Annotated in this window: 38 protein-coding genes (1 of these 38 only partly in view); 15 read left to right on the forward strand and 23 right to left on the reverse strand. The window is 49.4% G+C overall.

The features are described 5' to 3' along the window. From WH37_RS04955 to WH37_RS04965, 4 genes are all read right to left on the reverse strand, one after another. Positions 1-5,774: DUF7601 domain-containing protein (locus WH37_RS04955; protein WP_197091341.1), on the reverse strand; the 5,774-nt coding region annotated here is incomplete at its 3' end. Between the two features lie 294 nt (positions 5,775-6,068). After that, positions 6,069-6,257 carry a hypothetical protein gene (locus WH37_RS35355; RefSeq protein ID WP_156182227.1) on the reverse strand — a complete coding sequence of 63 codons (189 nt, stop codon included), beginning with the start codon at positions 6,255-6,257 and terminating at the stop codon, positions 6,069-6,071. An 840-nt stretch (positions 6,258-7,097) separates the two neighbouring features. After that, complete coding sequence (locus WH37_RS04960; protein ID WP_046229472.1) at positions 7,098-7,868, reverse strand: class I SAM-dependent methyltransferase; 771 nt, start codon at positions 7,866-7,868, stop codon at positions 7,098-7,100. A 558-nt stretch (positions 7,869-8,426) separates the two neighbouring features. After that, positions 8,427-9,305, reverse strand: a complete 879-nt coding sequence (locus WH37_RS04965; protein WP_046229473.1) for a LysR family transcriptional regulator — start codon at positions 9,303-9,305, stop codon at positions 8,427-8,429. A gap of 140 nt (positions 9,306-9,445) precedes the next feature. Between WH37_RS04965 and WH37_RS04970 the strand changes: the two genes are divergently transcribed. Together WH37_RS04970 and WH37_RS37330 are read left to right on the forward strand one after the other, a co-directional pair. Then, the gene (locus WH37_RS04970) at positions 9,446-9,985 is read left to right on the forward strand and encodes a YbhB/YbcL family Raf kinase inhibitor-like protein (protein WP_046229474.1); all 540 of its coding nucleotides are present in this window, start codon (positions 9,446-9,448) and stop codon (positions 9,983-9,985) included. 89 nt (positions 9,986-10,074) lie between these two features. Continuing rightward, positions 10,075-10,206, forward strand: coding sequence for an NADPH-dependent FMN reductase family protein (locus WH37_RS37330; protein WP_414811813.1), 132 nt, complete (start codon positions 10,075-10,077; stop codon positions 10,204-10,206). Between the two features lie 356 nt (positions 10,207-10,562). Here WH37_RS37330 and WH37_RS04980 read toward each other — a convergent pair whose 3' ends face one another. Continuing rightward, a complete protein-coding gene (locus WH37_RS04980; RefSeq protein WP_231594128.1) occupies positions 10,563-11,357 on the reverse strand; it encodes a phosphotransferase in 795 nt (264 codons plus the stop codon). A gap of 368 nt (positions 11,358-11,725) precedes the next feature. Here WH37_RS04980 and WH37_RS37335 point away from each other — a divergent pair, with 368 nt between their 5' ends. After that, positions 11,726-11,869: a helix-turn-helix domain-containing protein gene (locus WH37_RS37335; RefSeq protein WP_218158250.1), complete on the forward strand. Its 144-nt coding sequence runs from the start codon at positions 11,726-11,728 to the stop codon at positions 11,867-11,869. A 208-nt stretch (positions 11,870-12,077) separates the two neighbouring features. Here WH37_RS37335 and WH37_RS04985 read toward each other — a convergent pair whose 3' ends face one another. Beyond that, positions 12,078-12,716, reverse strand: a complete 639-nt coding sequence (locus WH37_RS04985; protein WP_082110660.1) for a TetR/AcrR family transcriptional regulator — start codon at positions 12,714-12,716, stop codon at positions 12,078-12,080. A 126-nt stretch (positions 12,717-12,842) separates the two neighbouring features. Here WH37_RS04985 and WH37_RS04990 point away from each other — a divergent pair, with 126 nt between their 5' ends. From WH37_RS04990 to WH37_RS05000, 3 genes are all read left to right on the forward strand, one after another. Then, a complete protein-coding gene (locus WH37_RS04990; RefSeq protein WP_046229476.1) occupies positions 12,843-14,408 on the forward strand; it encodes an FAD-dependent monooxygenase in 1,566 nt (521 codons plus the stop codon). A gap of 95 nt (positions 14,409-14,503) precedes the next feature. Then, a complete protein-coding gene (locus WH37_RS04995; protein WP_046229477.1) occupies positions 14,504-15,430 on the forward strand; it encodes an ABC transporter ATP-binding protein in 927 nt (308 codons plus the stop codon). After that, a complete protein-coding gene (locus tag WH37_RS05000) occupies positions 15,427-16,137 on the forward strand; it encodes an ABC transporter permease (RefSeq protein WP_046229478.1) in 711 nt (236 codons plus the stop codon). Before WH37_RS04995 ends, WH37_RS05000 begins: the two co-directional genes overlap by 4 nt. A 953-nt stretch (positions 16,138-17,090) precedes the next feature. On the opposite strand, the gene WH37_RS05005 is transcribed toward WH37_RS05000, so the two are convergent. The 3 genes from WH37_RS05005 to WH37_RS05015 all read right to left on the reverse strand — a co-directional run bounded on the left by WH37_RS05005 (position 17,091) and on the right by WH37_RS05015 (position 24,556). Further along, positions 17,091-20,207 carry a hybrid sensor histidine kinase/response regulator gene (locus WH37_RS05005; protein ID WP_046229479.1) on the reverse strand — a complete coding sequence of 1,039 codons (3,117 nt, stop codon included), beginning with the start codon at positions 20,205-20,207 and terminating at the stop codon, positions 17,091-17,093. 423 nt (positions 20,208-20,630) lie between these two features. After that, positions 20,631-20,789, reverse strand: a complete 159-nt coding sequence (locus WH37_RS36305; protein WP_231594130.1) for a hypothetical protein — start codon at positions 20,787-20,789, stop codon at positions 20,631-20,633. 671 nt (positions 20,790-21,460) lie between these two features. Continuing rightward, a complete protein-coding gene (locus tag WH37_RS05015; RefSeq protein ID WP_046229480.1) occupies positions 21,461-24,556 on the reverse strand; it encodes an S-layer homology domain-containing protein in 3,096 nt (1,031 codons plus the stop codon). Between the two features lie 495 nt (positions 24,557-25,051). Here WH37_RS05015 and WH37_RS05020 point away from each other — a divergent pair, with 495 nt between their 5' ends. Then, positions 25,052-26,215, forward strand: coding sequence for a response regulator (locus WH37_RS05020; protein ID WP_052736815.1), 1,164 nt, complete (start codon positions 25,052-25,054; stop codon positions 26,213-26,215). A 952-nt stretch (positions 26,216-27,167) separates the two neighbouring features. Here WH37_RS05020 and WH37_RS05025 read toward each other — a convergent pair. The 3 genes from WH37_RS05025 to WH37_RS05035 all read right to left on the reverse strand — a co-directional run bounded on the left by WH37_RS05025 (position 27,168) and on the right by WH37_RS05035 (position 29,379). Continuing rightward, on the reverse strand, positions 27,168-27,599 hold the full coding sequence (locus WH37_RS05025) for a DUF1801 domain-containing protein (protein ID WP_046229481.1): 432 nt from the start codon (positions 27,597-27,599) through the stop codon (positions 27,168-27,170). 177 nt (positions 27,600-27,776) lie between these two features. Further along, the gene (locus tag WH37_RS05030; RefSeq protein WP_052736816.1) at positions 27,777-28,361 is read right to left on the reverse strand and encodes a GyrI-like domain-containing protein; all 585 of its coding nucleotides are present in this window, start codon (positions 28,359-28,361) and stop codon (positions 27,777-27,779) included. A 64-nt stretch (positions 28,362-28,425) separates the two neighbouring features. Further along, on the reverse strand, positions 28,426-29,379 hold the full coding sequence (locus WH37_RS05035) for a helix-turn-helix transcriptional regulator (RefSeq protein WP_046229482.1): 954 nt from the start codon (positions 29,377-29,379) through the stop codon (positions 28,426-28,428). 425 nt (positions 29,380-29,804) lie between these two features. Between WH37_RS05035 and WH37_RS05040 the strand changes: the two genes are divergently transcribed. From WH37_RS05040 to WH37_RS05060, 6 genes are all read left to right on the forward strand, one after another. Then, the gene (locus tag WH37_RS05040) at positions 29,805-30,740 is read left to right on the forward strand and encodes a LytTR family transcriptional regulator DNA-binding domain-containing protein (RefSeq protein ID WP_046229483.1); all 936 of its coding nucleotides are present in this window, start codon (positions 29,805-29,807) and stop codon (positions 30,738-30,740) included. 138 nt (positions 30,741-30,878) lie between these two features. Beyond that, on the forward strand, positions 30,879-31,724 hold the full coding sequence (locus WH37_RS05045; protein WP_046229484.1) for an ABC transporter ATP-binding protein: 846 nt from the start codon (positions 30,879-30,881) through the stop codon (positions 31,722-31,724). Further along, positions 31,721-32,437, forward strand: coding sequence for an ABC transporter permease (locus WH37_RS05050; RefSeq protein ID WP_046229485.1), 717 nt, complete (start codon positions 31,721-31,723; stop codon positions 32,435-32,437). The genes WH37_RS05045 and WH37_RS05050 overlap by 4 nt, the downstream gene beginning before the upstream one ends. A 75-nt stretch (positions 32,438-32,512) precedes the next feature. Then, complete coding sequence (locus WH37_RS05055) at positions 32,513-34,795, forward strand: preprotein translocase subunit SecA (protein WP_046229486.1); 2,283 nt, start codon at positions 32,513-32,515, stop codon at positions 34,793-34,795. Further along, a complete protein-coding gene (locus tag WH37_RS35365; protein WP_143088659.1) occupies positions 34,792-34,986 on the forward strand; it encodes a hypothetical protein in 195 nt (64 codons plus the stop codon). The genes WH37_RS05055 and WH37_RS35365 overlap by 4 nt, the downstream gene beginning before the upstream one ends. Positions 34,987-35,025: 39 nt before the next feature. Further along, positions 35,026-36,105 (forward strand): NAD(P)/FAD-dependent oxidoreductase, encoded by a 1,080-nt coding sequence (locus WH37_RS05060; RefSeq protein WP_046229487.1) that lies wholly within the window; start codon positions 35,026-35,028, stop codon positions 36,103-36,105. Between the two features lie 120 nt (positions 36,106-36,225). On the opposite strand, the gene WH37_RS05065 is transcribed toward WH37_RS05060, so the two are convergent. Both WH37_RS05065 and WH37_RS05070 read right to left on the reverse strand, forming a co-directional pair. Next, positions 36,226-37,083, reverse strand: coding sequence for a sulfurtransferase (locus WH37_RS05065; protein ID WP_046229488.1), 858 nt, complete (start codon positions 37,081-37,083; stop codon positions 36,226-36,228). A gap of 287 nt (positions 37,084-37,370) precedes the next feature. Continuing rightward, positions 37,371-38,609, reverse strand: a complete 1,239-nt coding sequence (locus WH37_RS05070; RefSeq protein WP_046229489.1) for a molybdopterin-dependent oxidoreductase — start codon at positions 38,607-38,609, stop codon at positions 37,371-37,373. A 318-nt stretch (positions 38,610-38,927) separates the two neighbouring features. Between WH37_RS05070 and WH37_RS05075 the strand changes: the two genes are divergently transcribed. Both WH37_RS05075 and WH37_RS05080 read left to right on the forward strand, forming a co-directional pair. Next, positions 38,928-39,557, forward strand: coding sequence for a TetR/AcrR family transcriptional regulator (locus WH37_RS05075; RefSeq protein ID WP_046229490.1), 630 nt, complete (start codon positions 38,928-38,930; stop codon positions 39,555-39,557). Beyond that, entirely contained in the window at positions 39,554-40,528 is a 975-nt protein-coding gene (locus tag WH37_RS05080; RefSeq protein WP_046229491.1) for an alpha/beta hydrolase, read from the forward strand. The genes WH37_RS05075 and WH37_RS05080 overlap by 4 nt, the downstream gene beginning before the upstream one ends. Before the next feature lie 199 nt (positions 40,529-40,727). Here the strand turns inward: WH37_RS05080 and WH37_RS05085 are convergent, their stop codons facing one another. From WH37_RS05085 to WH37_RS05135, 9 genes are all read right to left on the reverse strand, one after another. Continuing rightward, positions 40,728-41,372: a hypothetical protein gene (locus WH37_RS05085; protein WP_046229492.1), complete on the reverse strand. Its 645-nt coding sequence runs from the start codon at positions 41,370-41,372 to the stop codon at positions 40,728-40,730. A 776-nt stretch (positions 41,373-42,148) separates the two neighbouring features. Continuing rightward, positions 42,149-49,513, reverse strand: a complete 7,365-nt coding sequence (locus WH37_RS33370; RefSeq protein WP_052736817.1) for an immunoglobulin-like domain-containing protein — start codon at positions 49,511-49,513, stop codon at positions 42,149-42,151. Between the two features lie 488 nt (positions 49,514-50,001). Beyond that, complete coding sequence (locus WH37_RS05105; protein WP_052736818.1) at positions 50,002-50,730, reverse strand: M24 family metallopeptidase; 729 nt, start codon at positions 50,728-50,730, stop codon at positions 50,002-50,004. Positions 50,731-50,885: 155 nt separating this feature from the next. After that, entirely contained in the window at positions 50,886-51,074 is a 189-nt protein-coding gene (locus WH37_RS05110; protein ID WP_046229494.1) for a hypothetical protein, read from the reverse strand. A 213-nt stretch (positions 51,075-51,287) separates the two neighbouring features. After that, positions 51,288-51,497, reverse strand: a complete 210-nt coding sequence (locus WH37_RS05115; RefSeq protein ID WP_046229495.1) for a hypothetical protein — start codon at positions 51,495-51,497, stop codon at positions 51,288-51,290. A gap of 364 nt (positions 51,498-51,861) precedes the next feature. Next, on the reverse strand, positions 51,862-52,533 hold the full coding sequence (locus WH37_RS05120) for an SOS response-associated peptidase (protein WP_046229496.1): 672 nt from the start codon (positions 52,531-52,533) through the stop codon (positions 51,862-51,864). Between the two features lie 104 nt (positions 52,534-52,637). Further along, the gene (locus tag WH37_RS05125; RefSeq protein WP_046229497.1) at positions 52,638-53,492 is read right to left on the reverse strand and encodes a helix-turn-helix transcriptional regulator; all 855 of its coding nucleotides are present in this window, start codon (positions 53,490-53,492) and stop codon (positions 52,638-52,640) included. A gap of 187 nt (positions 53,493-53,679) precedes the next feature. Beyond that, positions 53,680-55,203 (reverse strand): sulfatase family protein, encoded by a 1,524-nt coding sequence (locus tag WH37_RS05130; protein WP_046229498.1) that lies wholly within the window; start codon positions 55,201-55,203, stop codon positions 53,680-53,682. 41 nt (positions 55,204-55,244) lie between these two features. Beyond that, positions 55,245-57,671: the 3' portion of an AraC family transcriptional regulator gene (locus WH37_RS05135; RefSeq protein ID WP_046229499.1), read on the reverse strand. It continues 93 nt past the right edge of the window; only the last 2,427 of its 2,520 coding nucleotides appear in the window; the start codon falls outside the window, past its right edge — the gene reads right to left on this strand; it ends in the stop codon at positions 55,245-55,247.

Below are 57,671 nucleotides of genomic sequence, written 5' to 3' on the forward strand. Positions count from 1 at the left end.
CCGGGGTTCACGGGTCCAGGCCCGGGGTTCGCGGGTCCAGGCCCAGTGTTCACGGGTCCAGGTCCGCCGCCGGAACTTACCGGCTTCAGCTGCACATCATAGCGCACGATGTCGCTTCCGACCGAGATAGTTAGGCTCGTATGCGTCTCATACCCGTCTTTCGTTACAACCAGATAGTAATCCGTGTCCGGGAACACCATGTACGCATATGCGCCGTTTGCGTAGCTCTTCTGACTTGGGCTGGCGTTATCGTTCGGCGCAAAGCCCGGAATTATAGGTAACGTCACTTTCGTGCCTGGTACAATGCCATTCGCCTTGTTCTTCGGCGTATCGGCATAGTACAGCGTCACTTCGGCGCTTTCGATCGTTGCGCCGGTTGTTTCGTCCGTAATGATACCGTACGGGTCAACGAGCTCCTGAGAAATATTCAATTCCCCGTTCGCCTTCACATCCAGATCCGCCTTGATGAGCGTCAGTTCTTTGCCTGGCGCAACTTCGTAACGTACTTCCATTTTGTAGTTCTCTGCGGATAAGCCATCCGCAGAGAATGCTCCGTTCGGTTGCAAGCCGAATGCTCTCGGAACACCGTTCTCATCTACAACGTATTGGCCGCTTGCATCCCGCAAATAAATGCGCATCTTACCGGCGAGTTCGCCGTTCAGCAGCGAAGACTGCCCTTCAGGCTGCTTCAGGAGCACGACGCCTACAGCCGTAATGTGCGCCGGAACCAGCTCGCCGCCCTTCACATCGCTGTCAACTTCCGCTTTTTGCGTGAAAGTGATCGACTCGTCAACACCATTCACTTTGATCTTTTTCGTGAAGCTGATCGTATAGTCGCCACCATACGGCACAGGGTGGAAGTACGCGCCGGCGGCGTCGGTCGTGATCTCGTGCTTCTCGCCATTCGCCTCGTTGGTGATGACCACAGTCGCATTCGGAATCACTTCGCCCGTTGTGTTGTCTCGCAGCACCCCGGTGATTGCCGCTGGTACGGTGGTTACCGTCGTGTCGGCGGTCAATTTTCCTTCTGTCAGGCTGTCCACCTTAGCCGTGATGTGGTGCTCCTCAGTCGTTGTTGTGTTCAGCTTCGGCGGTGTATAAGGGATGATTGCTTTTCCTTGCTCATCGGTCTTGGCCGTGACTTCCGATTGATCCGGCAGGATAAAGACGACATCCTGGTTCGCAACCGGCTTGCCTTCATAATCGGTCAACGTAGCCGTCAACTGCGAAGGCGTCTCACCGTTGCCGGGAACGACTGCGGGATCCGCCATCAGCGTCAGCTTGCCAGGGAGATACCTCGCATTAACGAAGCGAGCTTCGTCAATTTGCTTCTCCATGATCGTGCCGCTATACGTTCGATTCACCGGATCGGCGGTGTAATCCTCGCCCGAATAATCGGTCTGGGTGACGATATAGCTGTCACCGCTCGGAATGCCTTCAATGGCGACGGTTTCCCCATGCTTAAGGGTGATCGTCCCGCCGGATTGGATCGTTCCCTGCGTGCCGTTCGACTTTGTATAAGGGTACGCCTTACCATTATCGGCGTCCGGGAATTGGACAGTAAACTCAAATTCCTTATTCTTGTCCGCCCCGCTACCAACCACCGTCTCGCCGATCAGCAGACCGCCGTATACCATCCGCATATTAACGACCTCTGCTTTATGGTCGCCTTCCTCGATAATGGTGCCGGTCGTTTGCCAGTCCGGCCAAGTCGCCGTGTAGCCGTCTTCCGTATAATCAGTCTCTTTGACGGTGTAAGTTGTATCCTTAGGAATCCCATCAATGACGGCGGTTTCCCCATGTTTGAGAGAGATCTTGCCGCCGGACCCGATGGTTCCCGTCGCACCGCCCGATGTCGTATACGTATACGTCTTGCCTGCACCCGTGCCTTCGAAGGTGACGGTGAACTCGAACGCCTTGTTCTTGTCCGCGCCATTGCCCGCGACCGTCTTCCCGATCGTCAGCTTGCCGGGAAGATACTTGGCGTTGACGAACTTCGCTTCGACCGTTTCCTTCGCCACAATGCTGCCGGTACGCGTCAGATCCGCCGGATCGGTAGCATAGTCCTCGCCCGTGTAATCCTTCTGGACGACGGTGTAGGTGATACCGTCCGGGATATCCTTGATGGTGATAGACTGGCCACCTTTCAGCTTAACGGTGTCGCCGCTGGCCACAGTGCCACTTATGGAGCCGGAATAGGCATAAGACTTGCCGTCGCTAAAGGTAATCTTATATTCAAAGTCCTTGTCCGGGTCCGCCCCTTTCCCCTCTATCGCCGTATTCAGCGTCAAATGGCCGGGCACCCACACCGGGGTTGGCACAACCAGCGGTTTGTCGCTGGTTACCTGCACCCCGTCCACCCAGATGGGATTCCAGGGAGTGGACGCCACACGCACCTGATAAACTGTCGTGGTCGGCAGATAGGTGGTCTCGTCAATATAGGTTTGCTTGAGCACGTAAAGCCCCGCTTTGGTAAACAGGCTAAGCTTGCCGTTCTCATCTGTCTCTCCGCCGGTGACCTCTGTTACGCCGTCGGACTCATACAGTGTGAATTTTACGCCACTCAGCGGCTTGCCTGACGGGTCGACCTTGAGCAGATCTAGCTTGCCTTGGGTTTCCGCGCTGCCGCCCACGTCACTGTTGTCGACCGCGTGTTCGCTTTTAGCGCCGATGTTCTTCAGGGTGTCATCACCCATCAGTTTAATCTCGTTGCCTGCCTTTCCGCTGCTGGGCAGTCCGGTGACCTCAGTCTGATAGACCATCTGGTAGAGCTGATTCGGATTCGCCATACGGAAAATCAGCCGAGTCGCGCCGCCTTCTGTGACGGCTTCCACCTGGACCTCGGAGTTCGGGTCGTACAGGTTCAGCGCTTCGCCTTCCCTCTCCAGCCCGCCGCTGGAGGTCAGCTTGGCGCGGTACACCGCCATGTCAGGGCGTCGCAGCGAGAGGTTCCCGTTTTCGTCCTTGCGCAGCGCCAGTCCTTCGCCAAGGGTGTCCTGCAGATAGACGCCGTCCTTTACCTCAAAGGGCGGGGTGTAATTCACCGTCCACTCCAGCACGCCGGGGTTCGGCTTCGTCACCGATTTGCTCAACGTCTGCATCGGTACGATGATCTTGCGGGTGCTTGTGACTGTGGTAGGCTCATCCCCCCATGTGATTTTCATCTCGGCGGTATTCGTCAGCGCATGCTTTGCTTCGCCGGTTTCAAAGTATTGACGCAGTGCCGCCTTAGTGGGTCTTGCCTTGTACAGAATAACATAGGGACTTTCCAGCTTGGTAAAAGAAAAGGTGCCTATGTTCCCTGCGGCGGAGAAGCTCACGAGACCACTTGGGTCGGGAATAAGCGCCCCAGCGCTGACAGTCGCTCCATAGTCTGCCCGGGTTCCTCCGTAAATCGCAAAATCCTGCCCCTCCGAATAGGGCACAAACTCCCAGCTCTCGGGCAGAGTATCGACGAGTTTGATGTCGCTGGCCACGTGATTGCCGCCATTCTTCGCCATCTCCTCGGTCTTCAGGCCGTTCATATTGACCGACAGCCGGAAGGTCACCGTCTTGGTCACCTGATCATAGGCTGCCAGCATATTTGCTTCGTTAGCATCGCTGTTACGAATGTGGTGATTGACATTAGAAGGGTCAATATTTGTCCCCTCCGGCTTTGACGCATAGAGCATTTCTTTGGCCAGCATACCGCTGTTGACCCGTTGAGAAGGCCGAGTCGAATCAACTGCCCGATTTGCACCTTCAAACAGGAACGCCCGATTATACTGATCTGTGGCCTTGTTGCCCGCGAAGTGCTCCCACTGCGTCATCAGGGAATTAAATGTGAAGGAAGCCGGCTTATCGGTATTGTATCCGGTGACACGAAGCAAGTCGGCGACAGGCTTCCCATTCTGTGAAAGGGTGTATACCTGATACGTTAAGCCGTCACTCGACTGAAAGGAACCGGACTGAAACCGCTGGTAGTATCCCGGCCCAATGTTCCCCTTCAACTGATCCAGAATTCCAGCGTCAATCTCCGGGACGGCCGTAACCTTGGTAAAATCGATGGAGCTCGCATCCCCATATACCAGCAGATCGTATACCGCACCGTCCGGGAGAGCCTCCTGAGGCGTAAGGGTAACCTTCCACGGCAATGCGCCAGAAGCAAGGACATTAACACCGGTACCTACTTGCTTTGTCAGAGTATGGGCACCAATGACGACCGCGGCGGTGACCGCCACGGTACCCTGGTCATTGTCCTGCGCGGTATTGACATCCAGCTTCCACTGGGCGGTGGCCTTGTTGTTAAAGCTGGTTGTACTGCCTGTAACTTCGGACACAATGACCAGCCGAATTGGACCGTTCACCTCCCCGAAGGAATACACATCGCCTTCGGGTTCTATCGGCGTTGTTGTCGCTGACCAGTCCTTCTTAGCACTGTCCCACGACTGCCATGCGGCCGATTTCCAGGTAAGTCCGGCCGGCAGGGCATCGGTGATGGTGAAATCTTTCAGCCCTTGCTTGCTGTAGTTCTTGTTGACATCAATCGTCCATGTAATGGTACGTGGGTCTGCGGAACTCGACCGCTTGTCCAGTACGCCGCTCTTCTGAATCCAGTCGGGCCTGAAGGCGACGCGCCACGGGTTCGAGGAAACCAGCTTACTTTCCGGCGCATCCCTCAGCTCCGCGATATTGGTGACGGTCTGATACCCATTAGCGGTGTTATACTCAGTATAATACTTCGCCTTGGGAATCCACGTCTCAAAGGTGACGATCGCCTTGTCGCCAAAGCCCGCAGGGAAGGTGTAGGCCAGCGCATTCGTGGTGCCGCCGTCCGGTGTCACCGTACTGCCGTTGACCTTAAGGGACCCCTCCACATAGGTGCCCACCTGAACCGGATCGAGCGCGTCATAAAACTTCAGCCCGTCCAGCGGCTGCGGGATGGCAGGGTCAAACAGATCTGTCGCGGCAATTTCCACCTGCCACTCGATTGCCCCCTCTACAAAAGCCGCTTGATTGATCCAAGCGTTATCGGAAGCGTTGCTGTTGGACTTCTTTTTGATGCTGTACGCGGACGTGACCTCGGGGTTTTCGAGCATGTAGCCCGCCCCGAAAATGTCAATCGGCTTTTGGTGGCCATATTCTATGCCCGACACATCCGCCTTCGCGGTGGATTCAAAGCCGAAGGTGATGTTCTGGCCCTGTCCGTTGAAAAAGCGTTCCTCGCCGTCAAACACCACCTTGATGCCCGCTTCTGAGAAATAGGCGGTTCCGATTGTGTAGCCCGATTTTTCCTTCAGCGTCATGGTGGCATCCGGCAGAATCACTTCCGGAAAGTAGGTCGCTTTGTCCAGCATCACATAGTCGCCATACAAAATGACTGTGCTGCCATCCACCGTGTTCGGATCGGCGGCGTCACCCTTCACCGGAACCTTGATGCCGATCGATCTCAAGGAGAAGGGCTTTCTCCCGTGAATGGTGTCACCCGTCTGTAAGACCTTCCCTTCCTGTATGACTTCCAGCGGAAAGGGAGAATTGGCTCCCATGAGCACCGCCGTTTTGTCCGCAGACCCTGCCTCCATCGCTGCGGAATTGGCCGGCACAGCGTACACCGCCTCAGATACCGATGATGGTTCGTCTGCGCTCGGCGAGACGGCTTCACTCGCCGTCGTCCCGGAATCGTCTGGCGCACTCTCTGCATATGCAGCAGCAGAGAATGTTAACGTCTGTAAGAAAAGCATAACTGCTAGGCAAAAAGATAGCACAGGTTTACCTACACTGCGTTTTCGTTTCAATACAAAATCTCCTCCATTCCCGAAATCCCCGTAATTATTGGCGACAGCAAGACCCGATATAACTCAAGCCAATAGATATAAGCTATTTGCTTGATCCCCAGCGGCTCTTTACATCATCGAAATCGGAGTTCCAGATGAACGGGGAATGCCGTGGGCGTGCAGGCGTTAATCTTGCTTTGTACCTTTCTCCCCCCTCTCCTTCGATCATCTTCGCTGATTACATGCAGTAAATGACAGAATACTCCAGTTTACACAGCGTATTTAACCATTATATTTCCGGGGTCTATACAAAATCTAAACCACTAAACAACAAGAAGCGTCAAACTCGATTCCCACCATCACATGCGGGTCCGATCCGATCGTCGTCATACAACCGACCGCACGATGAAAGTAATGCCTCACCCCGTCGATTTCCCGCGTCAGACAATGCTCATAACATTTTTTGGTGCTCTCGAGCATTTCGATGCCGTCCAGTCCCACCACGACAAGGCCCCGATGGTCCTTGCAGAAACACATCATTCAGCTGCCTAGCCATTTCCGAGTCGTATCCATGAACGGCAGCAGCACACAGCGAATCAGCTTTCGAAACCGTCCGTTATGCATCATCCGTTTAGTTGGTTGCTTTTGGAAGTAGGAACGTTTAAACTTGTTATCTTAGTTTCGCTGTGATCTATCATCACAAAAATCTCCTCAGGTGTAGGACATCGATTATAGGATATCTACATATGACCAGCCTACAAGACCCGAAAAACATACTTCTAATATCTTGTTTGACAATGTTGACAGAAGAATATCTACTCTTCCAAAATACGAATTTATTTATCCTTAGAAAATTGGCTCATGATAACTACACTTTCACCCAAATTTCCACACTTTCTTTCCTTTTCATAGTTAAAAAGACCTAGTCTCTCCAAAATCTCTACAAAGCGAAGAACTTGCCCTCTCCCTGCAAATCTCAATAAAAAACAACCACTGACAGACCTCGAAGCGTCAGTAGTTGTTGGAATTAAAAATAATAGCCTTCCATCTTTCGAATCCAAATATAAAACCGGCTCCGGGTCGCTTTCAAGCCCCTTTTTGATCTTGGACAGTAGACCCCTTACTCAGATACAATAATATTGAGGTGAAGGGGTACGAAATGAAGAAGAAGGTGTATGATCTTAATTTCAAGAAAATGGTGGTTGCTAAAGGGGAAGAGATTGGCAATATGAGCTCGATCCAAAGTTACGCGTCCTTTTTTCATGATACTATTATTGCATCACTAGACGTTGCTTCAAGATCAAGCTTTGTTCGGCGAGACTGATGCTTCGGGGAAAAACCACTCTACTCCGGCTTAATCGCCATCACTCTTAATCGTTTATAATCCGCGTACCATGAACCGTCATGAAACAATTCGTTTCGGGCTTTAACAGCTATTTTCGAACAAACGGCATGCCGCTCCGCTTCGGAGAGTGCTGTGAAGAAATTGTCGGCGAAGCCCCTTAGCCAATGCTGCAAGCCCTGCTCATTGTCCTTGATCTTTGTCGGCCGATCGAAGTGAGCCGCATAGGTGACGCGGAAGCCCTGCTGTTCCAACAATGCGCTGTATTCGGCGATGCTTGGGAAATACCAGGGATTCAGCTTGCCCGCATCAATGCCGAAGTCCTCGCGTAGCACTTCGCCAATGGCCTGAACGATCGTTTCCACATTTCCTTTCCCGCCAAACTCTGCAACAAACCTGCCACCAGGGTTTAAACTATTCCATACACCAACCAGTACAGACCGCGGGTTCTTCATCCAATGCAGCGCTGCGTTGGAAAAGACGGCATCGAACATAGAATCTACTGTAAAATGTTCGCCATCACCGACAAAAAATTGGATTTGGGGATATTTGCGCTGCGCCTGCCCAATCATTGCCTCTGATAAATCCATCCCTGTAACATGTGCGCCAGCTTGACTTATTTCATTCGCCAAATCTCCAGTTCCGCAGCCCAAATCAAAGATTTGTTCATCCTTAATCGGATTCAAAAGCCGAACAACATCCTTGCCCAATTCAGATACAAATCCAAGCTTGCGGTCATAATGATCAGATTGCCAAACTTGATCAGAACTCATGGAATCATCTCCCAACTTTTATGCTAGGGATAGTATGGCATAGTCCTATTTATAAGTTAAATATATTAAATCTATTTACATTATAGTTAAAACCTATATATGCTCATGCGTAAGTCGTATAATCTTGTCATCGTCATCTAAGGTTCCGTTCGGGTAATTTCCTGACCACACACAGACTCTGGATGATTACTTTTTGTAAATATAAATCACATCGTTATAATAAAACAAATAAAAAGCAGTGCGATAACCCGATCCTTACTACAATCGACCGCTTTAAAGTCGCTCGGCTTCGGTAACTTAGTCAGAAATAGACCAATCACCTTGCAGCGGGGCGGTCTATTTTAGTTAACTTAACCTCATTAAAGTTCAGAATACATTGCCAAAGCGCATAACGTTTTCTATCAGTTCAATCTGATAGCAGGTGCTGACGTTGATATATTTGAGATTGAGCCATTGCTGGAATATGACATATTTCAAACTCTGCCTACGGTTAATACCTTCAATTATAGTATCTATTTGTGATCAAAAATTGTAATGAGAGCACCTAAACGTTTTGTTTTACGTGAATTGCTCTTTTACTTTACTAATAAACACTTTACCAGCTTGACCTAGGAATTTGTCAGACCGATACACGATACCAATATCTCGTTCGGGTGTAGGCTCAACCAAATTTATTATATGATACAACCGGTCATCCCAGGTTTTTAAAAGCGGTTTGGGCAAAACGGTTCCGCCAATATTGTTTTTCACTAATCGCATTAATGAAATCATTGCTGACGTTTCGATAATGGGGTTTAAAGTAAAGCCCTGGTCTTCACAATAGGAATTTACCAGCTTGCGGCATTGATGATGATCAGGAAACAACACGAGGCTCAAATCTTTGAGTTCCTTCAAGTATATTTGCGAGCGTACCGATAATTCACTACTTTTTGATACGGTCACTGAAAATTCTTCTGTATATAAAGGCAAACAGACAAGCTTGCTGTCTTCCATAACAGGAACTGTAGTAATGCCAATATCGATGTTTCCTTCCAATACTTCTTCAACAATGCGGTCAGAATCTTGAATCAGGAGCTGGATGTTAGGAAACTCTTGATGGAATTCAATCATGACGGGTGTCAAAAGCTCATCCAAATCACACGGTAGTACTCCCAAAACTAATTTTCCGCGCTGCATCGTGCGCAAGTCGTTAATCGCATCATAAGCATAGTCCAAGTTTCTGAAAATTTGGTTGCACTGTTTGTAAAGAATCTGTCCCGCTTCTGTTATTGCAATTCGCTTGCCCATACGATCAAACAGAGGCGTCCCGATCTCATCCTCTAACGCTTTGATTTGCTGACTTAAAGTCGGCTGTGCAATGTTTAGAAGTTCCGCCGCTTTCGTGAAATGCAACTGTTCGCAAACAACCTTAAACGCCTCCAGGTGCCTCAGTTCCATTTTTATCTCTCTCCAATCATTCAAAATCACAATGATTATAATTCAAACTATCTATTTTTACAATGATTTGATATTTGATATACTTCGAAGCAAGGAGAGGCCTTTCCAAATACCTAACCCATTAAACATGGAGGTTCAAAATGAAAAATGAGCAAAATAATCCGTTTGCAAGATTGCCTGAAGTAGCCAGCTTTAATGTGACAAGTTCGGATATCCGTGAAAATAATGTATTATCCGCTCCACAGCTTTCCGGAAAATTTGGGGTAGATGGCGGGCAAGATATTTCACCTGAATTGAAATGGTCCGGCGCCCCGGAAGGGACAAAAAGTTATGCCGTTACGGTGTATGACCCCGATGCTCCAACTGGATCAGGATTTTGGCATTGGTCTGTCTTTAATATTCCCGCTAACGTGACAGAATTGCCATCTGGAGCAGGAAGCGAGGATGGCTCTGATCTGCCAAACGGAGCTATTCAATTGAAAAACGATGGCCTGTTTGCAGGTTATATTGGTGCTGCGCCACCCGTTGGAGATGGACCGCACCGCTACTATTTTATTGTTCATGCTTTGGATGTTGAGGATTTAGGCGTTAAGGCTAATGCAACACCAGCTTTTCTAGGCTTTAATATGCTTACCCATACTCTAGGCAGAGCAGTAATCGTAGCAACGTTTGAAAGATAATAAATGTTTCGAAAGTTAAATGTGCGATAAGAAATTTTTGTTTCAATCATACTGTTCCATTGGAGGTAGCAGGAAAATGAGCTGCAATCGTGGGAAGCATCGCCAAAGATTCCCTTAATCGCAAACTGGCTGAGCATTTAAAGAATCGGTATAAAGACAAGTTCGAAATGGAAATTTTGACGATGAACGATCTTTTGATATACAACCAAGACGCTGAATAATGTGAAAGTTCACTAACCAGCGGTACGTTTTATATGTGCCTGGTCGGATACTCATTTTCTTTTGCGTCAGCAGGATGCCATATAGGTAGCCACGTCCTCCTTTGTAGGCTCAATATACGTATTCGTGCTAAGCTCGTGTAGCATTTTGGCCGCAAAAAAAAAAAGCGCCCTAATCGTCCAGTTAGGGGTGATCAGGCGCTTTTTTGCTAGTTCAATAATTTCAAAACAAGTAAAACATGTGCTGGTTGTTGAATGTTGTTTGCAATCCACCTCAATTGAACTATCGTTCTCCGGGAGTTCAATCATTTTCTTCACCCTTGGTTAGATTGAGATACTAAAACATCGCTCAATCTCTGCTAATCCATAATCATGTCAACAACTTGTTTCGCGAACGCAGCATAGGATTCGATCAGATCAGGGCTTCGATCAATAGCCCACCTGAGGTTATCGAAAGCCCTTAATAGCAGCAAATGCCTCATATCAGCAAGGTCTTTTGCACTTAACCCGTACCCGTCTAAAAACGCTTTGAATTCCTCAATATTTGGGCCTTCTTCTAGTCCTAGTATTTGGTACTGCATCAATTGAATAACAGATCCATGCGGTACCACGCTTACTTCTGCATTGCCCCAATCCAGCAATATAACTTGGTTTGCCTGATTGACAATCGTATTCTTTAAAGAGATATCTCCATGGTTTAAACCAAAGCGGAACGTTTCTTTCTTCAAATTCTCGAACAGTTTTCTTACTCTCTGCGATTCCATCTGAGTGATTACTCCAAGCTTGATCAAGCGATCATACTCCGTCAAACTATTGATATTATACTGCACATACCCTTGCCAGCTGCCGTCTGATCCTGCATGAGAAGGTGACTGAAACACACCATGGGCTGGATCAATCAGATTTCCTCCAAATCCTTTCACTTGAATCGAATGAATAAGCTTGGCATATTCGCCAAGCTGCCTCCAAACATCGGACTTGAGAACCGTACTGTCTAACCCGTTGTCGCCATGTATAAAAGTTTGAATCATATATGCTGTTTCATCAACTATACCAATGGACAACACCTCAGGTCCAGGAATGCCAACTGCGGCTGCTTGCTCGATACACCATTTTTCTTTGATAAAGCTTGGATATGTATCTTTATCGTTCATGCGGACAACGACTCTCCGTTTCGACTACGCAAACCTGATTTACGATACCTTTACCTATGATCTGGTATGAAGCTTTTACTTGTTCCAGAAGAAAATCGCCTGCAATTCGTTCTGCTTGTGTAACTACAGAGTCTTCCATAGTTTCTCCCCCCTCAAGTGTCGTGCTTCGAATAGTTTACCACACACTTTTTTGGAAAGTACGTTTATAACTGTCGCCCTCTCAAACCTTCAAACGTGTCAGAAAGCATGCTTTGTGAAACATCAGGTGACTAAATTGCTAAAATAAAAAAAACGGGATTGGTCATTTCACAAGGAAACCCGGTTTTTCTAATTTATTCTTATAGTAATACGTCTCAGCCGAACGCTGGATGACTGGCTCATGGGCAGCTCTTTCTCCTCGGACCTTGCGGCGGTTGATTCTGGCAAAAACCGGCTTGACGTTCGCCCAGTGGGTTCAACAGGTTCGGTTGACGCTTGCGCTGGAAATACTGGCAAGAGGGTCGCAATGCTAGCCGACGCGCCGGGCTATTCTTCGCCCAGCAGTTTCAACGCGATGTTCCGACGTGCTTTCGGGGACTCACCACCGTTATTTGGCGACACGACAGGAGAATGTTGGCAGGTCCCCTGTACGGCCCTAGCTAATTATTAACATTAAATTAGCGGCCCCACCAGTCTTTTTTAGCGTGAAGCAAAATCGACGATCGGTACGATGTTCGATTTTCAGTTTTGAACGGTGCGCGGTGCATAAGCGCAAAGAAAGACGCGTACGCCTTCAGTGATAATACGTTTGGTTTGTTCCGCCTCCAATGTCCCGGTTTTCGGTTGATTAAATACCAATAAAAACGTTAATGCAGCGAAGTGCTTTGCAGCCATTTGAGGATCGGGCACATTGAGCAATCCGGTTTGACCAAACTCTGTAAACCTCCTGATAACCCCCTCTTCCGTTGCGTTATCCAGCCCTTCGAAAATTGAGGGCGGTAGGTTGGTTTCCTCCATCATAATAAGACGAATCAAGGCTTTGTAATCAGACGAACCGTTCGCAGAATCTACGATTTGCTCGCAAAATGAGATGAGCGTTTGCTCCAGATCCTCGAACTCCCAGAGACGATCTGAAACCGCTTGCTCAATCAGGTCCAGAACCGATGAACTTGTTTCTTCAACAACGGCAAGCAGCAAGTTCTGTTTGTCGCCATAATAATCATAAACTGTCCGTTTGGACACTCCCGCTTTGGCGGCAACCGCATCGACGCTGGAGCGATCAAATCCCTCCGACAGAAACAGGTCTCGTGCCGCTGCAATAATTTTAGCTCGTTTGTCTGCAGAGCCTTTACGAATTGTTTTGTTTTCCATACTATTCATCCTTTTGTTTCCCCCTTGTTGCTATACTATCAGAATTCGATAAGAGTTCCGCTTTACAAATTACACTGTACGGTGTAGTATACCACATGTAGCATATCCCATCAATGATCAAGGAGGATTATATCCATGAAAACCATTCCGTCTTTTGTTGATGTTCTCATTGTCGGGGCCGGACCCACAGGGCTTACACTTGCCTGCGACCTTGCCCGTCGAAACGTCGACCATCGTATTATTGAACGAAGTACCTTATATAACGTTGCATCTCGCGCCAAGGGAATTCAGCCTCGCTCGCTTGAAGTCGTCGATGATTTGGAGGCCGTTCGCTACATTATTGACACAGGTATCGTGGATTTGCCTGTTCGTTATTATACCGCAGATGGCAGGAGTATGGACAAGCCGGCTATTACCGTTGCAGCCAGCGCCGAACTTGAGACACCCTATCGTGATCCGGTCTGGATTGCTCAATTTGATGTGGAAAAAGCATTGCGCGACAGATATGCAGTTCTTGGCGGTCAAGTTGAGTTGGGTGCGGAAGCTTTAGGGCTTGTTCAGGATTTGGATGGTGTTACAGTAACCGTGAATACACCACAAGGAGAAGAGCAAATTCGCGCTCGTTATGTAGTCGGCGCTGACGGGGGCAAAAGCAATATCCGCAAGTTTATTCATTTGCCGCTGGTTGGGGAAACACACGATCATGAGCGGTGGTATCTTGGCGATGTTAGATTGGAAGGGTTAGATCGTGAGCATATCCATATCTGGACATCTCCGGAGGGAATGGTCGGGGTGACACCGTTGCCGAAATCCGACATTTGGCAACTGCAGGCTACAATTCCGGCAGAAATCGAGGAACCGGAGAAGCCGTCGCTTGAAGTATACCAAGCCATGTTTGACCGACGAGCCGGTGCTGGACGTGTTAGGCTCACGGATGCCTCCTGGCTGTCCATCTACCGGATCAACGTCCGTATGGTTGAACATTACAGTAAATGCCGGGTTTTCCTTGCCGGCGATGCCGCTCATGTTCATTCGCCGGCCGGCGGTCAAGGCATGAATACGGGGATGCAGGACGCGTACAACCTCGGCTGGAAGCTAGCGGCTGTCATACGCGGAGCGGACACCGCCTTGCTCGACACGTACGATGAGGAGCGTCGCCCTGTGGCTCAAGCCGTGCTCGAGGACAGCACGAATAAGATGGGAGGAATCGTAGGAACGGCGACTGAAGGCGGAGCGTTGTCCCAATCCTTAAGCACCATATCTGATGATCTGACGAGTGGGCTTCTCATTTCCTATCGGTCAAGTTCTCTTACCCGTCCGACTGCTCGAACAAATGCTATCCGTTCATTTCCTGGAGAGCGTGCTCCTAATGCTACGGGTCTGCAAGGCATAGGGTTTGCCGGAAGTGTCTTTGACCTGTTGCGAGGCCCGCATTGGACGCTTTTGGCTTTTGCAAAATGCACCGATCCTTCTCTGGAGAACTTAGCCAACGACGAACTCCATGTGCATTGCATCCTGCCATCGGATGTGGAAGGAGCGGAAGGCATAATCGACACGGCAGGGAATGCCTATCGAATTTACGATGTGGCAAGCGAAGAACTCGTATTGATTCGTCCTGATGGTTACATCGCGCTGCGCACTTTCATTGAAGATACCGCATCGATTTTGCATTACTTGAATTCTATTTATAGCACAAACTGATTTGGAAAAGGCCGGTGGGTATCTTATCAACATTTCAGGTGGCCGCCGGCTCTTTTATTAAATGCATTTAATCAGACTACGGAAGGACTGTTACTATGGAAGATATTATTCGAACCGTTAACCTGACAAAGCAATACGGGAATAAAGTCATTGTTGATCGCGTTTCGATTTCCGTTAAGAAAGGAGAAATCTATGGATTCTTGGGGTTGAACGGTGCAGGGAAAACGACAACCATCCGAGCACTTCTCGGCATGAGCAAGCCTTCTTCCGGAGAAGTCTATTTGTTCGGTCAGCAATGGACCAACGGGAATTCCGATTTGTCGAGACGGGTAGGTTATATGGTGGAAGTACCTTATGCTTATCCTCGTTTTACAGTTAGGGAAAACTTGAATTTGATGGCCAGGTTGCGAGGATTGCCGGTTCCAAGGGCAGTTGACGATATAATGGAGCAATTGAAATTGGCTGAATATGCGGAAAACAAGGCCAAGGATTTGTCACTGGGCAACGCGCAGAAACTTGGGTTGGCCAAAGCGTTAATTCATAAGCCGGACGTTCTGATTCTCGATGAGCCAACCAATGCACTTGATCCCGCCGGAATTGTCGAGATAAGGGAAATGCTGAAAACTCTGGCATCCAAACATGGGGTTACCGTGTTTATATCGAGCCATATCCTCGAGGAAATGTCCAAATTGGCTTCTCGAATCGGCATTATTCACAAAGGAGTGTTGCTGGAAGAACTGACAACAAAAGACTTTGAAACAATCCGCCGAAAGCAGTTGATGATCGGAACGAAGGATGCTCGGAAAGCTCAAGCTATTCTTTCAGACTCCGGGTATGCGGTACATTCGACTTCGAATAACTGCCTTGCGCTACCGGATGATCATGCCGTGAAGCATCCCGAACATATTGCGAGATTGCTTGCTCATTATGAAGTGCCGCTCACCATGCTGAAAGTTGAAGAAGAGAACTTGGAGCGTTATTTTCTCAAAGTAATCGGGATGGAGGAGGGAAAAACCGAATGAGACGATTGTTGACAGCCTGCAGCGTTGAGATTTACAAATTGCGTCGATCCTTTGTTTTATGGGGCACGCTTCTGTTTATCATGTTCATCATCACGTTGTTCCTGGGACAGCCCGATTGGCCTTCCTTTTTTGAAAAGATTGCGTTTTTGTATGCATCCGTGTTTGGGCTGATGGGGTTTGGATTGATAACAAGTTGGACATTTGGCCGTGAGTATTCCGATCGGACACTCAAGGATTTGCTCATTTTGCCTATATCGCGCGGCAACATAGCGATTGCCAAATATAACGCAATTGTATTCTGGTGTTTTGTGATGATGTTGATCAGCTTTGCTTACGCCGTAATACTTGGTTTTGTTTTCGGGCTGCCTGGATTCTCGTTTGCGAGTGTACAACATTATTTGTTCCTAATACTTACAATTGGCGCTCTTCACCTGTTAATAAGTGCACCTCTTGCCCTGTTGGCCTGCATATCGCGTGGTTATCTGGTGCCGATTGGCTTTGCGTTTACAACTTTGATGCTGGCATTGGTATTCGGATCTACTGCCATTGGCACTTATCTGCCTTGGTCTGTACCTGCATTGCATTTGCAGGAAAGCGGAGTCGCATCATTTCCCTTGGCGGGTATTAGTTATTTTCTGGTATTTTTAATAGGACTGGTAGGCTTCATTGGAACAGTTAAATGGTTGCAAAACAGGGAGCAACGATGATTTACAAGGAAAGATTTCTGCATATAATTCCATTTGGAAGGAGATGATGCACATTCAAAGTGCCTCCTATCCCTATTAAACTCACAATTGAAAAAAATGAGGAACATTTAAAAGCCCTGATCTCTCAATATGGAAAGGTCAGGTTTTTTTGTGAACTAACGTTTCACAAAGCATATTTTTCGGCACAGTGAGAATGGGCTTGTTTTTTTCGCATTCATAATTCACATCAATCACCACACTATAATCAAAGCAATCCTACTTCATATATTCCATTTAATGTATAAAATATCCTTCCCGTTAGACACCCTGAAGACGGACTTCACACTAGCTAACAGTCACGACCAAGGGTGGAACCATGGCTGAAAGAGCAGGCTGAGAGAAGCTGTCAGAATTGACAGCTAGGCCAACAAATTTAGCAATAAAACTTGCCACTACTTGTAATACGGTTCACCGCGCTAGCTGTAACGGCAAGTTTTAAGGCCATCTTGGAGGGATGGCCCCTTCTTTGAAAAACCTAACTAACCTATGCCGTTAGTTCAATCTCGGTATTCTAAATTCTCTCATTCCACTTTAACATTATGTATCTTTTGATTGCTCATGTTGTTTCAGCATATCATCCGTCCAATGCATGAGCGTCTTACGCTGCTTGTACAGTTCGGAGTATCGCTACCGCTTCTCCTCAAGTTGGGTGATCCTTGCCGTAATGGACTCGAGTTCTTGCTGGAGCGGCTTGATCCGCTTCGTTTTGCGAACGTATATGCTTTAAAGAACGCTATAGGATTTGTGGATACGAGAGGACTTCCTTGCCCCGCCTTATCACGTACTCTTCGGCATCCTGTTGCGAATGCTGTTGGCGCCGCACATTGCTGCCCTTGTTGCGGAAATTGCTGCAGGGGGAGTACAGCCGTGTGATTTTGCTGCCGTCTTTTTTGCCGATGCGCATCGGCGAGCCGCTAAATCAGGCGGTTCACCGCATTATTCGGCACGGCAAAGACGACTATCGTCCCTTGACCCGGATCACTCTGAATGTGTAGCCCCTTCCCATATAATTGTTTCAACCGTTGATTAATATTGAACAAACCGACTCCCTGCCTTTGGTTCGAACGTTTGTCGAATATATGTTGCCGCGTTTTTGTATCCATCCCCACGCCGTTATCGGCAACGGTTACTTCTGTACGATCCTCATATTCGGCGATATGAATATGAATCATTCCGCCCGACGAACGACTCATGATGCCGTGCCGCACTGCGTTTTCGACAAGCGGTTGAATGGAAAGCGGGGGAAGCCTTAGCTCCATGTTCGCTTCGACTTCCCAAACCGTATTCAGCCTGCCTTCGAAACGTTCATTCTCGATATATAAATAAGAACGTACGAGAGCAAGCTCCTGCCCAAGCGGAACAAGCAACTCGGAATTTTGAAAGCTGAAACTGGCCCGTAGATAATTGCTGAACTCGTCGAGCAGTAGGCGCATTCTGTTCAGATTGACGTCGCTAAGCGCAGCTATCGCATTGAGGGCGTTGAATAAAAAGTGCGGTTGTATTTGCGCCTGCAGCCATGCCGCTTCCATACGCAGGCGTTCGCGCACGGAACGGTTCAGATCCGTTAATGCCCGCACCCGAACCTTTAACTCCATCGCATCCGCAGGCTTCACAATGTAATCGTTAGCCCCAGCCAAAAAACCGGCGGCGATATCCTCAGGCTTGTTGCGCGCGGTCAGAAGCAGAACGGGCAGTTCCGAGCTCGAATAGCGCTCACGAATAGCTCTCGTCAATTCATACCCCGACATGTGAGGCATCATGACGTCAGCAATAACAAGATCCCATACTCTCGTGTTCAGATGAGACAAGGCATCCTTGCCGCTCGTAACCGCAATGATGTCGAAAGATTCCCCAGCCAGAATGTTCTCCAGTATTTTCAAGTTGAGCGGATCATCGTCCACAGCCAATACCGAAGGACGCACCGATCTCTCCACAACGGCAGAATCGTCATCCGTACCGTAACGGATGTTCGAGTCGGCAGCGGCGGCGGTTTCTGCATAGACAGGCGGCAGGCCTGCTGCAAAATCCGCTTCCCGTTGAACGGGCGAATCGGACAGCACCAAAGCAAAGGTGAATGCCGAACCTTGGCCAGAGGCAGATGTCACTTCCAACGTTTCGCCGTGCAGCTCCACTAACTGCTTGCAAATGCCGAGGCCCAGTCCGATGCCGCCCCCGGGCGCCGCCGTCATGCCGGAGTCCCCTTGCTCGTAAGGGTTAAAGATTCTTTGCAGCGTTTCCTCGTCCATGCCGACGCCCGTATCCGCAACGCTAATGTACGCCTTCCCGTCTTGTGCGACCACCCGGATGGCGACAGTTCCTTCGTTGGTAAATTTGATTGCATTGTGAACGAGATTAAACAAAATTTGAATGAGTCGGTTTTCGTCGGCCATCACAGGAGGAAACTCGTTCGGAATCTCATTGACCAGCCGGATCGGTTTACTAACGGTCATGAAGCGAAGCATGTCGAATACGCCGGAAGCGACAGCCTGCACCTGAACGGTCTGCACGTGCAGGCGGATGTTACCCTCCTTGAGACGAGTCAAATCAAGCAGGTCATTTAACATAAACGACATGCGCCGACCGACCGTCATCACCAACTCCAAATTTTGGATACTCTCGCCGCTCAACGAATGTTTTTCGCTGTCAAGGACGGTTTGCGCCATATTCAGCATCCCGTGCAGGGGATTTCGCAATTCATGGGATGTGTTCGCCAGAAAATCGTCCTTCTGCTTGTCTGCCATTCTTAATTGCTCGTTTAGTTTGGCGTTTTCTTGGGAATTGCGGAAGTACTGCTTAAACCAGTAAGCGGAAAAACTGATGATAGCCACCAGCACGTCAAACGGGAAGTAAACGCTTATTACTTCCAAGTGAGCATTAATCAGTCCCCATGCGGAGCTGGATAATATGCTCATGGTGGCAAGCAGCAGGAAGGTGGCACCGGGCTGATTTCTGGCTATAAGTTTGCCAATCAGATAGATAACCCAGGCCATTGGAAACCAATAAAGCAGTCTGAATATTTTAAATTCGATTAGATAGTAAATGAGCGGAGGCGGCATGACCAACACAAATCCTGAATACAAAGCCAGAACAATGGTGTACGTACGGAACAAAACCGTGTTTGTTCGGAGCTTGGCAAATATTCCGGTAATCAGCAGGAAAAAAAAGGGGACCAACGAGTACGAGAGTATCTTAATTTTCAGTGCCCATGCATAGTTGATAAAAGGCATACATACCAGCAGCAGGCTGTCGTTATCAGACACAATCGTAATCCCGGCGGTCATAAGCAGCATAAAAAAGGCAAGCAACCCTTTTTGCCAACTGAACAAGTATAACATCACGGCGTACAAGCCAAGAAACATCAGTACCACGAAGGTCATAATCTGAAAGCCAATGGAGATCCATCGTTCGGTATTGATGGCCGTATCCGACCCGAAGCGGATGGCTCTGACAATACCGCCATTAAGCGGATTATCAAAATTGGCCACGCGTACAAGCAGCTCGATCTCATTCACTCCGTTTGCCTTATAAAGCGGGGTATAAGAAATCCGGCGGGGCTTATACGTATTCGCTTGCTCCGTCGGTTGGCCGACTCCTGCTATCTGACCGTTGAATTCAACAACTGAAGAGGCTTGAATTTCCTGAATCCAGAATTCGAAGGACTGTTGCGGTAAAGGGTCGACCAGAATGCGCAGCCGGTACGTACCGTATCCGAACGACGACTTTGAATCTGCCGGTAAAGCACTTCGCCAATCTCCCGGAACCATGATATTACGCTTGTCCAGGGATTTCCAATCCTTGTTTTTATGCGTGACGAATGCTTCCGGATAAAAATCCCACTCGCCGTCCAGCGTAATGGAACGGGAGTTGGCGAAGTCCCAGCCGCGCAGATCGAGCACGCCTTGAACCGCACGAGGATGTTCAGGCGTAAGGAAAAACCCGGACCAAAGCCACCGGATGCCGAGAAGTATAGAGAGAAACAGGATGAACGTCACAGTATATTTCAGGGCGGTTTTGTTTTTTATCCAAATCATATAGAGCTCACTCCCAACGATTCGCCGTGCAGTTCTGCCAAGTGCTTGAAAATGCTAAGGCCCAGTCCGGTAACTTTCATACTTCGACAAGAACAGCGGGAATCCCTTGTTCCATAAATCGGGTGATTAAACACATTAGCCAGTGTTGTGACTAGAGTAAAGGGCTGAAATTTTATTCAGCCCCTCCTCATCAAACCGTACGTGAGGTTTTCCCTCATACGGCTTTCCGATGTTACTTTCATGCGCATGCAGCTTATGAGTTCGCCCACTGCTTTGCCATGCCTTTCCCATAACACGTCGAAGTAGTTCAGGTAGATATTCTCCAAGGGTGGGGAAATGACACCACCCTGCGGCGTGCCTAAGTCTGATCGTCGAACGTTTCTTTCTTCCATCACGCCTGCTTGCAACCATATGCGTACCAGTTTAAGCACTCTTCACCCAATTCCCTTTGCGGTTGCATGCTTTCCGGATGCGTTCTAAGGCTTGCTTGGCACTCCGTTTAGGTCGAAATCCAAATGAAGATTCTTGAAAATCCTGTTCGAATAGGGGTTCCATGATGAGTTTTGTTGCCATTTGTACCATCCGATCTCTAACGGGTGGTATCCCTAACGGTCTTTGCTTGCCATCCTTTTTCGGAATGTATTGTCGTCTCACGGGCTGAGGGTGGTATTCCCCCTGTTCGAGTTGCTGTTGGCTTTCGCGAAGAAAAAACTTGAACAAAGCAGAGCTCCTTCCCTCCCGCAGGTTATGTTGTCCTGCGGTTCTTCAGTACTATGAGCCCCTCGGACTCCCGTCCTGCAGACGATCCACTTCACTTTCAGGGTTTATAGGATGTCTTTTTACATTTTTCCCCTTTGAAGGGAAGGGTCTCCCAGTTCACTGCATCCTCTTTCCCGCCATGCCGTTCCCTTTACGCGGAGGATTCTCCGCTATGGTTCCAAATTCTCCATAGCTTCCTTGGCCTTCGTCTATATCCCCGAGACTCGGCTTCCTCTTTTCCCTCTTGCGAGGCCTTTTTGACGACGCGGCAGGATTCACTTCATGTTCCGGCCTGGCAGGTTGCTTGCCCCGTCTCCGACAGGTACTTTTGTCGATGCGCTTCTACGCACAGATTTCGCCATACGCAGGTATCCTAGCTACGAAGGTGGCTTGGCCCCTCCTTCGGTTGGACTTTCACCAACTAGACGATGCATGCCTCTGGGCATGCGGGACAAAAAAAGAGGAGGCAGTTAGCCCCCTCTTAATCATTAATACTAGTCGATCAACTTCGTAGCTTTCAGCAATCTTTCAACCATAACCGCTGTTTCCGCGCGCGTCATCTCCGCTTTCGGGTTCAACTGCTGTTTGCCGATCCCTTGCAGGATGCCAGCCTTAATCAGTTGGGCTGCGGACTCCCGGGCATACCCGGAGATTTGGTCCATATCGCTATAAGGAGCCAGAATCTGATTGATTTCCGATGCGCTCAGCGCCTCTTGCGGCTGAACGATATGAAGGGAGCGGGCGATCATAGCGATGCCTTGCTCTCTTGTAATCCGTTCGCTGCCGTGGAAAGCACCGTCTTCAAAGCCTTTAATAACGCCAAATTCGCTGGCAATCGTTACGGCATCGTGGTACCAACTCGACGGTGCTACGTCGCTATACGGCGTGCCGGATACACCTTGGCGCATTAAGCCAAGTCCGCTTGCCACAATTGTGGCAAATTCCGAACGGTCAATACTGCGATTCGGGGAGAAGGTATTGTTGCCTGTACCTGCAAGCTGCAGTCTGGCTGCAATATTGTTGATGCTCGCCTGTGCCCAATGGCTCTTCACGTCATCGAAATTTTGCGGATTCCAAATGACCGAGTAGCTGCCCTGGCTGCGCAGGTCGTTGATCATTGCAAAGTAACGGTTATTGATTTTCGTTACGACTGTCGGCACATGGAACACGGTACCGTCCGGATTAACAATGACGCCGGTCGTAATTTTGTTCGGATCAATGCCTTCAGGCAATGCGATATAGCGCGGCGCGTAGTCCTTCAATTGATCCGGCTTAACGGTTTGGTTGTGGTACGTGAAGTTAAGCGATAGATCGACCGGATTGACGAGCAGATCGTAGCCACCTTTGGTCGCCTGATCTTTTGCTGCGGCTTTTAATGCGTCAGACGATCTCTTGATATCAATATCGACTGCAATTTCGCCAAGTGGCGCGCCGTTCCATTGTTTGGCGATCGAACCCAGATCCAGTTGTGTGCTTGGAATCGGATAAATAGCAAGCAGGTTCTCGATGTTCAGCGTGGAGCCGGTATCGGACAACTGCTTCAGGGTTGCTGCGGTCAAACCTACAACCTTGATGTCACCGTCGCCAGGCACAAGCACATTCAATTGCTGTCCATTACCTTTGGAGAGATGAGCCGATAGTTTATCTTGATCAATCACAACGGTCGTCACGTTGTTTGCCGTTGTGCCAGTAGCGAAGCTACTGTCCTCATTGTTTACGGTTGTTTTCACGCCCGATGCCGGAGCAGGAGCAGGTGTAGGCGCAGGACTTCCATTCGTGCCGGAGTCATTACGAGAGGCGCGCGTCAAAGTTACGATGTACGTTTGCGTCGTGCCGTCCTGCGCCGTCACGAACACCTTGATCGTGTTGATGCCTACGCTCAGCGGCAGCGAATCGGAAGCGACGCCACTTGTCAAGTTAATCGGACCTTGTACCAACATGCCTTCGCTATTGTACACGCTCGCCGTCACCGTAAAATAAACAGCATCATATACCGTTGCCGTCACTGTCGTGTCGCTCACGCTGTTCGGCACACTTGTCGTATAGTTTGTGGTGTCTGCCGCAACTGCCGGGCTTAACGTGCCGCTCGACAGCGTCAAATCTTCCAAGCCCGCGTTGCTAGCCACTGTACGAATCACTGTTCCTGTGCTGATAGCAGACGCCAACTGCGTCGCTGTCGCTTTCACACGGGTTACAATCGTATAGTCCGTCCCTGGCATCAGTCCGGCGAACGTCGAACTATCTTGCCACGTTACGCCGCCGTCTATGCTGTATTCCTGACCGGTGACGGCTTGCAGCGTAATGCTCGTTGCTGTTTTGCTTACTTCTACCGGTGCTGCCGGAGCCTCGGCGCCGTCCGCTGCCGCGCTTGTCACGCTCCCTGTCGCATGCGTATCGTCAGCGGTTACCATCACGGTGATGGCTGCGCCGAAGTCGTCAGCGGTTAACGTGTAGCTTGAACCCGTCGCATTCGTGATGGCGACTCCGTTCCGGTACCATTGGTAAGTCGGCACATTGTCCGACGTGTCAGGCGAATAAGTGATTCCCGATAAGTCCGCAGTCAACGTTTCACCAACTTTGGCAACACCGCTGATTCCCACGCTGCCTCCCATCTCTGAAATCCCAATATATTTTGTGGCAGTGATATTGTTGCTAATGACACCGGAATTATACTCGACAATAACTCCCGGATCAAAATATCCGCTGCTGTTGCCGTGTGTATTATTTACAGCTAAGTAACCTATTTTATTACTAGTCGTGTCTAGCAGAAGTGTAAGATGGTCATACGCTCCATTAGCCACAAACTCATTCGATGTATCAAGACCTGTTGACTGACCGTTAGATACATACCTTGTAGCGCTATAACTAGAAGTGTCCCAATTAGGTGCTGTAGTATTAGTAGCGCCTATAAAGGTTAAAAAGCTCCAATTTCCCATAAAGGCACTTTTAAATTCTTTAAACATACTAGCAATCGCAAAAATTTCTTGAGGATTATTTGCTTTTGGCTCTAAAAGATGACCGCTATTGTTCGTTGCAATCGTCACAGCATCTTTAAAAGTCATGGTAGTAGCCTGTCTCTGCACATATACAAAATGGCGCCCATTGTAGGTACGCACAGATGTTTTCCCATCGGTCAATGGTGCACCTGGCGCTACATTTACTGTTACACTTTGGGTTTGCCCCACAGCTTTTGTAAATGTCAATTTTTGAATAACATCCAGAATATCTTCATAAGTATTACCATTTGAAAAATTGAATACTCTATTTACAGATGTAGATTGATCAGTCACAATGCCACTGATTTTTATGCCATTAATCAACTCGGTGATACCACTTGGAAGAGCTCCAACAGCAATAGAGCCATTATTTACTGCCACAGTAAAGTATCCGCCTGCTCCATTCACGACACCTGTACTTCCAAATGTAGCATTGGATAGCTGATAGGTGGTTTCGGTTACACTAACAGGAGTACCAAGATCAATTGCAGATGTTGCAGCGGCTTTTACTTCTAACGGATGAAGAGGCATCATCGTCAATACCATAATAATTGCTATTAGAACAGATAACATTCTTCGATTTTTTAATTTCATATTTTGTGTATACCTGCTAACGAAAGCATATAGAAATTCTATATTTGCAGATTTCTTTCAGTTAAGCAGGGTTCTCCTTTCTTCTTGAAAAATTTGTCTATTCCTTCTAACTCAGGCGCTTCTGCTCACGCTGAAGTAAAACAATCGTTCTTTTTCTATTCCGCTTTTATACTCCCCCCTGTCCCATAGGGACTCCAAGCCCCTTGATCCTATATCTTGATATATTCCACTTACTTTCGACAGGTGTGATCGTAACAAAAGGAACTTTACAGGATCTCTACAACTGCTTTACATGCTGTTTTCGCTCACGTGGAAATGAAGGACTTAAAATTAACCTCGTATTATCAAGGTAATTCAACCGACTGAGACTACCTCTAATTGGACACGGCTGCTCAGACAGTTCTAATCATCCATTGCCAAAATTCCGATAGTATTGGTATAACAAGTTGAATCTTGCCAAAAAACAATGCATACATGTTATGGAGCGTGAAATACATGAAGATCATGCTGGTGGATGACGAAGCGCTGGTGTTAAACCAGATTCGGCGAATGCTATCGGGATATCCCGGTATTTCGGTGGTCGGCTCGTTTGGGAATGCGCGAGAGGCTATTATGCGAATGCCGGAACTTCAGCCAGACGTCGTATTTTTCGATATTCACTTGCCGGAAATATCGGGAATCAAAGCGGTAGAGCTGGCACAGGAGGCTTGTCCGGGAGTCGATATTGTATTTGTAACGGCATATAGCGAGTATGCTGTCCAAGCTTTTGAGATGAATGCGGTCGATTATTTGCTTAAACCGTTGTATCAAGCACGTTTGGATCAAACGATAAAGCGGCTGATGCAAAAAAGAATGCATAAAGAAGATATGCGCTCAATAGCGCCTTCTCGCATTCTGTGTTTTCGGTCTCTCCGTTTTCAGAGCAGCGGCGGGTCTCCGGAAATACCGAAATGGCGTACGGCAAAAACGCAGACTCTGTTTGCTTTCCTGCTACACCAACGCGGCAATATCGTCCTCAAGGAGACACTTTTGGAACTGCTGTGGCCGGAGCTTGATGTGAAACAGGCGGCGAATCAATTGTACACATCGATTTATCACATTAGACAGTGCTTGAAGCAAATGGGCATTGATGCCCCCATCCAAAATATGACTATTCAAGAAGGCTACATACTCGACACAAGCCGAATTCGGATTGACGTGGATGAATGGGAAAACGGTTTGCGCCAGGTGAGCGGCTTAAATTTGACCGACAGTCACTCCGAGCTGCAGCGGTTGCTTTCGCTTTATGAAGGGGACTATTTACCAGAGATCGGTTATGGGTGGGTAGAGGACGAACGCGAAAGACTACGGAAGCTATGGAATCAGAATGCCCGTTCGTTAGCCCGATTCTATGAGAAAGCCATGATGCTGGAGGAAGCGCTGGCGATGTACGAACGGATTCAGGATGTGGACCCGTATAACGAAGAAGACGGACTTGCGCTGATGAAGCTGTATACGGCAAGCGGAAGGCACAAAGAAGCGGAGAGGCACTACCATAAGCTGGATCATCTATTTACAAACGAGCTGCGGATCGGCTTGACCGATAAGCTGGTAGACTGGTTCGAACAAGCGAGAAAGAAATTGCCCCCTTGGCGCAATGAGGAAACAGAAATTGGATAATCTCACGCTTAAAGGCGAGGGATTTTTAGTATATCACCATAAATCTATGTCGAACAATTGAACGGTTCAGAGGCAGTCCTTGCTCCTGGCCCGTTCATTCTATACCTGGAGCTACAGCAAAGACAACTAACCCGATCTCAAGCAGATCATCAACGGGATGATGACGGAAGCCGGAACGCTGTCCCACGAATGGAAAGTAAGCACGTACCGCGTACAGGAACTGAAGCACCTACGGCATGTCTTCAAATTACACATCGTCCGAAAAATCTGCTGCAATCCCACGTTTGATTGTCCCGTCGCGCGTATGGACGTCAAAAAATGGGCGGAATTCGCAAGGACGATGAGTTTTGAAGACACGCCCTAAATAAAGGCTCCTTTCTCACAAAAGTATTTGATCTTCTTGAACTATTAATTGAACTGGAGTTCAACCCTCAGGTACAACAGCATTATTTTGAACTGGCCCCTTCTACCGAAACGGCGGAAGGGGCTTTTGCTGTGAATCAGCAAAAGTCCCCTTCGAGATACCGCATCATTCTTAGCACCAATAAACTCGCGGAGGCCTGTTTACGCATCGTTCAGAACGGAGTGTGACCTAACCTGCTCCTATGGTCAGCATGATGTAAATACAGGCTCCTGCCAGCTTTTCTCCAAAAAACTTGCCTCTACTTATGATACGGTTCCCCACAATTAATCTTTAAACGCACTTTAAGCGACGTTCGTTATCGTATTTTATACGCATTGTTGACTCTAAGTTGATTTTTTTACAAAAAACCTTAGACAATGAAGTTTGAACCCCATAGTGTCAATGTACTTACACAAAATACGCTCGGTTTAAGGATACGTAGAAATAGTTTTAGGGAGCGCACGTTGACTCCTTGTTGACTTAGAGCATAATAAATACAGAGCTGCGGAGGTCACGCCCCAGAACTTCGTGATCCTGGTGTACTTTAAATTAACCGATACGCTTCTTTTGTACCTTTATCATAGGCCTTCGGGAATGGTAAGTGAGAGACAATGAAATGCATTGTTTTAATTCATCTACTGGTATTTCATCGTTATCACCGAACACAATCGCCCGATTGCCTTCATAGCTGAATATATCTCTAAAAAGCTCCTTGAATGTGTCAACCAGCATTGTGTTACAGTTAAAATACATTGCATACTGATGTGGGCTTGACTTTTTCCAGTCTATTCTGATTGTGCTTCCACTTTTTGTGACGTAACTAGGTTCACCCCATTTTAGTGTCTCTTCCAGGGGATCAATACCATCTATCTCTAATGCAGTATCCAGAATCATTTGGCGAAGAAACAACAACTTCTTCTGAATGTGTTCCGGATAATGTTCGAACACAGCCGCTACCTTGAGGTTTCCAATCGTACCCACAGGATCATTCCTTTCCCTTCTTTTTCACAAGGCTTCGACTGGTCAAGCCAATCTCTCCAGGAGTTACATAGTAACAATTTTAGCATCCGAAATGATTTCTATGTGTCGGATGGGAGGCTTTTCGTTGCAAGCTAGATAATGGCTCACATGCTTTTTTGGGGTGGACGGTGCAAGAGACTACTGGCGTATGGCGATATATATTTCCGCTTGCCCGTCGTTCGGATCGATATTCGGGCCATAATACTCAAAATCGCCTGTGTATGCTCGGGCATTGCCGAGTTGCTGCGACCATTGCCAAATATCGGCCCAAGCCCGCTGCACCACCTCTATAATCGGTCCCCGCTCCGTGACGAATACCGCGTATTTCGCAGAGGGAACTGTGAACGTCGAGACGGACTCGGGATATTGACCCTGCATATTGTCCCGTACATGTACGCCGACCATCACTTCATATTGTCCGGCATCGCCTTCTTTATAGTTGAAGTAACAGCTATAATGGCCAGATTGTTGTAGATGAAGGGCCAGATGTTCGCCAATATTTTGTGAGTGGAATTGTTCAAACAACTTGCCAATCTTGCCTTCGCCGCTTAATTCGGCTGCATTTGTCGTGACAGTGCTCATTCCGGCCAGCGTGAAAGAGGATTGTTCCTCGAAACGGGCAGGTTCAATTCTTTTGCAATTTGCCTCGTCTGTGGGCAGCGAGCTTTCAGATGGAGTCGTACTACTGTTGTATGCCATTGACTTGAATCCGTTTTGTTTCATCCCTAATCATTCTCCTTATAGTTGAATGAGTTTAGTATAAAACAACTAACTTGACAACTATTTGTCATGTTGCTTTATCAATTCTATATATTTTTGCAGCTTGTTCTGCGCGACTAGCGATGATCTCACGTAGATGGGGAGGCTCAAGCACCTCTGCATGGTGGCCCAAGCCGAGAATGAATCTATACAACCATTCATCTTCCGGGTACGCCTTCCTCACTTGCCAGCTACCGTCATCCAAGGGCACAAGCTCCTCAATGCCAAACCATTCCTCCGCTAAATGACGAGAGTCAGCCTGGAAGCGCAAGACGAATTCTGTCGCCCTTGACGAATTGCGTGGGCTCTGGCCAGTGGTACGCTCTTGCATTGGCAACTCTCTTCGAATGAATGTCCTCTCCGGGGCGATCTCCAGCTCTTTCATTCTTTTCAGCTTGAACAACCGGAACTGCTCTTTCGTCTGGCAATAGGCTTTCAGATACCATTGTCTCCCTTTCATGATGAGCATATGTGGCTCTACAATTCGGTGTGATACCACACCTTCGGCATTGGAATAGATGAATCCCGCTATTCGACAGCTATCTACCGCTTCCTTTAATAGTTGCAGTTTAGGGCGCAGCCTCTCGTTGCCATCCCAGGGCGAATAGTCAATCAGCACACGGCTGGTCTTATGCTGGAATTCTTCGGAGTATTGGGGCGGGACAACGCTATTGATTTTCTCCATTAGATGTCGATGCTGCTCGTTGCCATATGAGGTAGAGATGCTGCGCAGGGCGGTGAAGATGGCAGCGAGCTCGTCGTTGGTCAGCACGTTGCGGTCCAAGCGGTATCCTTCCGCCAGCCCGATGCCTCCGTTCGTTCCCTGGTAGGTGACGATCGGAATTCCGGCCCCATTAATTGCTTCGATATCCCGGTATATCGTCCGTACGGACACCTCGAACCGCTCTGCGAGCTCCTTGGCCTGCACCATGCGACGGTTCAGCAGCAAAATAATGATGGATAAGAGCCTTTCCAGTTTCATAGTATGTACCCTCCATCACAATGGATAAGTAATTGTAAAACACATTTATTTTATTGATATATTTGGAATTCATTAATTAGGTAATCGTCATTTGAATCAGACATACACTTTTACTGGACAATATTTCAACAACTACAAAATGATTATATCATGCCAGTGGACCTATACAGAGAATTAATAAGATAAAGGAGGGGCTAACCGGCCTTCATTGTGTACATGGAAGGAGAGATCAGCGACATGTGAGAGCCTGACTCCTTGTTGACTTCGACCTATGCATTGTTGATATCTATTCTATGGTCAAAATATATACAGATATGGCTTAGAGAAGACATGCCGATATATGTTTCAATAGAAACTGACAAAAAAGTATCCCAACCTTATAATTGTTTAATATATCCTATAGCGGCACTGACCAGGAGGACGGCATGCAATTTGAACCAATGTATTATGATGGGGAATTATTTCTACCGAAGATTGAATTAAATATGACATCGAACCAATCGATTGGTATTATAACCGACTTGAAGCGAAAGCAGCTTTTAATGAATCAATTAGTGAATCATTCCCAATATTATTTATTTCGAGCTCAGCAAAACGAGTATATGCGTTTAACGGTGGAAGAGCTAATCACTTTTCTAATCAATATAACGGAGAGGAATGACCGTGTCGCTTCGTTAATAGATTATTTTGCTTTAAAAGAAGAACGGAAGGTAAAAATCAAGGATCTAAGCTCATCGAAAAGGATGTATGTGACATTGCTGCGTGTCTTTTTTGCGCATCAGCCTACACTTGTACTGGAGGAACCCTATTTTTACTTGGAAGAACAGGATCGTCGTCATTTTAAACGGATTTTAGATGATCTATCGAAAGAAAAGCAGATTTTAATTTTAACTTCGAATTTCGAGGATGCCCTTATTTCCTGTGATGAAATTTATCGATTGAACGAGCTCGGATTTCATCAACTGGATATTCGGGACTCAGAAGAGGATAAGCAGGAAGTGCAGGAACAAGATCGGGCCAATATAACCTTGCAGAAGATTTATACGAAAAGAAATGACAAAGTGATTTTATTTAATCCGCCTGAAATCGATTTTATAGAAAGTGTAGATGGTTCGATTCTTGTTCATGTGGATGGAGAAAACTATGACTGTGCTTTGACGCTAACCGAGCTTGAGCAGAGATTGTTAAATTTCGGATTTTTCAGGTGTCATCGCTCCTATATCGTTAATCTGCAAAAAGTAAGAGAGATTATTACATGGACGAAAAATAGCTACAGCCTGCGATTAAATACAGGTAAAGATGCCGTAGTTCCGTTATCTCGTTCAAAATTGCAGGAATTAAAAGCACTTCTTAACATCTAATTTCCGGGGTAATGTCGAACCAATCAAGCATGGGGTGGTACCATTCAGGCGATAAAAGCTACATTTCGGCGGGTTTTGATGGCCAGAAGCATGCAATCTTTATATATTTAAGCCATCAACTCTAAGGAAGTGGTGTTAATGGATGTTATCCAAGTCGAACATATTCGAAAGAGATTTGGAAATAAGGACGCATTGGCAGATGTGTCCTTTTCAATTCCGAAAGGAGAAATTTTTGGTTTCCTAGGTCCGAGTGGTTCAGGAAAAACAACATTGATAAAGATTTTAACTGCGCAATTAAATCCGACAAGTGGACAAGCAAGTGTATTTAACGAGCCAGCGGAGATGATGAATCATTCTGCACAGAAGATGCGCTTTGGCATTTTGACAGATAACAGTGGTCTATATGAGAGATTATCGATAGAGGAAAATCTAGAACTGTATCGCCAATTATATGATCTTCCTAAATCTTCGATCGATAAGGTGCTGCAGTTTGTAAACTTAAGCGGAGAGCGCAAAAAGAAAGTCAAACTTTTGTCGAAAGGGATGCGTCAGCGTGTCATGTTGGCATGCGCGATTATCCATGAGCCAGAGTTATTATTTTTAGATGAACCTACTTCGGCTTTAGATCCAGTAAACTCCTTACATATTTATAAAGGGTTACGCTACTTAAATGAGAAAGGAACAACGATTTTTTTAACTACGCATGATATGGCTGAGGCAGAATTGATTTGCAACCGTGTAGCGATTTTGTATCAAGGACAAATCCAAACCATTGGCTCACCAAAGGAGCTTAAAAAACAGCATCGGGAAAACGTAGTTAGTGTTGACTTAATAAATGGTGAAGCATACGAACTCCCGATAGGCGAGGGAACCGCTGATCAAATAGCCGATTGGATGAAACGAGGGTTAATTGATCGATTAGAAACGAAAGAGCCAAGTCTAGGTGATATCTTTATTAAAATGACAGGAAGTGAGCTGCTATGAGTATCTCATTGAAACGTGCGCATGCGATATTTGTGAAGGATTACAAAGAGTTTTCACGCAATTATGCCCTCTCCATTATGTTGATTTTCCCAATTATCCTCGCACTTCTTCTTCGAGCTGCTGACGCCGCCTCGTCTTTGCCTGGATCTTTCGCTACAGTTCTTAATCTTTCGTTTGTGTTCCTAACATGTTTCGTACAAGCATGCTTGATTGCGGAAGAAAAGGAGCGTAACACTTTACGATCATTAATGATGACTCCGGCCACGACCATGGATGTTTTAATCGGTAAAAGTACTTTAGTCTTTGTCATGTCTGTTGTTGTTCTGGCTATTGCTACGTATCTATTTGGCTATGAGCCAGCTAGTATATGGGCGTTTGTGGCAGCAACCATTCTTTCGATTATTTTATACACAGCAGTCGGGACGATATGTGGTCTATTCTCCAAGACGTTGCTTGATGCGTCATTATCTATAATTCCTGTGACGATCGTATTCTCTGGGGCACCATGGGGAGCATTTCTAGTGGAGGATTATCCGATCTTCAAAGTGCTGGATTACATGCCAAGCAGTCAGCTTGTTCATTTGCTAGGTTTACCCCCTACAGACTTTACGACGGGAGAGTTATTAAACCCCCTCCTCATTATTTTGGCATGGACGGTTGTATTAACGATTGTATCTGTTGTTTTGTATCAACGACGGTTAAAGGATGAGTAGGAGAAAATTACAAAAGAAAGGCCGCGCCAGCCACTATAGAATCGCGTGTTTCTACCGAGGAGGGATCAAATTCCGATGAATTTAGCCGTCAAGTTGCTGCGAGAATTCAAAGACCGCGATACCCGGCATAAGCTGAAAGGCTATCGGGACAAAGCGGAGCTCATCAGGGAACGTAATTTGGAAGCATGGGACGATCAGCGGCTGCAAACGGAATCTCTCCGGCTGAAAAAGGCTGCAAAATCGGGGACACCTTTGGACGGGCTGCTTGTCGATGCCTATGCGCTAGTCTGCGAGGCAGCGAAGAGAACACTGGGATTGCAGCCCTACGATGTCCAGATCATGGCTGCAATCGCTCTGCATGAGGGATTTTTGATCGAGCAGCATACCGGTGAAGGAAAAACGCTCTCTGCTGTTATGCCTGCTTATCTCCATGCGCTAACCAGCGAAGGCGTTCATGTGCTGACTTTTAACGATTATCTGGCAAATCGGGATGCAGATTGGATGGGCCCGATCTATCGTTTACTCGGGTTAACGGTAAGCGCGGTTCAAGCGGGCATGAGCTTGTCCGAGAAACGGGAAGCGTACGCCGCCGATATAACCTATGTTACGGCCAAAGAGGCGGGATTCGATTATTTGCGCGACACGATCGCTTTAGACGAAGCCGATACCGTGCATCGTCCCTTCCACTACGTCATCGTCGACGAAGCGGATTCACTGCTTCTCGACGAAGCGCGGGTGCCGCTAGTCATCGCCGGCGAGCCGGGCTCTTCCGGCAACGACGGCGTTCGTTTCGCAGAAGTGGCTCGGCAGCTCGAGCAAGATGAGCATTACGACTTCGACGAGTTCCAGCGGAACGTTTACTTGAATGAAGCAGGCTCCGCGAAAGCGGAGTCGCTGCTGGGATGCGGCAATTTGTACGATAGCCATAATAGTCATTTGTTAATGTCGTTAAATTGCGCGCTGCATGCGGAATTGTTATTGAAAAAAGACGTCGATTACATCGTCCGGGACGGTAAAATCGAGCTGATCGACGAATATACCGGCCGCGTGGCGGAGAACAGGCATTTGCCGGACGGGCTGCAAGCCGCGCTTTCGGCCAAAGAAGGGCTGCAGGCGAAAGCCGGCGGGATCATTCTCGGTACGATTACCCTTCAACACTTCCTTAACCTATATCCAAAGATTTGCGGAATGACGGCCACCGCGCAAGCTTCCGCCATAGAATTCGAAGATATTTATGTGCTGCAGGTTGTGCAAATTCCGCCGAACCGGCCAAACATACGGATCGACCATCCGCACCGGATTTATACCCATAAAGAAGCCAAACGTAAGGCGCTTGTACAAGAAATCTTGTACATCCATTTAACGGGACGTCCGATTCTCATTGGTACGTCAAGTGTCGAGGAGTCTGACATGCTGGCGGAGGCGCTAGCGGTTGCCGGCGTAGCTTGCCATGTTCTGAATGCGAAAAACGACGCAAAAGAAGCCGAGCTCATCGCCAAAGCGGGAGAGATCGGCGCCGTGACGGTGTCTACGAATATGGCGGGACGAGGCATCGACATTCGGCTCGGCGGCGGCAACCCCACGCAAGCAGAAGCTGTCGCCAAGCTGGGCGGGTTGTACGTGATTGGTACGCATATGCACCAAAGCGTGCGGATCGACAACCAGCTGCGCGGGCGATCCGGCCGCCAAGGCGACCCGGGAGCTTCCGTATTTTTCGTAAGCTTGGAAGACGAGTTGCTGCTTAGGTTCGGCATCAATAAAGCGATACGCGGTCTTAGGCAGGATGAGGTTCTCGGAGAGTCGGTGCTCCACAGCAAAATTGACCATATTCAGCGTGTTATTATGGGCCAAAACTTCCATATCCGTCAGGAGCTGAACGGTTATTCGGATATGGTGGAGGATCAGAGGCGTATGCTATACGAGGAGCGGCTCGGAATTTTGAAAGGCGAGACGCCGATGAGCCCTTCGGAGCAGCGGGTACGGCTTTATTATATCGACAAGTTCTGGGCTGACCATCTGGCATATGTTTCTTACATTCGCGAAGGCATCCATTTGACGAGCCTTGTTAACCGTAATCCGATCGACGAATTTCATGCGCAAATCATCCAAGCCTACGAGCTAATTCCGGCAAAAATAAATAGAGAGTCGGCGAATATGCTCGCAAAGCTCGGAGGTTCGAATGATTCGGCGAAGTGGGAAAAGTTCGGGCTGAAAAGCCCTGCTTCCACTTGGACTTATATCATCACCGATCAATACAAGCAATACTTGCAGAATCCCGGTTCATGGACCCCAGGAACGATAATCGCTTATTGGTTGCGCAAGATTTTGAGTCCGGTATTCGGGTGGTCAAAATTTTGATGCAGCGCAGCTTTTTCGAGGGTGATCGCTTTGTCGCCGATTTGCTGCACGAAATAACGGCTGCTTCTCTACAATATCCGAATACCCACTCGACGATTACAACACTTGACCCTCACCGCCACCGGATTCCCACTATCCGAACTCCAATCGCTCCAGCTATCCTCATATGTTATGACGTCGGATTATTATGACGCCTATGCTACAATAAGGTGACAAAGGGGGAGTCATTATTGAGTAAACAAAAAATCGTAATTATTGGTGCAGGAATTGTCGGGGCGTCCGTGGCCTATCATCTGGCCAAACGAAATCAAGATGTAACCGTTATTGAACGACACCCCGCCGCGGCGCGTGAAGTCACGGAAAAATCGTTTGCCTGGATACATACGACGCATAGGGTGGCTCCCGAATACTGGCATTTGTACGATGTGGCTTGTGAAGAATATCATGCGCTTCAGCAAGATTTGTCCGAACTGCAAATTCATTGGCACGGGGCGCTAACTTGGGACAATCCGCCCCTAAGGGAGCAACTCCGTTTTCAAAAATTAAACCGGGAGCAGCTTGAGGCATTGGAACCGAATCTGAAGGAATATCCGGATGAAGCGATGTTTGTCAGCGAAGAAGGTGCGGTGGACCCGATAGGGTTAACGGATCTGTTGTTGAGCAAAGCGCGGGAGTACGGAGCAAAGGTTCAGTTCGGTACCAACGTTACACAGCTGCAGCAAGAAGATTCCCGCCTGGTCGGCGTCCATACGTCCAAGGGTTTTCTTAAGTCGGATGTCGTGGTATTGGCCGCAGGTACAATCATACCCGAACTTTGCAACCCGTTAGGTTGTCCCGTGCCGGTAACGCCGTCGCCTTCCATTCTGATTCGGATGAAAACTGCGAATAAGCTGATACGCACATTAATCTCAAATGCGCAATTTGAAGCGCGTCAACTGACGGATCAAACGCTGCTGGCTGCGGAAGATTATATCGACGAGTCGGAAGAAAACGGGTCAGAGGCGGTCGGCAAGCGAGCGTTCGAGACGTTGCGTCGCAGTCTGAAGGGCGGGAATCAATTGGAACTGGAAAGCATCCAGGTCGGGATGAGACCCATGCCTGAAGACGGCTATCCGATCGTGGGCTTCCATGATCACACAAAGGGACTTTATCTGACAGTGATGCATTCTGCAATTACGCTGGCGCCGCTGATTGCGCGTCTGGCTTCAAGTGAAATAATCAATCGGGAATCAAGAAGTGAATTAGTCCCTTGTCGACTTTCCCGTTTTAAGGACTACACGAGGGATGACCCCGCTGTTTCTCGCGCGTGAGGTTGTGAATCAAGTGGAATCGCATGCACGTGCAAATTGACCTCGATACTCCTGGATACAAAGCAAAGGAGTACATCGTCACATGAGCGATGTACTCCGAGTCACATACTGCTATGCCGATTACTCCTTCTCTTCGTCTCCCACCACCACCGGATTCCCGCTATCCGAACTCCAATCGCTCCAACTCCCCGCATAAAGCTTTACATTCTTAAACCCTGCCTCTTGGAGGGCAAAAAAGTTAGGCGTAGCGGTAACGCCAGATCCGCAGTACACAATGATCTCATCGTCCTTCGAAAGCCCAGTAAAGCGCTCCGCCTGCTCCTCAGGCGACTTCCACACACCATCCACATGACGGCTCTCCACCCAAAAATGATTAATCGCCCCTGGAATATGTCCGGCCGCTGGGTCCATCGGCTCTACTTCCCCACGATAGCGAGGCGCTTCACGCGAATCAATGATCACAATTCCGTCCTTGCCAATGCTCTCCTTCACATAAGAGCGGCTTACTAGAATCTCGTCCTGCAAAGCTGGCTCAAAAATAACCCCTTCCACCGCATCCGGCTCTTCTGAGCTAACGGGATAATCCACTGCTTGCCAAGCGGTAAAACCGCCTTCCAGCACATACACTTGCCCCTCATGCCCCATCCATTGCAGCAGCCAGCGCAGGCGCGAGGCCATCGCTCCACCTTGGTTATCGTAAGCGACTACTGTCGTATGATTGCCAATTCCAATCCGTCCCAGAAAAGCAGCCAATACTTCCGGCTCTGGCAAAGGATGGCGTCCGCCTTCCCCGTTCGGGCGCTTCGGCCCCGACAGATCATGGCTAAGATCGGCATAATAGGCACCCGGAATATGGGCCTCTTCATACGATTTTCGACCTGTTTCCGGCTCAGTCAGCAAATAACGCGTATCGACAATTACTGTATTTTCAGCACCCAAACGCTCAAGCACCCAATTCGCCTTTTTAAAATAAGTCATCCTGCTCAGCTCCTCCAACATATTTTCTGGCTTATCCCAACTATATACCGCCATCGTACCCGATAAATCACATAAGGAGCAACCACTTGTTGACTATTTCCTTAGCCAAATCACATCTTCCAGCGAGTCCTCTATGTCTATTACCCTGACAGCTTCTTATATAGCAACAATTCCCCCGCCAATTGGCAGAGGAACTGTTTTTTAATTATAATGCATCCCGGAGCATAACGCTTATCAGCTCCATGAGACGCCTCATTTTCTCTACCTATTCAGTCGTTTTTTATTCCTCAAACCCACGCGTCATTCGCATACCCGCGCTGCTCCCAATACCCAACATGCTCTCCTTCGATCAGCTCGATGCGGTTCAGCCATTTGACCGACTTGTAGGCGTACATTTTCGGCACAATCAGCTTGACCGGGCCGCCGAGATCGCTTGGAATCGGCTTGCCGTCGTGCATGACCACGACCATCACATCATCCATATCGGCCTGCTCTAATGTCAGCGTATCGGTGTACACATCGTCGCCGGAATAAAATTTCACCGTTCGTGCTTTCGACTGAACGCCTGCGCTTTTCAGCAGCTCCTTGAGCGGAATGCCCTCCCACGTATTGTTGTACACGGACCAGCCCGTCACACAATGAAAATCGCTCACCTGCACCGTTCGTTTCAGCGCCACAAACTGCTCCCAATTCCACTGCAAGCGCTGATCGACCAAGCCATCAATCGTAAACGACCAATTGCTATTGTCGAATTTCGGAATCGGTGTCACCGTGTATACGCGAAAATTCCCTTTTGCCCCACCGCCCATAGGCGGAAGCGAAGCCGGAAGCGGCTGCGGCTCAGGTAGCAGCTTATTGCCGTTCTCCGCAACGAGCTCATCAATGGACGAAGCTCCGCCAAAGCCTGTCCCAAGCGACCCTCCGAGCCATTTTACAAAAGAAGGTCCCAGCGCAATCGCGATCCCCACACCCAGCGTCCACTTAATAACCTGTCGCCGTGAATATACGGCCTGCGGCCCTGCTGCGGGGTGAATCACTTCCTCACGAATCGGCTTCACCGTACGACGATGGGGCTGCTTGAGCCATTTTGTCCGCGTAATCGAATGATAGATGATATAAGGCAGACCGATCCACGTCAGCAAATCATGCACCAGCAACGCCGCATTTGAAATTTCCGGTCCTACCAGCCTGAACTGCCACAGCAATACTCCGGACAAAAACCATCCTGCCAGCAGTGCTAGAACAACAATGACATTAAACTTTTGCCACGGCTTTTCCTTTATTTGCTTCCAGTGCTTAGCGGCGAGAAATAAATAATAAACGACGGGCAGCAGCGAAGCGATGCCGACAACGATGTGGAGCCATTTTAGCCACACTCGGCCTTCACCCAGAAAACCGCGCCAAAAACCGCCCAGCAGCATAAGTCCCGTCAAAGCCAAAATCACAATAATCCACCCGTTCCAGGCGTGCAGCGATATAAGCTTTTTCCCGTAGCCCTTGCGCAAACGCTCAATGAATGAACTCATTTTTGAAACGTCCCCTTCCCAAGCTCCATATCTTTAACTAAAATGTGCGGCTTCTCATTCTCGGTCGTCCTAGCCTTCTTAATACTATTATAACGCCTAACGCACGCCATTACGAAACGATGGGCCAAGCATAGCAAACAAAACGATACAACCAGCAACGAAGTGCTTACAAAAATATCAACCGCTGTTTTTAGCTTTAGCCTGCTCTTAAGTAAAATAAATTCGGCCTTGCTATAAGTTGCAATTTAAGATACATTATTAATTAATTGATCAGTTATTTAATTAACTAAAGTTTAGTTTAAAGAGAGGGGAATCCATTTGGCAAGACCCGTCAATGAAGAAAAAAGACTGGAGCGGCGTAAACGCATCCTAAAAGAAGCGGTTATCCTGTTTGCAGAAGGTGGCTATTCTAATACCACAACGGCCATCATTGCGGAGAGGGTGGGAGTGACTCCTGGAACCATTTTTCAATATTTCCCTAGCAAAGAAGCTTTATACTACGCTGCCGTCCTTGAGCCGCTTGCTGATATTCAGGTGAAATCGCTTGCTTGTCTTCAACAAGAGGGGACGCCGGGCGCACTGATTAAGAACATGGTGAAAGAACAATTCAACGATATCTACTTCTATACCAATGAATTGCGGCTTGCCCAATCTGTCTTAGGACAACGAATAAGATTCCCTGAACTTACACAGAAGGTCCTTGAAAGTATAAAGGTAATGACAGATGCGATTGAATCCGTCTATGCCGAGGGACAGTTAATGGGAGAGTTCGACAAAAGCTTTTCTCCAGCAATGATCTCTCGCAGCTACATCTCTTTTTTAAATGGAGTGGGCTTAACTCTTGGAGAAAGTATTATTCATCATCCCGAGTGGGAAAATCTGAAGGGGCATGCTTATTATTTGTTCGCACCCATACAACCTAAAGAAAAACTGGAGGAGTCTAAATGAGTCAAACATCATTACAACCCGATCTGACATTTAACGTGCGTGTGAAAAAACGGAAGAAAATTTTATGGAGCCTAGGGATCGTGCTTTTGCTTGTGATGGCTCTTGTATTTTTTATATCTTATAAAGTAGTAGACACTTTATTGCACTATCCTAGAGACACTAATGTCAGCTACGAATTGAATATCGATAAAACTCCCTACGAAGAGGTCGAGTTCAAAAGTTTGAAAAATGATAATACGATTAGAGGCTCCTTCTTTCCTGCAAGTGATCTTTCAGGTGATGCAAGTAATAAGACGATTATTGTCGTCCATGGATATACGAGCAATCGTTTAGTTAAAGGGCGGACTCCAAAGTTAGTAGAGCATTTCGTTCCGAAAGGCTACAATGTATTGGCATTTGACCTCAGCTCGCAAGGTAAATCCGATGGTGATTTGATTACACTGGGCCTCAATGAAAAATACGATTTGCTAGGAGCTGTAAGCTATTTAAAATCCAGAGACCATACAGGTGATAGCATTGGAGTTATCGGCTTTTCAATGGGTGCTGCTACTTCTTTGCTGGCCGCAAGTGAAAGTGATGACATCAAAGCTGTCATTGCAGATAGCCCTTTTCGTAATGCTGGTCTATTTCTGAGAGAGGGTTTGCCCTTCTTTTCAGGTTTGCCTGCTTTTCCATTCGGTTATACATCGACATGGATGGCAAATTGGGCCTTTAAGGTTGATCTTGATTCCGTATCTCCGATGGATGCGGTAAAAAAGATGCAAAATAAGCCCGTTATGCTCATTCATGGCACTGGAGATCAGCAAATTAGTTATAAGAATACTGAAGTTATTTACGAGTCCTTAAAAGATAATCCAAGTGCAGAAGTATGGTACCCGCAAAATACGGAGCACATCGATGCCATCAACCATTACCCCACTGAATATTTCCAAAGAGTAGATCGCTTTATGGATGAGTATGTAGGAAAATAAATTACCCTTTATTATACAGAAGCAGGGTACAGACTCCTCAAAAAATTGAGCATATCTGTACCTTGCTTTCATAAAAGGGACTTTTTCAATGGCCTCCGGGCATTCTATTGTCAGTTTTTCTAAATTACCTACGTTTTTGAAAAGACGACACGCAACTTGCGTGCAAGAGAAAGATTTCCTTATTCAGCACCTTCACAGCTCACAAAGAGCGGGAACGGGACGCATACTGCAATATAGCAGCAGCTGCCCGTTCGCGGCGCTCTACATCATCACTCTGCATGGCTAGCCTTAAAATGTCCACCGCTTCCCTAATTGTCGTATGATCTATGGCAAAAGGCTGCTCGCTCTGCCCGCTGCTTTCCGTAGCCCCGCTCAACCATAGCTTCATCTGCCAATCGGTTACGGGATGCTCATACATAGCGGGAAATTGTCCTTCGGCTAAAAATGACTTTAGCTCCGGGCCGACCATGGCGTGCGGCAAGCTTTTGAGCCAAGTCACACCGCGTCGATGGCAGCTGCCGTCCTCCCTGTTATCCGCATCCAACACATAATAATAGTCGCCCAAATCGCCAAAATGGACCTTGTCGCCATCCACTAAAAGCACATAATCGCCGTCAGCCATCACTTCCACGAACAAACGAAGCTCTGCGATAGATCCAGCCAGCGCCACACCCTCCAGACCATAAACCTCCATTAACCGTGCCTTGCACTCTTCCTCGCTGAATGGTGCCAAATTTCCAAGCCCCGGGCCATACAAGGAAACGAAGTTATCATTCAAAAATGCCTTGCTCCGGTTCATTCCGCCTACATCCGCTTGCATCAGAAACAACTGCAGCCTGCTCACCTCCGCTTAACTCTCTCTACTCCTATTATATCTTTTAATCCGCTTCAGGAAAAAGCCGCTCGAGCAATGGCGTGTATGCAAACGTAAGTGAACCCGATCTAATAGAAGCCGGCGTCAAATGTATCGCCTCTCCTACCAGGCTTCTACTGGGAATGTCACACCTCATATTTGTAGATTTACGTACCAAGAGGCAGCATTATTTTCTTCGTTTCATGGGTTTTATATTGCTGCTTGCACAAATATAAATTTGGCGGACACAGCAGCAGCTATTTTAACAGAAACAGGGTTAAACCACAGTCCGCGGACTCAGGAGCCGCTAATGCGCTGCAAAAGGCCATTTTGCTGGTTCGATATGGACGATAACGTCTCTCCTGTCCGCTTGCTTCCTAAAATCGAATCAAAATTCAGAATAGCGGAACCTCAGTCCTCCAAAAAGCAGCTGGCGTCTCAGCCGTGGGATTTCAACAACAAACGCAGGCTGCGATAGTCTAACGTCAAAAAAGACACCCTCATCCGCCTCCCTAATGGTAGACTCTCAAAGTTAGCCAACGACCTTTCTGGGGAAAAATAAATCCCGCGCGCTCCCCATCAAATGAGGAAGCGGGCGGGATTTTCGAGCCTGCAAGCTGCGATGCTGACCTGTCTTGCCGATTATTCTTGAAGCATGCAGCCCATGGGCCCATGCTTGCCTATTTTGCTTCAAGAATGCAGTCTATCGCCGCATTCTTGCCTAACTCCGCTTCGAGAATGCGGCCTATCACCGGATTCTCCTGCTCCTAAAGCTTCAACAGCTTGAAAATCACAGCTGCTGCCTGTGCCCTCGTCGTCTGCCCTTGCGGACGGTAGCTGCCGTCTTCGAATCCGTTCACTAAGCCCGCCTGCTGCATTGCGCTGACGGCCTCCAGAGCGAATCCGCTAATCGACTGCTCATCTGCAAAGGAAGGGAACGGCTTCGTGCTTGCTGTGCTTTCCCATGCAATTTGCTCCGTTGCACGGGCCAAAATAACAGCCATTTCCTCGCGCGTAATCGCGTCATGGATGCCAAACGTGCCATCTGGGCGCCCTTTCACGAGGCCCAGCTTCTCTGCCGAAGCAACGGCCGCTTCATACCAAGCGCCCTGCAACACATCCCGCAGGCTGCTAGTCGCCTGCTCGTCAATCAACCCAAGCGCGCCTAGCAGCAGCTGGACGAACTCCGCTCGCGTGACAGCCCTCGACGGCTCAAAGCTGCCGCCGCCCGTTCCGCTCACGATTTCGCGCGCTGCGAGCGCCTCAATCATCGTTTGCGCCCACTTCGCTTGACCCAAATCTGCAAAAGCCACATCCGCATAAGCGATCGCATAGCGGCTGAAATGCTTCGGCTGGAAGCGAATGACTCCAGCCGCCTCATCGACCTTCACGTTGCGCACGACTTCCAGTGCGCCGCCCTCGCCAACATAATAAACGACGACTTTATGCGCTTTTTCGCCCGCTTTTAGCGTATATGCGAGCTCCACCGTTACTGGTGCAGCCTGCCCAAAGGCATGAAGCTCCTTGCCGTCTACACTAAGCTTAAAGTCATACACAGAGTGATCGCCTAATTTCTTCTGCACATTAGCTGGCAGCTCCGAAGCTGCTACTTGGACCGCTTCCAGTGTTAATTTATTAGCTCCTGCCGCGACAATTCCCCCGGCCTTTGTAATGTCCACTGTAATCTGCACAGCACCCGCTTGCACGGTGATAAATCGAACTTTTGGCTGTTCCCCTGCCAGCAGCAATTCCATAGGAATCTCCACTTTCGCTCCTATCACAGCTCCTGCCTTGCTTGGCTCAAGCTGAATGCGCAGCGTATTGGCCGATTGCAGGCTAGCCAGCGCTTTTTCCATATCGCTTGCGCTCAGCTGCGCTTGCAGCATGCCGCTCGCATCTGCTGTCACCTTCACGGTTAGCCCGTTTGCGCCAGCTTCAACGCTCATGCCGCTATCAGCCGCCCCCGTACCTGTTCCGCTCGACGTACTGCCACCCGTGTTGCCGCCTGTTCCGCCACCTGGTGTACCCGGACCTGGATCTCCGCCGCCCGGCGTACCCGGACCTGGGTCACCGCCACCCGGCGTACCCGGTTCTTTCAGCGTCTTCGCCGCCAACACAGCTGACCTATCCGATTCGCCCGCCGCGTAAACGGCAGAAACCTGATAAAAATATTCCGTATTGGCGCTCAGGCCACTATCCGCATACGATGCTGTGCTGATTGGCTGGGCATTTGCCAGCACGTAAGGCCCATTTTCAGCCGTCGCACGATAAACGTTGTAGCCGCTCACGCCAGCTAGCGCTGTCCATGCAAGTTCAATCGCTTTGTCGGTAGCCGCGTTCACTTTCAGGCCAACCGGCGTCTCCTTCGTCGGCTCCTCCTGAACCGTCGTCCCATACACCTTCACCTCGCCAAACTGTGGCGTATACCAGTTGCTAGGATTGTTGCGCAGAACGGCATCGACCATCTGCACTCTTACATACCTTGCTTTGCCGCTCAACTTATCGGAGGTAAAGCCATAGGTTTTATTGTCCGTCCGATCGAGCGCCGTCGTAAAGGTAACGCCGTCCAAGCTCGTTTCGATTTTGTATCGGTGATAGCCCTCTGAGCCATTATGCAAATACCACGAAAGCTGAATGTTCGTCAGGCTGTACACATCGCCAAGATCGACCTGCCACCATGATGGCCAGCTGCCATTCGCCGCGACCCAGCTTGTCGTGTAGTCACCGTCGTTGGCGTAAGTCGCTGGACTGTTTTCCAGCTCGTTTTTCGCTATGGCGGGCTTGCCCTGCGACAGCAGCTCACCGTTTTGCTCGGGAACGACTTCGCCCGTTGCCTGGTTGTAGTACACTTTTTCATAATAATCATATTTCGCATAACCGTTGCTAAGTGTAATCGGCAGCCAGTGCTGCTTCGCCTCGCCCGCCCCTGCTACCCAGCGGTTCGCCATATTCACGAAGCTGAGGCCAGCAGAGCCTTCCATTTTCCAAATGAAGCCGGATTGCGCCGAGAAGTTCGAATTATTGCCGATGCGGCGCAATTCCGTCCAAGGCCCTTCAAGCGAAGTGGCGGAAGAATACATGCCCTTGCTTGGGTACCAGCCTGCCGCCTCGGAGGTGAACAGGTAATAGTAGCCGTCTTTCTTAATGAGCGAAGGCGCCTCCCTGTGCTTGCCTTCATAAACCTTGAGCACAACGCGCTCTACAGACAAATAGTCCGCAGACAGCTCATAAATAAACAAGTCTGCATTCGTGTTGCCCGACGAAACGATATACCCTTTGCCGTCACCATCCTTGAAGAAGGTGATATCACGGGAATCATTGCCTGCCGGACGCACACTGCCATGAAACGTCAGCGCCCCGCCGGGATCGCCGGACAGCACCGCCGCTCTGCCGAGCGAATAGTCCTTGTTATTTTCATAGTGCAGCCAAATGACAATTTTGCCCGTTGCTTCGTTGTACGTGAAGTTCCACGCCTCGAATTTGCTAGCCGCAAGCTCCAGATGAGAATCGCGGGTCAGCACCGTGTCCACGAACGTCCAGTTGATCCCGTCTGCCGATTGATGCAAATTCACCTGCTTAAATCCATCTGTATCCGACACGTATTCATAATAGTAATACAGATTGCCCAGCTTCAAAAAGCCGTCATGCGTAATCGTTGGCGTGTGCGTCACATTGCCCGCATCATCAAGCCACACGTTTTCCTTCGTATTGTCATACGTGTCCAGATCAGAAGATGCAATAAACGTTCTCGCATGTGCGGACTGCGATAGCTCCGAACCGCCGCCCGGATGGGTCGCCTTCACCTTGTAATAATACGTTTTGTTGACCGCAAGACCGTTGTCATCATACGCCATCGCTCTTCCGTTATACACCTGCTCATACGTGCCGTTCTCACTTTCTGAACGGTAAAGCGTGTATGCTGTTGCACCCGGCACGCTTTGCCAGTTCAGGCTGATGGTCGTGACCTCGGCAGCAGACGATGTTTTCACAGAAGTCGCCAGCAACCCTTGCGGCACATCCAGCTGCATGTCGGACGAATAAATTTTCACCTCATGCAGGCCTCTGTACCAGGTAACCGGCTTATCGGCGTTGTTCGTATGTCCAAACTGCCCCAAAATCGTCAGCTTCACATATCTGTATTTGCCTGTAAGCTTGTCGCTGTTGAAGGAAGGCGTCTTATTGCCGCTTTGGTCAATAAGCAGATCATACTGCTGATCATCTACGCTGCCTTCCACCTTATACGTGTAATAAACCTCCGAGCCGTTCCACTCTTTCCAGCTCAGATCAATGCGGCTCAAATCATATTCCCGTTCCAAATCGACCCGCCACGTTGTCGGAAACGAAGCGCTTCCGGAATCGAAGAAGTTATCATTGCCGCCATCATTGTTCGTATCCTGAAAATACATCCCGTCATTCGCCATCGTCGCCGGGTTGCTGGACGCTTGCGAGCTCGCCGCTACGGGCTTGCCCTGTGACACAAGCAAATCGGTCGCCGTTTCAAAAAGTCCTGTCGCCGCATTCAAATCCAAATCTCCGCTGTTCGTAATGGATGCCATGCCTTTATCCATTTCAAGCGGCAGCCAAATATATTGCGAGTTCATCAATGCCGACGGATTCCAGCGGTCACCTACATATACGTAGGAAGTCGTTTCGCTGCCATAGACGCTGAGAATAAAAGAAGGCTGCGTATAATACGTCGCCGGATCGCCGAACCGCTTAAGCTCGGACCAATCGCTAAGGCTGTTAATCGACTTGGCACTTGAATAGTAGCCTTGATTCGGATACCAGCCGGACTGTCCCGATGTGAACAAGTAGTAGTAGCCGTCCTTCTTCACAACCGCTGGCGCTTCCCTTCTGACACCTGGGAACAGCGTATACATATACTTCTCGGTGTACAAATAATCGTCCGTCAGCCTGAACACATTCAGGTCGGCGTTATTGTTGGAGGATGCGAATAAATAGGCGCTGCCATCGTCATCCTGGAACAACGTAAAGTCACGGGCCTGCATCGCCCCCGGCTGGAAACGGTTCACGTACTTGTAATCGCCGTCTACCGTGTCGGATACAGCAACGATCATATTCGCCTGATTGTAGTTGCCTGCTTCCTCCCAATGTCCCCATAATACATATTTGCCTGTTTTTTCGTTATACAGCACTTTAGGCCGCTCGATTTTCGCTGATGCCAGCTCCGGATGGGAGGCTGTCGTCAGCACGTTGTTGCGGAACTCCCAATGCTTGAGATCCTTGGATGCATACACAGAGACGCCTTTCAGCACCGCCGAATTATGCCCTTTATCCTCGCCGAACCAATAATACGTGTCTGCTACTTTAAGGATATATCCGCCGTGGGCCTGAATCATGCCGCCCTCGTCATCAAACCAGTATTCGCCGTTGCGAATAACGTCCGCTTTGCCGGTATTGTCCTGCACCTTGATATCTGCCTTGATGCGGGTAGACGTACCTGTGACGGTTCCCTCAGCCTTGAAGCTGCCCACACTAGCATAAGCGGTAGGAGCTAGGGTATCCCACTGTACAGGTACCGTCGTATACTGATTGTTCGTATAGTCGATTTTCACCCGATCCGGGAGCCTTGGCGCTAGGCCCTTTTCCGTATAGATCGTCATGATCGGATCAAGCGTCCTCGGTACGGAAAGGCCATGTACTAGCCGGCTCCAATCCGCTTCATCGATGCGTTTGAAGCTGCCCGCCAGCGCACCGGATGGGAGCGTATAGGAGCTAGCTGCCTCCTGCGTCCACACGCCCGCCACATCCGTAGCCGAAGCAAGCGTCCATGCACCGCCTGAATACGTATATTTCAGCCATTTGTCCTCGGAATTCAGCTTGAACGTATCGGCTCCATCCGCGATAGGCGAGACGAATGCGGCGTTTGTACCCAGCTCTGTCCAGTTTTTCCCGTTGCGGCTCACGGCATAATGCAGCGTTTCCGTGCCGCTGACGAGCTTGTTATACGCAAATAAATAAGCGGTATTCGCATCCTGCTCCAAAATTAACACATCGAACACTCGCGTTTTCGATACGCTGCCGCGCGTAATGGTCGCCGTCAGCTTAACGAGCAAATCTCCTTCGCCAACAGCGGGACGGCTAACCATGCCGTCTGGACGCAGATTAACCGGGTGGTCCGACTGCCACGAAATTTTCGTGCGGTTCGCCCCTGCATCCGGCAGGCTGAGCTTTGCCGTCGCCCCATCGGCATGCGCGACTGCAAGTGCGTCCTTGTCATTCTCGACCGCTGCCTCGTCTGACAAATCAGCCAGCACCTTGAGCTGGAATGGCTTCGTATCTGCCGCATTGCCTCGTTTGATCGTAACGGTCAACGTTACGTCCACGTCTGGCTGTCCGAAGGCAGGACGAGTGACCTTCCCTGCCCTATCGACAACCGCCGGCTGGTCGGATTCCCATGCCAATGCCGAGCCGTTAGCGCCTTTTGTTGGAAGCGAAATATCGGCCATCACCTTGGTCAAATCGCCTGGCGGCGTCACAGCCGCCTTATCCGCTGCCACTTTAGCCTGATCCTCCGGATACGTGAACAATGCCACCTCCTTCGGACCTAACGCCCGATTGAACACATAAAAATCATCAATTTTACCGTCATAATACGGATCGGCGCTAAACATCGAGCGGCCGATATAGTTCATCGTCGTTTGGCCCAGATCCTTAGGCTTCAACGTCATATTGGTATTGCGTCCCACCTCTACACCGTCCACATACAACACGCCTGTAGAGCCTGAAAGTGTCATCGCATAATGAACCCAGCGATTGGTTGCCTGCTGCGCAGGGCTAACGCCGACAATTTGCTCGCTGCCGCCATTTTTCAAGACGAAGCGCGACTCATTAGCGCCCGTTGCTGGCGTAAAGAAAATATAATTGTTCGTGCCGAGCCCGATATCGAACACACGGGTCCACTGCTTGAGCGTGTCCTGCTTCGCCCAGAAAGCCAAGCTGACCTCGTTCAAATCCTTCAGCATGCCCGCCGGAAGCGACACATAGCCATTCGATCCATTGAGATCAACTGCTCCGCCTGATCGGCCGGTTGTCCACGATGCCCCGCCGGTAAGTGTGGCTTTGCCCTGATTGCTGCTGGTGCCTAGCGGCGAAACCTGCGTCCCTGACGTTTCATTGAACGGGTAAGCCGCTACAATGCCAGGCAGCAAATCTGGCGATTCCGGCAGCACCAACACCGTCGTCAGCGAGATTGTAGAAGAAACGACCTCATACTTATTGACCTCTGCTGCAACCTGATAATAATAAGTAACGCCGGAAGCCAGTCCCTTGTCCTCATAGAGCTTATCTGTTCCGACATACACCGGAGTGAAGCCCGCGGTCGCATCGGTCGAGCGGTACACGCGGTAGGTAGCTCCCGTTACCGTGCTGTCCCAACTAATCGTTGCCGCAGACGAAGTGATGCCCGTTGCCTGCAAATCGCTCGGAGCCTCCGGCTTCGGATTTGGAATTTGCCAAATGCCTACATCATCAAGCACGCTTTTTTCCCAGCGGGAGCGGAAGCCCGCTTTCCCTGACGCAAGGGAAGGATCCGTTACATTAAAAATAAGCTTGTCATCCACGTAGGCTTTAATTTTGCTGCCTTCGACGATCATACGCATCGTGTACCATTGGTTCACACTAAGCGGAATTGGATATTCCGCAAGCGTTGTTGTGGTGCCGCCTACCCGTTTAGATAGGGAGTACCGATTATCTCCCAGCTGAAACAAATAAAAATTGTTCACATCGCTGTATCGCGCCAAAATGCCGGGAAACGTTCCCGCAGCCACTTTTTTCACCTTGGCCTCATACACATAGTCGCTGCCGATATCCAGATTGACGGATGCAATGGCCTCGTCCCCAGCGCTTACGTACAGCACCTGATTGCTGGCCGAAGCCGGATCAGCTGCTGCTTTGATAATGCTGCTGTTATTGACCGTCCATCCTTGCAAATCGCCATCCTGAAAATCATCCGTAAACAGCGGTTCGTTGGCAACAGCCGCTGCCTCCTGAGCAACGAGCTGCTGCTCCTCTTCCGCCGTTGCCGTTGCCGAATAGACAGGCATGATCCCAGGCAAAACGATCATTAGTGCCAGCATAAGCTTCGATATTGCCGATATGGATTTCTTCAATTGCGACCCTCCCCCAATTTATTTCACGTTGACCATACAGCCCGGATGATTGGTAAGCGCTTACATTAAATGACTGAAGAGAATTTCCGTTCCTAAGCACATCACATTGCCCATCCGGTCTGTATTTAGCTTAGCCCGATGCTTACACAGTCCGAAAGAGCAACAACACAAGCATAGTGAACAATGTGGCGTTTTACGACTGAACTATTTTAACTTTGGTGAACTGTTGAAATATCTTGTACGGCTTGTCCTATGATACTATAATATGGCATCTATCAGCACTCTGCTTCTCAGGAGGAGAACGATTTATGAAGGCTGTAAACGCTCCATATCGGTTGGGCCAGAAGGCGGTTCACGAGAAATGTTCAAGCTGGTCATTAGCTTCTGACAGGCTGTGACAATGCGCGTAAAAAGCAAAAAAGATCACCCTCGCCTACCTTGAGGTGTGATCTTCTTTTCATCCGCTTAAGCGTGCAGCGTCATTCACTTCATCTGGTCAACACAACCGGGCCCGAGCGGGTAACCGCAACGGTATGCTTTACATGCGCTGTCGCAAGTCCCGGCTCGACACTAGCAGCGTCACCCGCCAGCGCACCTAGTCCAGCAATTAAATCAATGGTCAAGATCATGCCTTCCGTCAACTGCTCTTCCGCCTGCTCCATCGGACGCATCTCTCCCTGCTGAAGCCGCTGGAGAATGCCTTGCACCGCAATATCCGGCATGCTGTTCATGACCAAACAGCCCGACTTGGCTGCTGAAGTATGGATAGCTACGATGATATCTCCGGCACTTTTGCCTACTCTCGCCTCAGCAATGCCGCGATTCAGCGTGTGCTGCGCCGTGCGCAGCAGCTTGCGTGCCAGCGGGGACGGCTCACCTATCGCATACGTCCAGGCGAATTCAGCTGCGCCGCCATCCACCCCAGCAATCATCTCGATTTTGACCATATCACCGCTCGATAGAGGAGCCGTGCCGGGAAAACCGCCGCGCAGCATGCCGTTTACCGAGGCATAAATGGCGAACGGATAACCTTTTCGCCCCTTGTAGGCCGGAAACGCCCCTCTTTCCAGCATGAATCGCTCCGTAAAACGCTCGATCTCCAGCGTCGTCACCCCACAGGTGATCCGCTTTGACAGCTCCTTGTGGCATGCAGCTATAATGCTGCCTGCATGCCGTACATGCTGCTCTTCCATGCCAAGCGCAAGCTTCGTCAGCATATCCAAACCTCCCTCCTCTATTCACCATATTCAAGGAACAAAGCGGACATTCTCACGAATGTGAACAATTGTTGTATTGCTGTGCATTCTCTCTTTCTTCAAAACAAAAGGGCTCCATTCCCCTTGAAGGGAATAGAGCCCGTATAACCATGCGATTAGCCGACTGAGGAGTTGAGCTTGCCCATTTCATCTTCCACCAGCAATGTTAATTCTTCCTCGTAGCCGCCGGTAATCCGGTACTTTCGAATGTAATCCCTAACAAATTTGCGTGAATCCTTGGGTTGGAAAATTCTCGTTAGTTCTTTCAGGCTTTCCTTGACTTCATTCTGGCTGTGCTTCGCCATGAAATCTCCTCCCTTAACGTTGGATGGTCGTCCTAAACAACAAATTCGAGAACACATTCGGCTAAAACACCGCCGGACTCCCATCGGTCAAGCATCACCATGGTTTGATGATTCAAAATGTTTGAACTTTTCTTACTATTATAACATTTATGCCACACTTGGGAAAGCATGCATTTGACGGCCTCGTCCACCAAGCGTATAATTTATGCAAAATCAGCGCTGGTCAGGCGTCCTGTCCAGACGTGAATCACGCTCCTCTTCACCAGCGGAAGCCTCGTCAGCACTAGCATGACGCTCTGTGGATGAACGGACAGAAGCTGCGCTCCGCTCTTTATGAAACATTCGTAAATAGGCGATAACACCAAGAACAGCGACCGCAATACCGAACGCCAGCACCAGCGCAGTGACCCAGCCCCGAACCATTATCCCAGCTCCTCTCTGATTAAATATCGGCAGTGAGCCGCTTATTTTCAAGCAACAAATATTTCCAAATATAGGTTACATTATAGCGAATATCCAGCCCAGCTTCAACTGTCCTAAGAACGAAATTGCCTAGCCGCGCTTTCATGTAAGCCCTTTCTTTTATTTACACAAGCGTAAACGGCTATCGCCGTCCTCTGGCGGCAAAGCTACCGTTTCGAGGGTGAAATGTAAGTCGTTTATAAGGGTGAAACGTATACATTCTTATATTTCGAAAAAACCTCCGCTTCCACACTTTCCTTGGAACGAAGGCTCGGTTTCAAGCTTCATATAGGACTGTGCAGCAGGGTAAGCCTGTCTGCCGCCGCTATGCAAAATCCGGCATAATCTCCTGAATGCAATCCGGCGACTCGTACGCTTCGTTGCCTACCGCATTTGTTACCGGATAAGCTCTTAGCTGATAGGATTCCAGCGGGTCGAGATGCTTGCGCAGCGAACGGAAATCATGAATGCGCGGATTGAGCCAATCCTCCAGCCCTTCCTCATCAAGCACGATAGGCACGCGCGGCTGCCAGCCGGATAACGCCCCTGAAGAACTGGCGGTAATCATCGTAAAAGCGCGCACTTCCTGCCCCTGATAATTTTTCCAGGCATCAAAAAAACCCGCTACACCAAACAAACGCTGGCTCGGCACAACAATATGCATTGCCCGCGGCTCACGCTCCTGCCCATGCTGCTGCCAGCCAAAGAAGCCGCTGCACGGCACAACACAGCGCTGCCTGCGCAGCATCCGTTCGAAAAACGGCTTTTCAGACAGCCTCTCGCAATCAGCATTTACTGAATCCTTCGCCCAAAACGGAAACAAGCCCCATCTGGCATCCTGAAGCGTCCGCTCGCCTAAGCGGTCATTCATCACAATCGATACCGATTGGGTCGGCGCTATATTAAAACGGGTCACATCACAATCAATTACATTCCCAACTTGGAACGAGCTAACCAAATCATCAACATTTGCCCTAACCGAATAACGTTCAATCATCTGTATATCCCCCTCGAAGCTGTGCGGGCAAGCTCTCCGCTGCGCTCAAAATATCGTCTTGCCCATTATTTGCATAAGAGGAGGTTTTTTATTCGCTCATTTACTTAATTTGTCGTAAAACGCTTGCGGAATTTAAGCGGCGGCATTCCGGTATGGGAGGCAAATAACCGCGAAAAATGCGGCGTTTGACGGAAGCCCGTCTCTTCCGCAATGCGGGCTATCGTCCAGTCCGTCTTAATAAGGAGCAGCTTCGCCTGATCCAGCCTGTAGTAGAGTAAATATTGCTGCGGCGTACAGCCGAACACCTCGGTCATACAGCGCGTAATATAATTGGTATGCAGCTGCAGCACTTCGCTGAGCATGCCATTGCTAATCGGGCTGCGGTAATTCATTTTCAAGTAGGCAGCGGCACGTTCCGCTACCGATACGCCTGCTCTTGCAGCATCCGAACGCCAGCCTTCATCGAGCATTTGCAGCAAATGCAGAAAACGCTGCTGGCGCTCCCAGAACGCGCCATGCGACGAGCTTTGCGCTGCATCATGCAGCTGCCCAAAGATGAGCTTCGCTTCGTCCGGGTAAGACAGGTGAATTTTTTTCGGCAGCCGAATGGCATACGTATAATAATCTCCGCGCAAGGAGCCTGATTGACTCCCCTCGGTTTCTTCCCAAGCACCCACCGTTTGAAAATGCACCCAGTCAAACACGGTCGCCTCTTGGCAGGGCTGATACGAATAATGATAGCTGTCCGGCCGCAAAATAAGCACATCCCCTGGGCCAAGCATCCATTTATGCTCCCCTTCTGCAAGATGCAGAGCGCCTTCATGCACGAACAGCATATCGAATACGCCAATATTGGTCCGGTTCGGATGTTCTTCACCCGCTTGATACGTCCTGCGGTTTGATTCTATAAAAAAGGGCAGCGGCGGCGAACGAAACGTTAGCAGCAGTTCCTCTGACACGACAATCTCTCCTTGTGCAACTATGTAAGTTAGTATTTATGTATTGCCCCATGTTACATAACTAATAATCGTTTGTCTACCTTTGCCGCCTGATGCGTCTCAAGGAAACCGGATGGCTTGCACGGCAAAAAAGCCTGACGGACATCGTTGTCCCGCCAAGCTGGCTCTCGCCTTATTTTCACACTGGTTATTGGAGCGCTTGAAGGCCGCCCTTGTCGTAAAAAAACGGACCTTTGGACCAGGCTGAAGCCAAATGCATCAATAATTCGGTTTTGAGCCGTTCCCGAATGCGGGCATATTGGTCATCGCCGTACAAATTATGCCACTCGCCTGCATCCTTTCCCAAATGATACAGCTCGCCCTTCGTCTCATCCACACGCGCCGCTGCATCCCGCACCGCTCCATCGATATAGAGGATCAGCTTCCACTCCTTCGTTCGCCACATATAGACGGGCGCCGAATGCGGCGCGGTTACCCCTTTGCCGTGAAACTCGCAGAAGCTCCCCCGCCGCACCGTCTCACCGAGCAGATCGAAGCCCGGCAGCATCGGATTGCGTTCAAGCCCTGCGGCGGCCGTCAGTGTAGGCACCAGATCAATTAATTCGGCTGGCCGCTCATCCTCGGTGCCCCACTTATGCTGCTGAATATAGGAGCCCGACAAAATCATCGGCACCCGTACGCTGCTGTCATACAAATTGTATTTATTGAAGCGGTAACGCCGTTCCCCCAGCATCTCGCCATGGTCGGAGACGAACACGATGAGTGCATGGTCGAGCCGGCCCTGCTGCTCCAGCTTGTCCAAAGCAAGGCCGAAATAATGGTCGAGCCACGAGCAATTGGCCCAGTACCGCAGTGTTGTCCTTCTCTGCTCCAGTGGGCTCATCTGCTCCCAAATTCGCTTTTTCTCCAAATAAACCTCTTTGCTGTTCGCATTTAAATCATCAGTTGCCTGTAGATGCGTGTTTTCTTCCACCTCCCAAGGCGGCTGCGGAATATCGGGAATTTGCTCCAGATCGTACAGATCCTCAAATTCCTTCGGCACATTCAATCCCGCATGCGGCTTGAGGAAAGACAGATAGAAAAACAAAGGCCGCGAAGCATCAAGCCCCTCATCGATAAAAGACAGCGCCTGCTCCGCCACCCAGCCGTCGCGATGATGGTTAAGCGGCAGCGTGCTGGTTAGGCCGATGTAGCCGTTCGAATTTTCCTCGCCGCCCCCGAAGGAGGCCGTTTCCCGGTGATACGCTTCAAGCGCCTCCGGGTTAACATCGCCCATCATAATTGCCCCCGCCTCATAATGCCCGCTTGCGCGGGACAGCCCGACTGCCCGCACCTCAAAGCCGCGCGTATCCGGCTCTTCCACGCCTTGGCCGTGGTTCCAGTGGGTTTTGCCAAAGCCAGCCGTCTGATAGCCTGCCCGCTGCAATATAGCCGGAAGCGGCTCTGAGGGCAGCCTGCTTTCATCGAACAAGCCGCCGTAATTCGTGCGCACGCCCAACTGCGAAGGATAATAGCCCAGCATCATCGAGCTCCGGCTCGGTACGCACATCGGCGACTGGCATACCGCCTGATTGAACGTAATGCCTTTTTCCGCCAGTTTGTCGATGTTTGGCGTATGAATATGCGCATTGTATTTGCCGATACAATCCCATCTCTGCTGATCGGTCATTAGAAAAATAATCGTAGGCTGCTCTTTCGTTTGATTAGCCACCGTTCACCTCTACTTTCTGCCTCTATGGTTAGGTTGAAGCCTTATTTCCCCTGCCCCAAGCTGTGCAGGCGGGGCCGCTCTCCCGCATTCCGCACAACATCGCGGTAGCGGCTCGGCGTAATGCCCTCGCTTTTTTTGAATGTTCGATTGAAATAGCTGGGCTGGTAGCCGACCAGCTCGGCGATTTCGTTCATTTTAAGATCGGAATGCAGCAGCAGCTCCTTCGCATGGTTTAAACGAACCGTCGTTAAATAATCGATAAAATTGCAGTCGAACGCCTGCTTGAAGGAGCGGCTAAGCGTATAGGAATTCATGCCATAGGCGTCAGCAAGCGCTTCAAGCGACAGGACGGAGGCATATTCATTGTCCACATGCTCCTTCATCTTATAAATGACCTGCTGAATTTGCTTCTCCTGCTTGCCTGCAACCTCGCGAATAAACACGTCGACGACTTGATGGCGGAACCACCATAGCACATCGTGAGTATGGTTCAGCTGCTGCAGCTCATCAAGCAGCAGCCTGCCTTCAAACAGCTGCACTGGATTGGCGCCAGCCTGCATCATCGCATGCTGAATCGTTCCAAGCAGCTGCAATAGACGATACCTGACAGCCTGCTCTCCTGCCGCTTCGCCAGTATCTTCGGAAGCCAGCTCGCCGATGAAGCCACTAATGCCTTCCATGGCTTCCTCCCCGTTGCCGCTGCGAATCGCATAGACGATGTCATTTTCCAGCGCAAAAGGATAGGGGCTGTCTGCATCAGAGGTTTGCTGCTCCTGCTGGGCAAGATCGATGACCGTCTGCGTGCTCGCCAGCAGCCGGTGGCGCAGCGTCAGCTTCGCTTTTTCGAACAGCGTGGGAACCCGGCGCAGCTCCAGCACGGTACCCGCGACTACTACCGTTAGGCGCAAACCAAGCGTCTGCTCCATCTGCGCGGTCAACTCGCTGGCTAAACCGAGCAATTGCTTATGCTGCTCATCGGCATACGGCTCGCCGGCATTCCGTTCACTGCCGTATGGCTCATCATCGGCCTGCTGATCGGCCTGCTGATCGGCTTCCTGCTCTCGCGCAGCCGAAGCGCTGTCCGCTTCCAGCTTAGGCAGCGTCAGCAGCAGCCCGATCGAACCATCGTGAAAATGCAGCTGCTCAGCAGCATAACCCCGCCGCTCTGTCAGCTGCGAGAGCAGTTCGGACACCGCGAGCGAAGCGATATCGCCTTCACTCTGTCGCGACGAAGGCTCGCCGCCCCCGAAGCCGCCGCCGCGAAACTGCACGACCATCGCAGCCCAACTGCCGCCGTCCTGCGCAGCCGCGCCCCCGAGCTGCTGCAGCCGCTCACGCAGCTCCGCTTCGGCAAGCTCAGGCAGATGCCCCTGCGTCAGCTGCAGCAGGAAGCTCTCGCGGATGACTGGAATATGATGCTCCAGCCTGCTGCGCAGCGTCTCACGCTCCCTTTCCATTCCCCGCCAGCGCCGCTCCAGTGCGCCCAGCTCGTCGCGCCCCTCCTCTCGCTGCCTCAAACCGCCGCCGCTGCGCTTGTCCCCGATCAGCCTTGCCAGCAGGCTGGCGACCGGAGAATAGATGCGCAGCGAGCCGATCCATGACAGCGCAAGTGCCAGCAGCAGCCCTCCTGCGCTAACCGCTAATATAAAGCGCGAAATAAGCAGCGAGGGCGCAATAACCGCTGTCATGGGCGCAGCCGATACATAAATCCAATCCGTACCGAGGCGGCGAAAGCTGCCGTAAGAGACGGAATAAGCTTCCTCGCCATATTCCACACGCAAGGACTCGTCTGAGCCGCGATGCTGCAAATATACTTCCCGCAGCTTTGCGGCAAGCGGCGATGCGGGCTCGCTGCCATTCATCAGCCAGCTGCCATCGCTATCGAGCAGAAAAGTCTCGCCCTCCGCGTAAGGCGTGAGCGTATCCAGCAGCCGGTTCAGCTTATTCTCGTTGAGCGTAGTCGTCACAATGCCCAGCGGCTTCTCCTCGCCGCCCGGCAGGCGATTGACCAGCATTGGCGCTTTACCATCGAAGGAGCGGGTCCAATAGGCGCCCACTGGCTGGCGTAGCAGCGCTTTGTATTGCTCGATTTTGTCCAGATCATCGATGAAATCATAGCGGTCCGGCTTCATGACCAGCGGCTGCGGATACAGCAGAAACAACTCAGCCCGATTCACTAATGTATGCGAATTATTCATAATGAGCAGCGTGCGGTACAGCTCATGCACCTGCTTGTATTTATAGACGAAATCCAACTGCCGCAGCCGATTATCAAATACCGGGTCAAAAGCCCACTGCGAGAAGGACAGCTCAAGCGCCGACAGCTGCTCATCAATCGTCCGCGCCCGCTGCTCAATCTGCTCATGATGCAAACGCTGGAGCACGTTCTCCATTTTCACCGTAATCGATTTATGCATGACGATTCCCATCACAAGCCCCGGAATGCAGGCGATGAGCAGCACAAGCGC

This window comes from Paenibacillus algorifonticola, from assembly GCF_000971975.1.
GTDB lineage: Bacteria > Bacillota > Bacilli > Paenibacillales > Paenibacillaceae > Pristimantibacillus > Pristimantibacillus algorifonticola.

Coding starts and splice junctions, on each gene's coding strand:
- WH37_RS04960 (WP_046229472.1), bottom strand. CDS start 7,868: ATGAGTTCTGATCAAGTTTGGCAATCTGATCATTATGACCGCAAGCTT.
- WH37_RS04965 (WP_046229473.1), bottom strand. CDS start 9,305: ATGGAACTGAGGCACCTGGAGGCGTTTAAGGTTGTTTGCGAACAGTTG.
- WH37_RS04970 (WP_046229474.1), top strand. CDS start 9,446: ATGAAAAATGAGCAAAATAATCCGTTTGCAAGATTGCCTGAAGTAGCC.
- WH37_RS04980 (WP_231594128.1), bottom strand. CDS start 11,357: ATGAACGATAAAGATACATATCCAAGCTTTATCAAAGAAAAATGGTGT.
- WH37_RS37335 (WP_218158250.1), top strand. CDS start 11,726: ATGACTGGCTCATGGGCAGCTCTTTCTCCTCGGACCTTGCGGCGGTTG.
- WH37_RS04985 (WP_082110660.1), bottom strand. CDS start 12,716: ATGAATAGTATGGAAAACAAAACAATTCGTAAAGGCTCTGCAGACAAA.
- WH37_RS04990 (WP_046229476.1), top strand. CDS start 12,843: ATGAAAACCATTCCGTCTTTTGTTGATGTTCTCATTGTCGGGGCCGGA.
- WH37_RS04995 (WP_046229477.1), top strand. CDS start 14,504: ATGGAAGATATTATTCGAACCGTTAACCTGACAAAGCAATACGGGAAT.
- WH37_RS05000 (WP_046229478.1), top strand. CDS start 15,427: ATGAGACGATTGTTGACAGCCTGCAGCGTTGAGATTTACAAATTGCGT.
- WH37_RS05005 (WP_046229479.1), bottom strand. CDS start 20,207: ATGATTTGGATAAAAAACAAAACCGCCCTGAAATATACTGTGACGTTC.
- WH37_RS36305 (WP_231594130.1), bottom strand. CDS start 20,789: ATGGTACAAATGGCAACAAAACTCATCATGGAACCCCTATTCGAACAG.
- WH37_RS05015 (WP_046229480.1), bottom strand. CDS start 24,556: ATGAAATTAAAAAATCGAAGAATGTTATCTGTTCTAATAGCAATTATT.
- WH37_RS05020 (WP_052736815.1), top strand. CDS start 25,052: ATGAAGATCATGCTGGTGGATGACGAAGCGCTGGTGTTAAACCAGATT.
- WH37_RS05030 (WP_052736816.1), bottom strand. CDS start 28,361: ATGAAACAAAACGGATTCAAGTCAATGGCATACAACAGTAGTACGACT.
- WH37_RS05035 (WP_046229482.1), bottom strand. CDS start 29,379: ATGAAACTGGAAAGGCTCTTATCCATCATTATTTTGCTGCTGAACCGT.
- WH37_RS05040 (WP_046229483.1), top strand. CDS start 29,805: ATGCAATTTGAACCAATGTATTATGATGGGGAATTATTTCTACCGAAG.
- WH37_RS05045 (WP_046229484.1), top strand. CDS start 30,879: ATGGATGTTATCCAAGTCGAACATATTCGAAAGAGATTTGGAAATAAG.
- WH37_RS05050 (WP_046229485.1), top strand. CDS start 31,721: ATGAGTATCTCATTGAAACGTGCGCATGCGATATTTGTGAAGGATTAC.
- WH37_RS05055 (WP_046229486.1), top strand. CDS start 32,513: ATGAATTTAGCCGTCAAGTTGCTGCGAGAATTCAAAGACCGCGATACC.
- WH37_RS05065 (WP_046229488.1), bottom strand. CDS start 37,083: ATGACTTATTTTAAAAAGGCGAATTGGGTGCTTGAGCGTTTGGGTGCT.
- WH37_RS05070 (WP_046229489.1), bottom strand. CDS start 38,609: ATGAGTTCATTCATTGAGCGTTTGCGCAAGGGCTACGGGAAAAAGCTT.
- WH37_RS05080 (WP_046229491.1), top strand. CDS start 39,554: ATGAGTCAAACATCATTACAACCCGATCTGACATTTAACGTGCGTGTG.
- WH37_RS05105 (WP_052736818.1), bottom strand. CDS start 50,730: ATGCTGACGAAGCTTGCGCTTGGCATGGAAGAGCAGCATGTACGGCAT.
- WH37_RS05110 (WP_046229494.1), bottom strand. CDS start 51,074: ATGGCGAAGCACAGCCAGAATGAAGTCAAGGAAAGCCTGAAAGAACTA.
- WH37_RS05115 (WP_046229495.1), bottom strand. CDS start 51,497: ATGGTTCGGGGCTGGGTCACTGCGCTGGTGCTGGCGTTCGGTATTGCG.
- WH37_RS05120 (WP_046229496.1), bottom strand. CDS start 52,533: ATGATTGAACGTTATTCGGTTAGGGCAAATGTTGATGATTTGGTTAGC.